This is a genomic window from Streptomyces sp. NBC_00448, assembly GCF_036014115.1.
Lineage (GTDB): Bacteria > Actinomycetota > Actinomycetes > Streptomycetales > Streptomycetaceae > Actinacidiphila.
The window spans coordinates 571,715-629,385 of record NZ_CP107913.1 but is presented as its reverse complement, the minus strand read 5'-3'; the positions used below and the strand labels follow the sequence as shown (position 1 = coordinate 629,385).

The following is a 57,671-nucleotide window of genomic DNA, read 5'->3' as shown; positions in this document are numbered from 1 at the left end:
GCGCGGTGTGCTGCTGTCACTGGGAGCACTCGCCGGCGAGGTCGCCTTCTCCCTGATCGCCCTCCCCCTGCTGCCCAAACTCGGCCCCCTGAGGGTCGCCGCCTACCCCGCGGCCATGTCCGTGCCCGTACTGCTGGCCGCGAGCGTCGCCATCGACGGCGCGAGCGCCCTGCGGCTGCCCACCCCCACCGAGGCGGCAGCGTTCGGCTACCTCGGCGCACTCGTCACGGCAACCGCCTTCTTCCTGTGGTACGACGCACTGCGCCGGCTGGGCGCGGACCGTGCGGGACTCTTCGCCGGCCTCGTCCCGATGGGCGCGCTGCTCACCACCGCCGTGCTCGGGCGCGGTGAGGTGGGCCCGGCAGATGTCGCAGGCGCCCTGGTCGTCGCCGCCGGCGTCGTCATCGGGCTGCGCCGACCGCCCAGGGCGAACGGCACCGACCGGGACGGCCACCGTGACCGGAACCCCGAACGCGCCAAGGGGCCGCGGGAACTGACGGCGAATTCGTGAACGGGCACCCCGTTGCGGCGTTCGCGGCGGGTGGCGCTGACCGGTCGGTGCCCTCGCGCGCGTCCCTGTGCGACGCCGACCGGTCAGCAGCCCGCACACCGTTCCGGCGAGCCAGGCGTGCGCGCGATCCCCAGGCCGCAGGCCGGCAATCGCCGGCGACCGGGCCCCCTGGTCCGTCGACCGGCGGCCCTTGCCGACGGTGGTCGGAGCAGGGTGGCCCTCCGGCGAGCGGGTAGTGCTCGCCGGAGGGTGTCCGCCGGCCGCAGCGCCGGGCGGGGAGGCTCAGCGCTGCCTCACGTCCTGCTCCACTTCTGGTTGGCGCCCTCGTTGCAGGTCCAGATCTCCAGGAGGGTGCCGTTGGCGGTGCCCGCACCGGTGGCGTCGAGGCACTTGCCCGAGTCGGGGTTGACGACGGTGCCGTCCGAGTTCAGGCTCCACTGCTGCGCGCCGGTGTTGTTGCAGTCGTAGATCTGCACCGGGGTGCCGTCGGCGGTTCCCGCCGAGCGGACGTCGAGGCACTTGTCGCCGTAGACGGTCAGGCGCCCGGACGAGTCGGACGTCCAGGACTGGTTGGTACCGCCGTTGCAGTCCCACAACTCGACCTGCGTACCGTTGGTCTGGCTCGTGTCGGGCACGTCGACGCACCGGGAGGACTGCTGTCCGCGCAGGACGCCGCCGGAGCCGGGTGATGTCGTACCGCTTCCGCCGAGGGCCGCGACCAGGGCCTCGGCCGCGCTCGCCTGCGTCGTCGGAGTCCACAGGGCGAACGGACCGATGAACGAGTTGCCCTGCTGGCCGGAACTGTTGGTGTCGTTGGCCACGATCGAGTTGGCCGTGGTGGTGAGGAACGAGTCGTACTGGGTGCTGCCGGTGGCGGTGGCCAGCGCCCGCAGGTAGCGGGCGAAGATGCCCTTGAACGCCGAGCCGTCACCGCTGCAGTCGGGCTCGCAGCCGTCGTAGAGCACGCCGTTGTGGTTGAAGTGTGCGACCGCCGCGGTGGCGATCGAGTTCGCCGTGTTCAGCAGCGAGGTGTCGCCGGTGGCGCGGGACTGCTCGACCAGCCCCTGCAGGATGACGCCCTGGTTGTAGCTGTAGTCCGCCGTGCTGAAGGTGCAGTCGGGGACGTTGAGCCCGTCCTGGACCAGATTGCCCTGGATGAGGCCCGAGCCCTTGAACCAGTTCCACTCGGCGGTCGCCCAGCCCCCGTAGGTGGTGTCGCCGGGGATGCGGTTGTGCAGTCCGGCCGTGGCGGCGAGGAAGAGCTCGTTGGCGATCGAGGCCTTGTACTGCTTGGCGGTGCTCCAGTAGACGCCGCCGCCGCAGGTGGAGTCCCAGTAGTCGTGCATGTAGTCGGTGGTGGTCCTGGCCATGTCGAGGTAGTCGGTGTTGCCGGTGAGGTCGTAGGCCTGGAGCCACACCAGGGTCCACCAGCCGGTGTCGTCGATGTAGTCGTTGGTGAAGTTGCTGTTCTTCGCGAAGGCACCGGAGATGGCGTAGTCGTACTGCCGGTCACCGGTGGCCTGTTCGTACGTCATCACGGTGCTCAGCGACACCGCAGCGGTCCACCAGCCGTTGCCGTCGATCCGGCCGTCGTCCGCGTCGTACGACTGCATCAGGACCCCGACGCTGCCGGCCGCCGGGGTCGGCGCGGCGTGCGCGCTGATGGTGTGGGGGATCAGCAGCAGCAGGCCGAGCAGGGCGACCATCACCCGTGCGGCCCATCTGCTGAGTGTGGATGTGTCCATCGTTGGTTCCACTTCTTGTGGGGGGTGTTATCGGTCCGTGCGGCGGCCTCCCGATCGGGGGAGGCCACCGCACGAAGAGGGGGAGGCGCCGTGGTCAGGAGGGGATGTTCCAGCGCTGGTTGTCGCCGCCGTTGCAGTCCCAGATCTCCAGCTGGGTGCCGTCGGTGGTGCCGGCGTTCGGGACGTCGAGGCAGCGGCCGGACTGGGGGTTGACCAGGGCCTTGGTGCCCGAGTCGTAGGTCCACTTCTGGTTGTTGCCGCCGTTGCAGTCCCACAGTTCGATGAGGGTGCCGTTGGTGGTGCCCCCGTTGCCGGTGACCTCCACGCACTTGCCCAGCATCTGGAGCGTGCTGTCGCTGTTGACGGTGACCTGCTGGGCGGTGGAGTTGTTGCAGGTCCAGATCTGGATCTTGTTGCCGTTGGTGGTCGAACCGGTGTTGTCGTCCAGGCACTTGCCGGCGTTGTCCGTGGTGACCAGTCCGGTGTGGCCGGCGGGCCCGGGCGGCTTGGCGCCGCCGTCGCCGTTGTAGGAGGGTGGGGCCGAACCGACGGCGGTGGCCCAGTTGGTGTCGGCGGTGGTGCCGAGGATGAGGTCGAGGGTGCCGCCGTCGGCGGCGAAGGACTCGGGCAGGTAGGCGTTGTTCCAGTCGGCGCCGTTGAAGGTGGCGCTCTGCACGTAGGGGGCGCTGTCGGCGGCGGCCGGCGCGTTGACCACCAGGTGGCTGCCGTTGCCGAGGGTGACGTCCACGTCGGTGAACAGCGGGCTGCCCAGGGCGAGGTCGGAGGTGCCCGGGGTCTCGGGGTAGAAACCCATCGCGGAGAAGACGTACCAGGCGCTCATGGTGCCGAGGTCGTCGTTGCCGACGCCCCAGTCGGCCGGGTCGTCGGGCCAGAGCTGGTCCTGGACCTTGCGGACGACCGCTTGCGTCTTCCACGGCTGGCCGACGTAGTCGTACTCCCAGGGCAGTTCGATGGACGGCTCGTTGCCGAGGTCGGCGTGTGAGCCGCCGGAGCCGTGGAAGTCGGACAGCACGCTGTCGAGGTAGGAGGCGAGCTTCGCGTTGCCGCCCATGGCGCTCGCCAGTCCGGCGATGTTGTGCGGGACGGCGCCGGTGTACTGCCAGGACGTGCCCTCCACGAACTGGTCGCTGCTGGTCGGGTCGAAGCCGCCCTTCCAGGACCCGTCGGTCTGCCTGGGCTGGATGAAGCCGCTGGACGGGTTGAAGATGTTCTTCCAGTCCTGCGCCCGGTTGGCGAACTGCGAGGCGGTCGTGGTGTCACCCAGCGACGTGGCGAACGCGGAGGTGGCGAAGTCCTGCGCGCTGTACTCCAGCAAGGTGGCGGCCGAGCCGTAGAAGTCCTTGGGGTAGGACCCGTCGGACGGCAGGTAGCCGTACGTGGTCTGGAGGTCCAGGCCCATCCGGATCGGGTTGGTGGTGGTGCCCTCCTTGATCATGTCCGCCAGCGCCGCGGAGGTGTCGAAGTCACGGGCCCCGAAGGCGTAGTAGTCGGCGATGATGGCAGGTCCCGGATCACCGTTCATGACCTGCGTCTCGGCCGAGTTCAGCGACCACTTGGGGAAGGCGCCGTTCTGCGCGTAGTCGTTCACGAGTGACTGCGCGCTGTCGCTTGCCTGTTGGGGCGCGACGAGGGCTTCCAGCTGGGCCTGGGTGCGGTAGATGTCCCAGCCGGAGTAGGTGCCGTACTGGGCCTTCTGGTTGCCGGAGACGGTGTGCACCTGGTGATCGAAGCCCCAGTACTTGCCGTCGCTGTCGCTGAGCAGGTTCGGGTGCAGCAGCGAGTGGTACAGCGAGGTGTAGAAGACTTGTCGCTGGTCGCTGGTGCCGCCGGTGATCGCGACCTTGCCCAGCACGTCGTTCCAGGCGTCGTGCGCGGCGGTGCGGGTGCCGTCGAAGTCCCAACCACCGTTCTCGGCAACCCGGTTGGCCGTCGCGCCGGCGATCGAGACGTACGACAGGCCGACCTTGGCCTGCACCACGTGGTTGCCGCTGGTGTCGAACGTCAGGGAGTCGCCGCCGTCGAAGGTGCCGCTGGAGGTGTACGGCTGGTCGAAGACCATGTCGAAGTACGCGGTGTAGGACGGGGCGGAGGCGCAGAACAGGCCCGCGTCGATCGAGCCGCTGACCTCGGTGCTGCTCACCTTGTTGAAGTGCAGGTCGGCGGCCTTGTCCGCGTTCAGCTTGAACAGCAGGTTGGCCTGCGTGGTGGCGGGGAACGTGAATCGCGCCATGCCCGAGCGGGCGGTGGCCGTCAGCTCGGTGTCGACCCCGTTGTCGAGATCGACCGAGTACGCGCCCGCGCTCGCCGACTCGTTGCTGTGGCTGAAGCCGACGGTCGCGTTGCCGTCAACGTTTCCGGTGGTCGGCAGGACCGGGATGTCGCCCATCGCACCGCAGCCCGGCCCCGAGATGTGGTTGAGGCTGAAGCCCGTGACAACGTTGTCGGAGTACGCGTAGTCGCCGCCGGGCGGACGCGAGGGCGTGTCCGGACTCCACGAGACCATCCCGAACGGGGTGTCCGCGCCGGGGAAGGTGTTGCCCCCGTTGGACGTGCCCAGCAACGGGTTGACCAGTGAGGCCGGGTCGGTCACCGCCGCGGGTGCGGCGGGTGCGGCATGGGCGGTGGTGGGGGAGGCGAGCCCGAGAAGGAGGAGGCAGCTCGCCAGGGGGATGCGCCATCGTTTCATTTTGCGGCTCCAGGTGCAGACGGCACGGGCGTTGCTGAACCGGTGGGGGGTGAGCCCCGCACAGCAAAGGGCAGTTCCCGAACGCCTGTCAACGCACTCGACCGAAATAGCGAACATGACCCAACAGACGTCGGAGGAAAGATGTTCGAACGTGATCGGTTGTCACTGGGCCGGGGAGCCCCCGGCGCCGAGGGGCGGCATGATGCGCCTCGGACGTCCGCGCGGCTCGTCGCCCCAGTTCAAGAGGGTGCGGACCGGTCACCGGCAGCGGGTGGGTATCGGGCGGAGGGCGCCGAGGCGTAGAGCCGTCCCGAGGGTCATGGGAGTGCGATCGCGCAGGGGCGCGTCGGGCGGCCGGTGGGCAAGCGGTCCGACCATACGTTCAGACCATTGACGCGAGGAGGGCCGCTGGCTAGCTTCGGAGAGCGCTCTCCCCTTGTCGTCAGTGCGCCCCACCGCAACCGGTCGGATAGTGAGGGAGTTCCCATGCGTGCTGCCCGCGGTGCCGTATGTCGGTCCGACAACGTTGTCAGGCAACGTTGCCTCAGGGCGCTCGGTCGGAAAGTCGTCGAGGTGGCCCTGCGGTCGCCCCGCGCAGGTGGGTGCGACGCCGGCTGTTCGTTTCTGTCCACTCGTCAGAGGCCTTGGCCGGCAAACGAACACGACAGCACACTCCGCGCGATTCCCACCAGCAAAGGTTGTCACTCATGTCACGACTACGGAGACTTACCCCCCTGTGGGTGCTTGCGCTCCTTGCCGCTCTTCTCGCTGTCGCTGTCGCTCCGGCGCAGGCGGCCACGACCACCATCACGGTGGACGGGTCCCAGGGTGGTAGGACGTTCGACGGGATCGGCGCGATCAGTGGCGGTGGCGGCAACTCCCGTCTGCTGACGGACTATCCGGCCGCCCAGCAGTCGCAGATCCTCGACTACATGTTCAAGCCGGGCTACGGCGCGAACCTCCAGTTGCTGAAGCTGGAGATCGGCGGTGACGCCAACTCCACGGACGGCTCGGAGCCGTCGATCGAGCACAGCAAGGGCACGGTCAACTGCGACGCGGGTTACGAGTTCTGGCTCGCGGAACAGGCGGTGAAGCGCAATCCGAACATCGGCCTGTACGGACTGGCCTGGGCCGCGCCCGGGTGGATCAGCGGCGGATTCTGGTCCACCGACACCATCAACTACCTGATCTCGTGGCTGGGCTGCGCCAAGCAGCACGGCCTGACGATCAGCTACCTGGGCGGCTGGAACGAGCGCGGTCACGACGCGAACTGGTACATCCAGCTGCGGTCGGCGCTGGACAACGCCGGTTACTCGGGAGTGAAGCTCGTCGCCGACGACAGCGGCTGGGGCGTGGCCGACGACATGGCGTCCAACTCCGCGTTCAACAACGCCGTCTCGATCATCGGCGCGCACTATTCGTGCAACGGCGGTGACGGCGGTGACGCCACGTCCTGCTCGTCCACCACGACCGCGCAGAACAACGGCAAGCCGCTGTGGGACAGCGAGAACGGCTCGCAGGACATGAACACCGGCGCCCCGGCGCTGATCCGGGCGATCACCCGCGGGTACATCGACGCGAAGATGACCAGCTACTTCAACTGGCCGCTGATCGCCGCGATCTACCCCAACCTGCCGTACGACACCGTGGGCCTGGCCACTGCCGGCTCGCCGTGGTCGGGGCACTACACGATCGGCGCCAGCACCTGGGCCACCGCGCAGGTCACCCAGTTCACCCAGCCGGGCTGGAAGTTCATCGACTCCGCGTCGGGCTACCTCGGCGGGAGCGAGAACAACGGCACGTACGTGACGGTGAAGTCCGACACCACCTCGGACTACTCCACCATCGCCGAGACCACCACCTCCACCTCCTCGCAGACCGTGAACTTCCACGTCCAGGGCGGCCTGTCCACCGGAACCGTGCACGTGTGGGCGACCGACGTCAACAGCCCGAGCGATGCGACGTCCTTCGTCCACACCCAGGACATCACCCCCTCGGGCGGCTCGTACTCGCTGACCATGCAGCCCGGTTACGTCTACACCGTCACCACCCTGGCCGGCGGCGGCAAGGGCAGCGCCACCGCCCCCGCCGACCACGCTCTCGCGCTGCCCTACTCCGACACCTACGACAACGATGCCGGCGGCACCGAGGCGAAGTACCTCTCGGACATGCAGGGCTCGTTCGAGGTCCAGCCCTGCTCCGGCCGCACGGGTCAGTGCGTGCAGCAGATGGCCCCGGTCAAGCCGATCGAGTGGCAGGACGACTCCGACTCGTACGCGCTGATCGGCGACCCGACCTGGACGAACTACACCGTCAGCTCGGACGTCTACCTGCGCAGTGCCGGCACCACCGAGCTGATCGGCCGGGCCAACACCCAGCAGCGGCCGCAGTCGCACATGAACGCGTACTACCTGCGCATCCGTGACACCGGCCAGTGGTGGATCGAGAAGATGTACACCGACGGCTCCAACCACACCCTGGCCACCGGCACCACCACCGCACTGGGCACCGGCACCTGGCACAACCTGTCCTTCACCTTCCAGGACAGCCAGATCAGCGCCAAGCTCGACGGCAACCAGTTCGGCTCCGTGACCGACACGTCCTTCTCCAGCGGACAGGCCGGCCTGGGCATCCAGGGCTACCGCACCGACCAGTTCGACAACCTCGACATCACCCCCGGTACCGGCGGAGGCCCGGTCGGCACCCCGGGCGGCACCGGTGCGGTCGTGTCGGCCAACGGCGGCAAGTGCCTGGACGACGACACGGGTTCGACCACCAACGGCAACAAGATCCAGATCTGGACGTGCAACAACTCCGCCGCCCAGCAGGTCACCGTCGGAACCGACGGCACCCTGAAGGTCCTCGGCAAGTGCGTCGAGGTCACCGGAAACGGCGGTACCGCCAACGGCACCCTCATCGAGCTGTGGGACTGCAACGGCGGCAACAACCAGAAATGGACGTACACCTCCTCGACCGGAGCACTGGTCAACCCCCAGTCCGGCCGCTGCCTCGACGTCCCGAACGCCGGCACCACCGACGGCACCCAGCTGGAGATCTGGGACTGCAACACCGGCGACAACCAGCGCTGGACCGTCCCCACTTCCTGATCCCTGCCTGAACCGACCCGGGCGGACACCCGTCGTGGCGTCCGCCCGGGCCGCCGCCAGCCGACTTCTCCTCCCGGCGACACACAGCCCCGGCGCGTGCGCCGCGTTTCCACGAACGCTGACTTCGGCACCGGCGGCACCACCTTCCGGCCGACACTGCCGGCCGGTTGGGGCGACGCGACGCTCAACGGCGCCAACCAGCGCTGGGCCACCCCGTGAACCGCCGTCCCCTGACCGCGGGATCTCTCGCCGGAGACCACTTTCGGACAACGTGACATTCTATGCTGGTCACCACATGTGTCTGGAGGATCGATCATGGCCCATCTGTCGTCTCGCAGTGCCATTCCGGTGCGGGAGAACCTGCGCGACCAGGTGGCCAACGCTCTGCGTGCCGCTCTCGTCGCGGGGGAGCTGCGGCCTGGTGTGGTGTATTCCGCGCCCACCCTCGCCGCTGATCTCGGGGTGTCGGCCACGCCGGTGCGGGAGGCGATGCTCGATCTGGCCCGGGAGGGGCTGGTCGAGGCGGTGCGGAACAAGGGTTTCCGGATCACGGAGGTCACCGAGCGGGAACTGGACGAGTACACCGAGATCCGCGAGCTGATCGAGGTTCCGACGATCGGACGTGTCACGGCCGTGGCCGGCGCCGAGCAGTTGGAGGCGCTGCGCCCGCTGGCCGAGGAGGTCGTCCAGGGTGCCCGGCGGCATGACCTGATCGCGTATCTGGAGGCGGACCGGCGCTTCCACCTCGGGTTGCTGGGCCTTGCCGGTAACGCCCACCTCGTCCAGGTGGTGGGCGACCTCCGCAAGCGCTCGCGGCTGTACGGGCTCACCGCGCTGGACGCGAAGGGCCGCCTGGTGGAGTCCGCCGAGGAGCACCTCGAACTGCTCGACCTCATGCGCGCCGGGGACGTCGAGGGCGCGCAGGCGTGCATGCGGCGCCACCTCGGCAACGTCCGCTCCCTGTGGGCCGACGCCCCGGAGGGGGCCCCGTCCGCCGGGCTCGATCGCGGCACGAGCTGACGGTCCGCCTGATTGACGGGCGGCCTGAACCGGCACCCTGACGGGTATTCAACTCCTCCTCCACGGAGAGCCGTTCGGGCTTCCGCCCGCCCCTGAGCGGGACCCAGGGCACAGCTCGGTAACGGTAGTGACGAATCCTTGTAGGTGCAATTTCACATTACTATGTTACGTGCCACATCGCGTGATGCAGGTCCTCGTATCCACAACGGAGTGGCACATCATGACCAGGCACACCCCTTCCCTCTCGGCCGCCTGCCTGGCGGCCTCCCTCCTCCTGACCGCCGTGGCCTGCGGGCCCAAGGACGACGGGAGCGCGGGCAGACCAGGCGGCGCCAAGAAGTCAGGCGTCGCCTCGGGCACCGTCATCGGCGGCACCCCCAAGCGCGGCGGCACCCTGACCATCCTGTCCAACCAGGACTTCGCCCACCTCGACCCCGCCCGCAACTGGGTCATGCCGGCCATGGACTTCGGCACTCGGCTGCTCTATCGGACGCTGACCACGTTCCAGGCGAAGCCCGGCGCGGCCGGCGACAAGATCGTGCCCGATCTCGCCACCGACCTCGGCCGCGCCACCGACGGCGGCCGGACCTGGACGTTCACCCTCAAGTCGGGCCTGACCTACGAGGACGGTTCGCCGATCAGAGCGCAGGACATCAAGTACAACGTCGAGCGCTCCTTCTCGCCGGACCTGACCGGCGGTCCCGGATACGCCCGCCAGTACCTCGCCGACACTGCCGGCTACAACGGCCCCCTCGACGGCAAGCACCTGTCGTCCGTCGTCACGCCGAACGACCGGACGATCGTCTTCCACCTCAAACAGCCGGTGGCCGAGTTCCCCTACACCGTCACCCTGCCCACCTTCGCCCCGGTCCCGGTGTCCAAGGAGACCGGCGTCCGCTACGACCTGCGGCCGTTCTCGTCGGGCCCGTACAAGATCCAGAGCTACCAGCGCGGCAAGCAGATGGTGCTGGTCCGCAACACCCACTGGAACCCGGCCACCGACAGCGTGCGCAAGGCGTATCCGGACCGCATCGTCGTCAAGATGGGCCTGGACGGCGGGCAGATCGACGACCGGCTGATCGCGAGTTCCGGTGCCGACGCCTCGGCGGTGGAGTGGGCGGACATGAGCCCCGCGAGTGTCGCGAAGGTGCTGCCGAAGTCCGGCCTGCGGGCGCGGCTGTTGGCAGAGCCCACGGGTTGCACCGACGTGCTGTACCTCAACACCGCCCGCGGGCCCTTCACCGACCCGAAGGTCCGCACGGCCATGCAGTACGCCGTCGACAAGTCGGCCCAGGTGACGGCGAACGGCGGGCCCGCGCTCAACGACGTCGCCGACCGCTACCTGCCGCCGGTCCTCACCGCAGGTACCGTCGCCCCGGTCTACGACGTGCCGCCCACCGGTGACCCCGCCCTCGCCAAGACGTTGCTGGCCAAGGCCGGAAAGTCCTCGTTCAGCGCCACCCTGACCGTCTCCACCGGCGACAAGAACCGCGCCGAGGCGATCCAGGCGTCCCTGGCGAAAGTGGGGGTGAAGGTGCAGATCACCACGGTGGACGCGTCGGTGTTCTACGACACGATCGGCGACACCGCGCACGCGCCGGACATGACCATCGGGGGATGGTGCCCCGACTACCCGTCGGCGTCCACCTTCCTGCCGTTCATCTTCGACGGCCGCACCATCGTCGCCAAGGGCAACCAGGGCAATTACAGCCAGTTCCGCGACCCCTCGGTCGAGCACCGGATGGACCAGATCTCGACCATGGCGAACGCCGACGAGGCGGCCGTCGCATGGAAGAGCCTCGACGCGACGATCATGCACGAGTCCCCCGCGGTGCCGCTGCTGTGGCCGCGCAAGCCACTGCTGGTCGGCACCAACATCGCCGGCGCCTACGGGCACTCCGCGTGGACCGGGCAGTTCGACTTCGCGGCCATCGGCCTCAAGGACCCGTCCAAGAGCCAGGGCTGAGGAGCGCCACCACCATGAGCACACCTGTGAAGGCCCCCCGGCTGCGGTTGGCCGGGCGTCTGAGGAAACAACCTCCCGGGCGGGCACGGCCCGACGATTCGTCCGTGGCGGCCGGGACCGTCGGTCCCTGGCAGCGGGCCTGGCGCCAACTGCGCCGGGACCGGGCCGCGTGCGCCGCGCTGGCCGTGGTGGTCCTGCTGGTCGCGGTCGCCGCGGCCGCACCGCTGCTGGCCCGGCTGGGCGGCTGGTCGCCCGACACCTTCGACGAGAACGCGATCGACCCCTACCTCGGCGGCATGCCCCGGGGCTCGTTCGGCGGCATGGGCAGCACCCACTGGCTGGGCGTCGAACCCGTGACCGGCCGCGACCTGTTCGCCCGGGTCGTCTATGGCGCGCAGGTCTCGCTGCTGATCGCGTTCGCCGCCACCGCGATCGTCGTGGTGGTCGGCACCACGGCCGGCATCAGCGCCGGCTACTTCGGCGGACGCGTGGACACCCTGCTGAGCCGGGCCATGGACCTGACCATGTCCTTCCCCTCGCTGATCTTCATGATCGCGATGATGTCGGTGGCTCAGGACATCAACCGCGTCGCGCTGATGACCGCCGTCATCGGGCTCTTCGGCTGGCCGGGCATCGCCCGCGTGGTCCGCGGGGAGACCCTGTCGCTGCGGCACCACGAGTACGTCGACGCGGCCACCGTGGGCGGCTCCAGCGCCCTGCGCATCCTGACCCGGGAGATCCTGCCCAACGTCTCGGGCCCGGTCATCGCCTACACCACGCTGCTGGTCCCCGGAATGATCAGCACCGAGGCGGCGCTCAGCTTCCTCGGCGTCGGCGTGCGGCCGCCGACCTCCTCCTGGGGCCAGATGATCTCCGAGGCCGTCACGTACTACGACACCGACCCCATGTTCTTCGTGATCCCCAGTGCTTTCCTCTTCCTCGCCGTGCTCGCCTTCACCGTCCTCGGCGACGCACTGCGCGACATCCTCGACCCACGGGGAGGGCGGTCATGACGCTGTACGTGATCCGGCGGCTGGCCGGCGCCGCACTCGTCCTCATCGCCGTGTGCGCGATCACCTTCACCATCTTCTACCTGCTGCCCGCCGACCCCGCGGCCGCCGCCTGCGGCAAGACCTGCACACCCGAACGCCAGGCCCTGGTACGCCACATGATGGGCCTGGACCAGCCGGTGTGGCGGCAGTTCACCGACTACCTCACCGGCATCTTCGCCGGCCGCGACCTGGGCAGCGGCCCGCATGCCCTGCACTGCGGCTTCCCCTGCCTGGGCTACTCCTACGAGAACTCGACGCCGGTGTGGAACCTGCTCACCGACCGGATGCCGGTGTCCGCGTCGCTGGCGGTGGGCGCGGCAGTGCTGTGGCTGGTCATCGGACTCGGCGCGGGCGTCACCGCGGCGCTGCGCAAGGGCACGCTGACCGACCGCGGTCTGATGGTGGGGGCGGTCGCCACCGCGTCGCTGCCCGTCTACTTCACCGCCATGGTGCTGATCTGGGGCGTGGTGCGGATCGCCGGGATACTGCCGTACCCGTCGTACGTGTCGCTCACCGGCGACCCGCTGCACTGGGCGTCGAACCTGCTGCTGCCCTGGATCGCGCTGGCGCTGCTGTACGCCGCCATGTACGCCCGGCAGAGCCGCAGTTCGATGATCGAGGCGATGACCCAGCCATACATCAGGACCGCACGGGCCAAGGGCATGCCGGAGCGCACGGTGGTCGTCAAACACGGCCTGCGTTCAGCGATGACGCCCGTGCTGACCATCTTCGGCATGGACCTGGGCGGCCTGCTGGCCGGCGCGGTCATCACCGAGAGCATCTTCGGTATCCCCGGAGTCGGCCAGCTCTTCTACGACGCGCTGCGCCGCTCGGACCAGCCGGTGATCCTCGGCGTGACGCTGCTGGCGGCCTTCTTCATCGTCGGCGCGAACCTCGTCGTCGACCTGCTGTACGCGGTCATCGACCCGAGGGTGAGGTACTGACGATGCGTCAGGAAACCGCTGGTGGCACGGTGCTGTCCGACAGCGTCGGAGCCGCGCCGACGCCGCTGCTGCGCGTGGACGATCTGAGCGTGTCGTTCCCGACGCCGCGCGGTACGGTCCGCGCCGTGGACGGCCTCGGCTTCACGGTCGAACGTGGCCGCACTCTCGGGCTGGTCGGAGAGTCGGGCTCGGGCAAGTCGGTCACCTCGCTCGCCGTGATGGGGCTGCATGAGGGTGCCGAGGTCACCGGCTCGGTGCGGCTCGACGGCCGGGAGCTGACGGGGCTTCGGTCCGCGGAACTCAGCGCTCTGCGGGGCCGCCGGATGGCGATGGTCTTCCAGGACCCGCTGTCGAGCCTGCACCCGTACTACACCGTCGGCGAACAGATCGCCGAAGGGTACCGGCGGCACTTCAGGGCGGGGCGGGCCGTCGCCCGGCGCCGGGCCGTGGAGATGCTCGGCGAGGTCGGCATCCCCGAGCCCGCACGCCGGGTGGGGGAGTACCCGCACCAGTTCTCCGGCGGTATGCGGCAGCGGGTGATGATCGCCATCGCGCTGGTCTGCGAGCCCGACCTGCTCATCGCCGACGAGCCGACGACCGCGCTGGACGTCACCGTGCAGGCCCAGATCCTCGAACTGCTGGCCCGCATCCAGGAGGAGCGCGGCCTCGGGGTGGTGATGATCACCCACGACCTGGGTGTCGTCGCCCGCGTCGCTCACGAGGTCCTGGTGATGTACGGGGGCCGCGCGGTCGAACAGACCTCGGCGGACACGCTGTTCGCCGCCCCCGCGCATCCCTACACCCGCGGGTTGCTCGACTCGCTGCCTCGGCTCGATGACCCGGATGACGCACCGCTGCGTACCATCCCCGGCTCGCCGCCGTCCCTGCTCGCGCGCGAGGAGGGCTGCGCGTTCCTCGCCCGCTGCTCGCGTGCGGCGGGCGCGGGGGAGGCGGACAGGCAGCGCTGCGCCGGCGAGCGGCCCCGACCGGCCGCACCGCCGCGGACGGTGCCCACCGGCGGTACCTCGCATCAGGTCGCCTGCCACCTGCCCCTGCCCGCCGTCGGGCCCGACGACCCCCCGGTTGCCGGCCCGCCGGTCCCCCCGCCCCTCACCGCCAAGGACGCCCGATGACCGACACCCCCGCCGTGACGACCGAACGCCGGACGAGGGCAGGGGCCGCGCCGGACGATGTGCCGCTGCTGTCGGTCCGTGGCCTGGTCAAGACCTTCCCCGGCCGACGCCGGCGCGGCCGGGCGACGCCTCCGGTCCGGGCCGTGGACGGCGTCGACTTCGACGTCGCCGCGGGGCGCACCCTGGGTCTGGTCGGCGAATCCGGCTGCGGCAAGTCCACCACCGGACGGATGATCGTGCGGCTGCTGGAGCCCACCGCGGGTACGGTCGCCTTCGCCGGGCAGGACATCAGCCACCTGCGGGCGCGGGAGCTCGGACCCTTGCGCCGGAACGCGCAGATGGTGTTCCAGGACCCGAACTCGTCGCTCAACCCGCGTCGTACGGTGGCCCGCACGGTGGCGGACCCGCTGCTGGCGCAGGGGGAGACGGCCGGCCGCGCACGGGCCAGGGCCGCCGAGCTGCTGGACCTCGTCGGGCTGCTCCCCGAGCACCTCGACCGGTATCCGCACGAGTTCTCCGGCGGCCAGGCGCAGCGGATCGGGATCGCACGTGCGCTGGCCACGCAGCCGCGGCTGATCGTGGCCGACGAGCCGGTCTCGGCACTCGATGTCTCGGTTCAGGCCCAGATCATCAACCTGCTCGAACGGCTGCAGTCCGAACTCGGCCTGGCCTACGTCTTCGTGGCCCACGACCTGTCGGTGGTCAAGCGCGTGTGCGACCGGGTGGCGGTGATGTACCTGGGGCGGATCGTGGAGATCGGCGACCGGGCCAGGGTGTACGGCGACCCCGCGCATCCCTACACCACAGCGCTGCTGTCCGCGGTGCCCGTGCCGGACCCGGCGGTGGAGCGGGCCAGGGAACGCATCGTGTTGCGGGGTGATCCGCCGAGTCCCGCCGCACCTCCGCCGGGCTGTCCGTTCCATCCGCGCTGCCACAAGGCGCAGGACCTGTGCCGGGTGGAGCGCCCGGAGCTGGCGGGATCGCCGTCGCGTCAAGTGGCCTGCCACTTCCCCGAGTCCGGCTGACTCCCGGAGCCCGGCCGGGTGCGGGCATCGACCCGGGCATAACATTTCACATGTCACCTGGGGCGCCGGAACGGCGCCAGCCGCCGCGAGCCGGCGCCCGGGCGGCGCCCACCCCCAACCCCCATGGTCAGGAGACAGTGGTGACCCAGCCGACCTTTGCGAACCCCGACGCCGCCCAGGCGGGTACGAGCGAGCGCATCAAGCGGAAGAACGGTCTGCTGCCCGCACCCGGGCCGGAACTCGCCGCGCACATGGCCCAGGGCTGGGCCGACACCGAAGCCCGGGACCTTGCGCCGACGGAGCAGGCGCCCTACTGCGCTCGGCGCCGGGCCGCACTGTCGGCGCGCTACCCGGGCGAGTTGCTGGTCGTCCCCGCCGGGAACCCGAAGGTGCGCTCCAACGACAGCGACTACTCCTTCCGTCCCACCTCGGAGTACGTCCACCTGACCGGTGACCGGTGCGAGGACGCAGCACTCGTACTGGAGCCTCGTGCCGGCGGCGGGCACCTGGCCGTCGCCTACCTCCGTCCCCGATCCGACCGGCGCAACGGAGAGTTCTGGCTCGACCTGCACGGCGAGTTGTGGGACGGTCGGCGCAACAGCCTGGCGGAGAACCGGCAACTGCTCGGCCTGGTCTGCCGGGACGTGCGCACTCTGCCCGCGTACCTGGAGGAGGCCGCGGGACGGGTCCGGGTGCTGCGCGGGCACGACGCCGGCGTCGAAGCGGCCCTGCACGGCCGGACGGACCCCGCGCGGGACGAGGAGCTGCGCGTCTTCCTCTCCGAACTGCGGCTGGTCAAGGACGAGTTCGAGATCGCCGAGCTGCGGCTCGCCTGCGCGGCCACCGCCCGCGGCTTCGAGGACGTGGTGCGCGCGACGGCCTCCGACGCGGCCACGGCGGAGCGGGTCATCGAGGGCACGTTCTTCATGCGAGCGCGGATCGAGGGGAACGACGTCGGCTACCGCTCCATCTGCGCCGCGGGCGACCACGCCACGACCTTGCACTGGGTGCGCAACACCGGCTGCGCCGAGCCCGGCGACCTGCTCCTGCTGGACGCGGGGGTGGAGACCAACCACTTCTACACCGCGGACGTCACCCGCACGCTACCGGTCAGCGGGCGCTTCACCGCGATCCAGCGCAAGGTCTACGACGCGGTGTTCGCCGCCCAGGAGGCCGGGATCGCGGCGGTCAGGCCCGGCGCGAAGTTCGCGGACTTCCACACGGCCGCGCAGCGCACGCTGGCGGAGCACCTGGTGGACTGGGGCCTGCTCGGCAACCGGTCGGTGGAGGAGGTCTTCACGCTCGGCCTGCACCGGCGCTGGACGCTGGCCGGCACCGGCCACATGCTCGGCCTGGACGTCCACGACTGCGCGCTGGCCCCCACCGACGCGTACGTGGACGGCACGCTGGAGCCCGGGATGGTGCTCACGGTGGAGCCCGGCCTGTACTTCCAGCCCGACGACCTGACGGTGCCCCAGGAGTACCGGGGGACAGGCGTGCGGATCGAGGACGACATCCTGGTCACCGCGGACGGCAACGAGAACATGTCGGCGGGTCTGCCGCGGTCCGCCGACGAGGTGGAGGCGTGGATGGCCGGCCTGCGCGGCTGACATGGGTGTGCGGCCGCCGTGGCGGCCGCACACCCGGCTTCCCGGACCGAGCGGGATTCAGCGTGCGTCGGTCACCCACGCTTCGACGTCGTCCGCCGCCCGCGGCAGCGCCGAGGACAGCCACTCGGCGCCGTCCGCGGTGATGAGGAAGTCGTCTTCGATGCGCATCCCGATGCCGCGCAGGTGTGCCGGGATCGTCAGGTCGTCGGGCTGGAAGTACAGGCCGGGCTCGACGGTGAGGACGTGGCCCGGCTCCAGGACGCCGTCCAGGTAGGCGTTGCGGCGGGCGTCGGCGCAGTCGTGGCAGTCCAGGCCGAGCATGTGCCCGGAGCCGCAGACGGTGTAGCGGCCGTAGAGGGAGGAGTCGTGCGGGCCGGCGCCGCCCGGGCGCAGGCCCCATGCGTCCAGGCCCTCGGTGATGACGCGCGCCGCGGCGTCGTGGAAGTCCCCGAACCGCGCGCCGGGCCGCAGCGCGGCGATGCCCGCGGACTGCGCCGCGTACACCAGGTCGTAGACCTGCCGCTGGGCGTCGGTGAAGCGCCCGCCGACCGGCAGGGTGCGGGTCACGTCGCCGGTGTAGCAGGTGTCGGCCTCCACGCCGGCGTCCAGCAGGAGCAGTTCGCCGTCGCGTACGGGACCGTCGTTGCGCATCCAGTGCAGGACGCACGCGTGCGCGCCGGCCGCCGCGATGGTCTCGAAGCCGAGGCCGTAACCCTCCAGCCGGGCCCGCCGGTTGAAGGTGCCCTCGATCCAACGCTCGCCGCGCGGCAGCCGCATGGCCGTGGGCAGTTCGCCCGCCACGTCCTGGAACGCGGCCACCGTGTGCCCCACGGCCGCGCGCATCTGCTCGACCTCCCACGCGTCCTTGACCAGCCGCGACTCCGACAGGTAGGCGAGGAGTTCGGCCTCGGCCTCGGCGGCCGGGGGTGCCGCCGCGTCGACCACCGGGTCCAGGCCGCGTACCACCCGGGTCGGCACGCGCGGGGTGAGGGCGCGTGCGAGGTCGTCGCGGGGGAGGGCCGTGAGGCCGAGGGCGTCGGAGGTCTCCGCCAGGGTGCGGCGCCGGCCGACCCAGAACTCGCCGTACCTGCGGTCGCGGTAGAACTCGGTGCCGTACGGCCCGCCGTCACGCGGCGAGCGCGGCCGGGTGAAGACGGTGGCCTCGTGACCCGTGCCCGTCGGTTCGAGGACGAGGACGCTGTCCGGGACGGCGGTGGCGCCCTGCTCGGCGGTCAGGTGGAGGAAGGCGGAGTGCGGCCGGAAGGTGTAGTCGAAGTCGTTGCTGCGGACCTTCAGGCCGCCGGCCGGGACCACGATCCGCTCGCCGGGGAACCGCGCGGACAGCCGCGCGCGACGGTCGGCCGCGTAGGCCGCGCCGGGCAGGACCGTCACCGCGGGCACCTCCTTCGCCCACCCTTGCGTGAAGCACTCCGCCAATGTCGGCGGTACCGCGCGGTCGTGGCTCGCGCCCTCGCGCGGCTGCATGTCGTCTCGCCCCACCATCTGCTCCGTCCGTCGGGAACCCCTCATGAGGGCGACGGTACCATTTCACATGGTATAGAAACAGAGGGATGTCACTCCGCCCGTGCTCCCGGCCGCGATGCCCCCGCCCGCCGGTACGCCGCGACGGCGACCACCAGGTCCTGCCACCCCATCCCGCAGGTCTTGACCACGGTCGGGCGGTCGCCGGGCGGAGCCGCTCGCGAGCGGACCAGGTCGGCCATCGTGACCAGCGCGTCCGGGTCGAGCGCGCCCTCCGCGACCGCCTGGATCACGTCGCCGGCCTCCCGCAGCGCGCTCGCCCGGCTGTCGACGACGACCGTGGCACGTGCCATGAGCGTGCCGTCGAGTTCGCGCACCGACGGCTCGTGGGAGCCGACGGCCAGCACGAGCGCCATGTCGCGGACGAGACGGCCGTCGAGGACCGGCGTGCGGGCGGAGGTCGCGGTGACGATGACATCCGCGGCGCGGAGGTGACCGGCCACGGCCGCGTCGTCCGCGGTCAGATGGCGGTCCGCCCAGGCCAAGGGCGTGCCGCCGCGCCGGGTGACCGCCGTGACGTCGGTGACCGGTGCGTGCGCCCGGATCGTCCGCACGTGCCACTCGGCCTGCGGCCCCGCGCCGAAGACCACGAGCCGCAGCCCGTCAGCGGCGCTCCCGGCGAGCTCGCGCAGCCGGTCGAGGCCGCCGGCGACCGAGACCGCCGGGGTGCGCAGCGTCGTCAGCGCGACGCCGTCGAGGATCGCGGCGGGCCGCAGGGTCCGGCTGTCGTGCAGCAGGTAGGTCGCGTTGATGCGGTCCAGGCCGAGGGCGGCGTTGCCCGGGGCGACGGTCGCGACCTTCACCCCGAACCAGCCGTCGGCCTCCGACGGCATGAACAGCCCTTGCCCGTGGGTCAGCGGCGCGATGGCCCGCGGGATGTCGCTCTCCGGGTCGAGGCCCGCGGCGAGCGCGTCGCGGATGGTCCGGACGGCGCCCACCGGGCCGAGCGCGAAGACCTGTTCGGCGTCGAGGAGTTCGGTCATCGCAGCACGAACCCGGGCAGCAGGGCGTCGCGGGGGTCCACGGTGAACCGGCACGTGCCGACCGCGTGCGCGGTGCCCGTCACCGCCGTGACGACCGCCGGGATTCCGTGGGCCGAGGTCTGCTCGGTGATCCGGGCGTGGAACACCGAGCCCACCACGGACTCGTGCCGCAACTCGTCGCCGGGGCGCAGCTGTCCGGTGCTCGCGAGCACCGCGACCCTCGCCGACGTGCCGGAACCGCACGGGGAACGGTCGACCTGGCCGTCCGCGAACACCGTGATGTTGCGCTGCCGTACCAGCCGGCTGCCGTCGGCGCGCTCCTCGGTGGGCCCGGTCTCCTCGGTGAGGATGGTCCCGTAGATCCCGGATCGCCGGGGATCGAGGGGGTGTTCGGCGGCGCCGGCGGCGTTCAGCGCGTCGCGGATCTCCCGTCCGACGGCGATGAGTTCGGTGACGTCCCGCGGCCGGACGCGCAGGCCGACGGACTCGGCCGGCAGCACGGCGTACATCGCGCCGCCGTCGGCGATGTCGACGGTGACCTTCCCGCGGGAGGTCGGCACCTCGACGCCGTGGGCGTGGACGTACGCGGGCACGTTGGTGAACGTGGCGTCCTGGACCTGGCCTTCGGCGGTCCGGACGCTCGCCGTGACGCGCCCGGAGGGGACGTCGATCACGACGTCGGTCGTGCCGTCGGCGGGTGCCGGGACCCGGCCGGAGGCGACCGCCCACGAGCCCAGCGCGATCGTGCCGTGCCCGCACGCGGTGGAGAACCCGTCGTTGTGCCAGAAGAGGACACCCAGGTGGGCGCCGTCGTCGTCGGGCGGAACGAGGAACCCGCCGTACATGTCGGCGTGGCCGCGGGGTTCGCGGCACAGCAGCGCCCGCAGCCACTGCGTCTCCTCGCTCGCCGTAGCGACGACCCGGCGCTCGGCGACGGTCAGCCCGTGGCCGGTCACCGCTTCCGGGCTGTCCTCGACGATCCGGAACGGTTCGCCGCCGGTGTGCCAGTCGATCGTCTCGATCGGCCGCGTCCTCGTCATCCGCCACTCACTCCTGTCAGGCATCGCCGACCTGTGCGCCCGGTGTCCCCGCGCGCCGGCCGGTGCGCGCGCCGGTGTTATGGGTCGGCCGGGGACAGTGCTGGGTCCGCGAGCATTGCCCATGGCTTCACCCCAGTGCAATGTTACATACCGCTGCCGGCCACATCGGACAGCGTTCCCTCAGTTCCCCCCACTGGAGATGCGATGCACTGTCGTTCACTACTGCCCAGAATCCTGGCCGCCGGTCTGGCGGCCGGAGGGCTCGTCACCGGCCTGATGACCACTCAGGCCGCAGCGGTGGCACCCGGCGCCGCCCGGGCCGCCGCGGCGTCATCCAGCACCACCAGCAGGCATGCACCCTCATCGGGCGTGTCGCCGACCGTCGCGGCCGTGCAGGCCGCCAGGCAGCACGGAAAAGCCACGCCGACCGGGCCCGAGACCGGTCGGTCCCAAGCCACCGTCACCCGCGCCAAGCCGGTGCCCGCGAAACTGCGCGGGGAGCCGGTTGCCCTGGGTTCGGCGAAACCGTCCAAGCCGCGCCTGTCAGGACACGCGGCACGCAACGCGGCCGGTGCCGCTCGGCCCGCCGCCGTCACGTCGTGCACCACGTCGGACTTCTCGGGCCGCTCCGGAAGCGACCTGGTGTCGTACATCAAGACGGTGGACTGGGTCGCCTGCATCAACCCGCTGTTCAGCCTGACCGGCTCCGACGCGAAGGCGGTCTTCAACCAGAACCAGATGCTCGCGGTGGCGAACGGCGTCGCCGACGCGGCCTCCTCCTACACCGGTGACGACTCCGGCGGCCTGTTCGAGCTGATGTACTTCATGCAAGCCGGCTACTACGTGCAGTACGGAGACCCCGCGGACGTCGGTACGTACGACTCCTCGCTGCGCAGCGCCATCGAGAGCGGGTTCAACGCCCTGTTCGCCAACTCCCACGCGAACGACGTCAGCGCGGGCAACGGCAGCGTGCTGGCGGAGGCGTTCGTCCTCACCGACAGCGCGCAGGCGCAGGCCGACTACCTGGACGTCTACGCCCGGTACCTGAGCGCCTACGACAGCAGCACCTGGGACGCCGTGCCGGAGATGGACCAGGCGCTGAACGCGATCTACACCCCGCTGTGGCGCGGCCCGTGGATCACGGACTTCGTCACCGCGATCACCGCGAACCCGGGCATCGCCGACACCCTCTCCACCTTCACCCTCGCCCACCGCGACCTGCTCGGCGGGGACAACGACGTCCTCGACTCGAACGCGGGCAACGACCTGGCCAACTTCCTCCAGATACCCGCCCTGCAGAGCAAGGTCCGCCCGCTCGTCAAGGGACTGCTGGACGGTTCCTCCATCACCGGGGCCACCGACAACCTGTGGGTGCACGTCGCCTACCAGGCCAACCTCGACGACGCGGGCCAGTGCTCCTACTACGGGGTCTGCGACCTGACGCAGCAGCTCACCGCGGCCGCGCTGCCGATCGACAACTCCTGCAGCAACTTCACCATCATGGCGCAGGCGCTCACGGCGACCGAGCAGTCCGACGTCTGCACGAGCCTGTCGAACGAGGTCGCCTTCTACCAGAACCAGGTCAAGACCACCACGCCGATCCCCGGTGAGTACTTCAACGTGAAGATGGTCATCTTCGGCAGCAGGGCCGACTACACCACCTACTCGTGGGCGATCTTCGGCAACGACACCGACAACGGCGGCGAGACGCTGACCGGCACGCCGACCGACCCGAACAACGTCGCCTACTCCATCCTCTACCAGGAGCCGACCGACAACGGCTTCACCGCCAACGCCTGGAACCTCAACCACGAGTTCGCGCACATCCAGCAGTCCATCTACGACATGAAGGGCGACTTCGGCACCCAGACCACCGTCCCCGACGTGTGGTGGATCGAGGGCCAGGCGGAGTACGTCTCCTACACCTACCGCAACCTCACCGACGACGGCGCGCTGACCGAGGCGGCCAAGCACACCTACAAGCTCAGCCAGCTCTTCCAGAACACCTACGCCATCGACGACGAGACCCGCACCTACCCCTGGGGCTACCTCGCGGTCCGGTACATGACCGAGAAGCACCCGGACCAGATCCAGGACATGCTGGCCAAGATGCGCACCGGCGACTACCAGGGCGCCTACGCCGTCTACAACACCATCGGCACCAGCTACGACGCCGACTTCGACGCCTGGCTCACCACCCTGGCCGGCGGCGGCAACAGCGGCGGCGGCACGGCCACGGCCTGCACCGACACCAACACCCAGGCGATGAACCAGAACTGCTACCGCTCCGACCAGTCCCGGGTGGCGGGTGACACCGACTACTTCTGGATCTACCTGCCGGCCGGCACCACCACCTTGAAGGTCACCACCAGCGGCGGCACCGGCAACGCCGACCTCTACTACGACCCGGCGAACTGGGCCGGCCCGTCCACCTTCACCGAGAAGTCCACCAACCCCGACAACACCGAGAGCATCACCGTCACCAACACCGACGCGGGCTACCGGTACCTCAGCCTCTACGCGGTGACCGACTTCAGCGGAGTCACCGTCACCACCTCCTACTGACGTCTCCCGCACTGACGGTCCCTGGCTGAGCCGCGGCCGCGGTCGACTCAGGTCGGCCGTGGCCGCGGCGCACGCCGCCCCGCGCGGGCACATCGCGCGGCGTGCCCCCCCATCCCCCCAAGGAGACACACCTATGCGATCACGCAGTTCAGGTGACCCGCGCCGGCCACGCAGGCCCCGCACTCTCCACGCCCTGCTCGCCTTCGCCCTCGCAGCCTCCGGTCTCGGCCTCGCGGCCGTGGCCGGGCCGGGCGCGACCCCGGCCGCGGCTCTCGACAACGGCCAGGCCCTGACCCCGCCGATGGGCTGGAACTCCTGGAACATCCTCGGCACCCAGGTCGACGAGCAGGAGATCGTCCAGACCATCGACTTCATGTCCTCGTCCGGCCTGACGGCAGCCGGGTACGACACCGTCACGATCGACGACGGCTGGTCGCTCGGCCACCGCAGCGCCCAGAGCACCGACCTGGTCAAGAACTCCTACGGCGCGATGCAGTTGTACGACACCGCCGGCAATCCGGTCAGCGGCACCGACGGCACCGGCCTCGACCCCACGTCCGGGCACCTGGTCCCCGATCCCACCCGGTTCCCGGACCGGACCGTGAACGGGCAGACCGTCAACGGCATCGCCTACCTCGCCTCGTACGCGCACAGCAAGAACATGAAGCTGGGCCTGTACGGCACCGACACGTACACCACCTGCCAGGGCCACCCCGGGAGCCTCGGCCACGAGACGACCGACGCCGACGACTTCGTGTCGTGGGGCGTGGACTTCGTCAAGTACGACGACTGCCCGTACGGCCCGCCGATCTCCGGACCCGACGGGTACGACTACGGTACGCAGGGCGAGGGCAAGGAGCTCACCCGGTCGATGTACGCCCGGGTGCAGACCTTCCAGAAGGCGCTCGACGCCGCGTCGTCCGCGCAGGGCCGCCCCCGGGTGACGCTGAGCGTGTCCGCCCAGCCGGTGCACACCGGCGTCCCGTACCTGGAGGACCCGAACGACCCGGCGAGGACCGACCCGGTGATCGTCGCGGCGGGCACCCCGGAGCACGACGCGCCGGGCTACGCCCCGACCGGCGTGTGGTGCGGCCGGGTCGCGAACCTGTGCCGGATCGGAGGCGACCGCGACAGCGAGCTGGACGGCGTGCTCTACAACGGCCAGTTGCAGACCGCCCTGCGGTACGGGCCGAACGCGGCGCCCGGCGGCTGGAACGACATGGACATGATGTTCGCCGGGTGGATCGACCCGTACGGGATCTACGGCGTGAACGACTCGTGCCCGTGCCACAAGCCGTTCACCGACACCGAGTCGCGGACCGAGATGTCCGTCCTGTCGATGACGGCCGCCCCGCTGATCTCCGGCGCGGACTTCCGCAGCACGGCCGACTCGCAGGTCAGCCGTGACGGATACACCTGGACCACGGGTGTCAGCTCCGCAAGTCTGGACATCTACGAGAACGCGGACGTCGTCGCCCTCGACCAGGACCCGCTCGGCAAGGCCGCCACCCTGGTCGGACCGCCGCCCTCGTCCAGCACCGCGCCGGTGGTGCTGAAGCGGCAACTGGCCGACGGTGACACCGCGGTGCTGCTGCTCAACCAGGACCCGGACGACATCGCGACCGTCTCCACCAGCCTGGCGGATCTGGGTCTGACCGGATCGGACTACTCCGCCAAGGAGTTGTGGACCGGCGCGACCCAGGACGTCACCGGCCCCCTCAGCGCCTCGGTGCCCGCGCACGGCGTCGCGCTCTACCGCCTCACGCCGCAGGCCGCGGCCGGCTCGCGGTGACCCTCGCCGGTTGGCGGGGACTCAACCGGGCGCAGCCCACCTTGTTGACCTGAACGACCTGAATGAACGTTCAAAGCAGAGAACCTCCAGGAGCAATCGTGCCTGATCGAGACGACAGGTGAGAAGTTTGAACGATCAAATCCCCTCTCCTGTCACCAGGAGCCCGGCCGGCGCCGACGGCCTTGCCGGCCAGGAGGCGGCCTACCTCCGGGAGTTCAGGGAGCCGATCGGCTATCTGGACTTCGCACGGTTCGGGCCCGTCTCGGCAGGCGTGGCGGCGACCGTCGAGCGCGCCGCGCGGGCGATCCACACCGAGGGGCTGCCCGCCCTGCGGGCACTGGACGCCGAGGCGGACGCCGCCCGGCGCGCCGCGGCGCGGCTGCTGCACGCGGCGGAGCACGAGGTGGCGTTCGTCGGTTCCACCTCGCACGGGCTGTTCGCCGCCGCGTACGCGCTGCGCGGCCCAGGCGAGGTGCTCGTGTGTCGCCGGGACTTCCCCGCGGCGCTGTACCCGTGGCTGCGGGCCGCCCCACGCGGCGGGCTCGCGGTGCGCCGGCTCGACGGTCCGCCGACCGCGCACGCGGTACGGGCCCGGCTGCATCCCGGCGTGCGGGCGGTGTGCGTGAGCGCGGTGGACTCGGTCACCGGCTTCCGGGCGCCGCTCGGCGCCATCAAGGAGGTGATCGGCCCGCACCGGGTGCTCGTGGTGGACGCGGTCCAGGCCGTCGGCGCGGTGCCGATCGAGGCCGAGGCGGCCGACATACTGGCCGGCGGCGGGCAGAAGTGGCTGCGCGCCGGCTGGGGCGCGGCGCTGCTGCTGGTAAGGGACCGGGTCGCGGGGATGCTGGAGCCCGGACTCGGTGGCTGGTCGGGGGTGCGGGACCCGCTGGAAGGCTTCGACCATCCCAAGCCGCCGCTGGCGGGCGCCGCCGCCCACACGTTCACCAATCCCGACGGCCCGGCCGTCGCCGCGCTGGGCACGGGGATCTCGCTGGCGCTGCGCTTCGGCGTCCAGCGGATCTTCGAACGGGCCACGACGGCACTGGAGTTGCTGCTCGACACCGCCCGGTCGCAGGGCTGCGCCTGCGACCGCGGCGGCCCGCGGCCCGAACTACGCAGCGCCATCGCGCGGTTCCGGATGCCCGGTGACCCCGGGGCTCTGCACGGCCGCCTGCTGGACGCCGGGCTCACCACGACCCTGCGGGGCGGCTGGGTCCGGCTGTCACCGCACGCCAGCACCGGCGTTGAGGCCGCACACCTGCTGGCCTCCGTGCTGCGGGACGTACGGCGGGCCCCCGCCTGACCGTCCGCACCCCGCGGCCGCCCGGCCGCCCGGCCGGGGACGAAGGCGGCCCGGTACGACAGCCGCTCCCGGTCGGCCCGAAGTTCCGCGCCCGCGCCGGACCGACGCCGCCCCCGAGCCCGGCTCCGTACCTCCGGGCCCAGGCCCGGCCGCCCACCGCGCCCGCGCGCCACACGCGGCAGCGCTCTCCTCGCTCGACTCCCGCTGCTTTCCCCGCCCATGGACATCGTCCGGCCGGCGCTGCCCCTGCCGGACCTCCTCAGCACCGTCACCCACCCTCATCGCCAGGAGGCGTACTCGTGTCCGAATCCTCTCCCCTGTCAGGCGGGCCGGCCCGCCCAGCGCTCCGCCACCCGTCCCGCCGGGCTCTGCTGCGCGGGTCCTCCGGAGCCGCCCTCGCCCTGGCCGCGGGCGCCGCACTGTCCGCCTGCGGCAGTTCGAGCGGCGGCGGGCAGGGCGGCGACGCGGCTACCGGCAAGGTCACCGTGTGGTCCTGGACCACGGCGGCCACCGCGCTCAGAAGCGTGGTCCCGGCCTTCGAGAAGGCCCATCCCGACATCACCGTCGACGTGGTGGACGTCGGCAACCCGGCGATATGGGACAAGATCACCGTCGGGCTGGCGTCCGGCGGGCAGGGGCTCGCCGACGTGCTGCACATCGGGTGCGACTACCTGCCCGGCTACCTGGAGAAGTTCCCCGGCGGGCTGGCGGACCTGTCCGCGCTCGGCGCCGACCGGTACAAGGGGGCCTTCGCGAGCGGGCTGTGGCCGGTCGTGAGCGGCAAGAACGGGCACGTGTACGCCATGCCGTGGGAGGTCAACCCGCTCGGCTTCTACTACCGCAAGGACCTCTTCGACCGGGCCGGCATCGACCCGACCGCGTACCGCACCTGGGACGACGTGATCGCCTCCGCGGGACGGTTCCGGCACGCCAACCCCGGCTGCTACCTGATCGGCATCGACAAGTCGGCCACCACGGCCCCCGACTGCGACTTCCTGCAGTCGCTGATGCAACTCCAGGGTGCCTTCTACTTCGACCTCCAGGGCCGGGTCACACTCGGCTCGCCGCAGGCCGTCAAGGCCCTCACCGTGATCAAGGAACTCAACGACGCCGGACTGGTCGGCGATGCCTCGGGGGACCACGGCTGGTCCAATCTCGTCAAGGCCGACAAGGTCGCCGTGTCGCCGCTGCCCGCCTGGGCGGCGCACTACCTGGAGACGGAGTTCCCGAAGCAGAAGGGGCAGTGGCGGCTGACCCGGCCGCCGGCGGTCACGCCGGGAGGCAAGCGGGCCGCCATCGTCAACTCCACGCACCTGGCGGTCGCCGCGTCCAGCAAGCGGCGCCGGGCGGCGTTCGCGTTCGTCGAGTTCGCCCTCACCCGGCCGGACTCCATGAACAGGATGTTCCGCGCCGGCGGCGTCTTCCCGGCGCTCACCGCCGCGTACTCCGACCCGATGTACGCCCAGCCGGACCCGTACTACGGCGGCCAGCCGGTACTCCGGACCTTCACCGGGCTGCTCGGCGAGGGCGCCGACGCCACCAACTACTCCGGCGACTACGCGCGGGCGCTCAAGCTCGCCAGTGACGCGCAGGTCAAGATGTTCCTGAAGGGCGGCGACCCGGCGACCGTGCTGCACAGCGCCGCACAGCAGTTGGCCCAGCAGAGCGGGCGGCGGATCGCATGACGTTCACCGCCGCGCGCGGCGCGTCGGCCGTACCGCGCCGCCCAAGGCCGGGGACGGCCCGCCGCCACGCCCTCCCCTACCTGCTGCTCGCCCCCGCGCTGATCACCTTCGCGGTCTTCAAGGCGTATCCGATCCTCGACTCGCTGCGGATCTCCTTCACCACCGGCACGGGGTCGGCCTCGCACGACGCCGGCTGGGCCAACTACCGCCGGATGCTGCACGATCCGCTGTTCTGGACGGCCCTGCGGAACACCGGGGAGATCCTCGCCGTCCAGGTGCCGCTGATGCTCGGGCTCGCGCTGCTCCTCGCACTCGGCATCAACTCCGCGCTGGTCAGGATGCGTGCCGTGTGGCGGCTGGGCGTCTTCATGCCGGCGGTGACCGGGCTGGTCGCGACCGGTGTGATGTTCTCGTTCCTGCTCAACACCGACCAGGGCGCGCTGAACTGGGTGCTGCACTCGATCGGCCTGCCCAAGGTCGACTGGCTGGGGCAGCCGTTCTGGGCGAGGATCGCGGTGGTCCTCGTGTTGACCTGGCACTACACCGGTTACAACGCCGTCATCTACCTGGCCGGGTTGCAGGGCATCCCGCGCGACCTGCACGAGGCCGCGATGGTCGACGGCGCGGGCCCGCTTCGCCGCTTCTGGTCGGTCACGCTTCCCTCGCTGCGGCCGATCCTGCTCTTCACCGTCGTCCTGTCCACCATCGGCACGCTTCAACTGTTCGACGAGCCCTACGTGTTGACACAGGGGGGCCCGGACAACGCGACCCTCACGGTGTCGATGTACCTGTACCAGAACGCCTTTCACTACTTCGACTTCGGCTACGCCTCCGCCATCGCCTACGGGCTCACCGTGCTCGTGGTGCTGCTGGGTGCGGTGCAGATGCGGCTGATGGGAGAGCGGGAATGACCATCGTGAACCACGCCGACGGGGCCCACCGTCAAGGCAGCGACCAGAGTGCCGGTCCCCGGAAGCCGGGCTCCTCGGAGGGTCCCGTCCGGAAGGCCCGCCGGGGCGGGTGGACCCTCACCCTGGTACTGGCCGCCGTGACCGGTCTGTCCGTCGGCCCCTTCTACTGGCTGCTGGTGACCTCCACGCAGGCGGACAGCGACATCTACGCGTGGCCGCCGAAGCTGCTGCCCGCGGGGCACCTGATCCAGAACCTGCGGGACCTCCAGGAGAAGATCGGCCTGCTCAGGGTGCTCGGCAACTCCCTGCTGCTGGCCGGCCTGCAGACCGTGGGCGCCCTGGTGATCGCGCTGCTCGCGGGCTACGCGTTCGCCAAGTTCCGCTTCCGCGGCCGCAGTCTGCTCTTCGCGCTGCTGCTGTCCACGCTCGTCGTGCCGGACCAGGTCACCTTGGTGCCGCTGTTCCAGATGATGATGAGGTTCCACCTCATCGACAGCTACGCGTCGATCGTGCTGCCCGGCCTGTGCGTGCCGTTCGCGATCTTCCTGATGCGGCAGGCACTCAGCTCGCTGCCCGACGAACTCCTCGACGCGGCACGGGTGGACGGCGCGGGCGAGCTGCGTGTGCTGGTCAGCGTGGTGATACCGGTGATGCGTCCGGTGCTGGCGGCCCTGAGCGTCTTCCTCTTCCTGGGCTCGTGGAACCAGTTCGTCTGGCCGCTGATCACCCTGCGCGACCCGCAGCACTACACCCTGCCGGTGGCGCTGGCCACGCTGCACGGAGTGGAGAGCAACACCGACTACGGCGCGATCGTCGCCGGCACCGCGCTGTCCACCGTGCCGATGATGATCCTCTTCCTCGTGCTGCAACGGCAGTTCATCGCCGGCCTGCTGGCCGGAGCCACCAAGGGCTGAACCCCCGCCCCACCCCGACCTCCGGCGAACCGGCGCGACTCACGAAAGGCAGTGCACGTTCCATGACCGAAGCACGGACCGAAGTACAGGAAGTCTGGGAGCCCTACGCCCGTTCGGGCCCGGCACGCCCCCGGCTGGAGGCGATGCCCGCGAGCGGCGTCGACCTGCTCGTCGCCGGCAACGCCGGCGTCAGCGAACTGTCCGAAGGAGTCACGGAGGTGACGGTCGTTCCGGAGGGCTCCGAGGTGGGGCCGGTGCGCCTGGAGTGGCGGCTGCCCTGCGTGGACGCCACCGCCTTCTGGACCCCGTACGGCAACGGCGCGGGCGGCTGGCTGCCCGCCTCGTGGTCGGCGCCGCAGCGCATCGACCTGTCCCGTGGCGCCCCGATCGCCGCTCTGGTGGGCACCGGCGACACCGGACTGTGCTGCTTCGCGGCCGACCGCACCGACGTGGAAGCCGGCGGCGGCGTCGTGGAGGAGACCGGGGAGTTCCGGTTCTGGCTGCGCGCGGACGGACCGCTGACGGTTCGCATCGACACCTCGCGCCGCCACTTCGGTACCTGCCTGCGGGAGTTGACCTGCTGGTGGGAGGAGTTGCTGCCCGACGAGGTGATCGTGCCCGACGCGGCCCGGCGCCCGGCCTACTCCACCTGGTACTCGATGCACCAGGAACTCTCCCCGCAGCGCCTGGAGGAGCAGGCGGCGCTCGCCGGGCCGCTCGGCATGGAGGTCCTGATCGTCGACGACGGGTGGATGACCGCCGACCGCACCCGCGGCTACGGCCACTGCGGGGCCTGGGACCCGGTGTCGCTGCCCGACACCGCCGCGCACGTCGAGGCCGTGCACCGGCTCGGCCTGGCGTACATGCTCTGGTACGCGTTGCCGTTCGTCGGCCGCCAGAGCCCGGTCTGGGACCGGTTCCAGCCGTACGTCCTGGACCGCCTGGACCACCTCGACGCGATCGTGGTCGATCCACGCTACCCCGACGTGCGGGCCTACCTGACCGGCCGCGTCGCGTGTGCTGTCGAGGAGTGGGGAATGGACGGCCTCAAGCTCGACTTCGTCGACCGGTTCCACGTTCCCGACGCACCCGCCCCCGGTCCGCAGGCGGACTGCGCGACGGTCGACGAGGGGGTGAGCGCGCTGCTCGCCGAGATCCGCCGTCGGATCACGGCCGCCACGCCAGGGGCGATGATCGAGACCCGCCAGCCGTACGTCTCGCCTGGTCTGTGGCCGTACACCACGATGATCCGCGCGGTGGACTGCCCTCTCAGCCCCGGCGAGAACCGGCAGCACACCATCGACACCCGGCTGGTGTCAGGACCGCTCGCGGTGCACTCCGACATGCTGATGTGGCACCCCGCCGAGCCGCCCGAGCAGGTCGCCTGCCACCTGATCAACGTGCTCTTCGCCGTCCCGCAGATCTCCGTCGACCTGCGGACGCTCACCGAGGGGCAGCGCGACGCGCTCGCCTTCTGGCTGCGGGTCATGCGGGAGCACCACGAGGTGCTGCAGCTCGGCACCCTGCGGCCGGCCCGGCCCGACCTCGGCTACCCGCTCGTCCGGGCGGACCTGGGCACAGTCGCGGCGGTGGCCCGGTACGCGGCGCTGCCGGTCGCGGTCGACGGGGACTGGCGCAGGCTGCTGATCGCCAACGCCGACGCTGATCCCGTCGTCGTCCTCACCGCAGGCACCGGCACGGGGGCCGCACGCGTGGCCGACGCCTCGGGACGTACCGTGTGGCAGGGCGCGATCGCACTGTCCGGGGAGTGCGGGGAGAGCATCAAGGTCAGCGTTCCGCGCGGCGGTCTTCTGACACTCGACCGCTGAGCCGAACCCGCGTGCCGGTCACCACGGTCACCTCGGTGGGCGGGGCGGCCGGCACGCGGCACCACGACGAGAGGGAACAGGCACCACATGGCGGCAGCACGTCGGCCGGCGGCATCGCGCGCGGGCCGCGGCGCGGTCACCATCGAGGACGTCGCCAAGGCGGCAGGGGTCTCCCGGCAGACCGTGTCGAACGTCCTCAACGCGCCCGCCCGGGTCCGGGCCGGCACCCTGACCCGGGTGCAGGCCGCGATCGAGGAACTCGGCTACCGCCCGGACCAGTCGGCGCGCTCGCTGCGGACCGGCGAGCGCCGCACCCTGGCCTACCTCGCCCCGGTGGACAGCCCCTCGGACCCGAATCCCCTCATGGGCGGCTTCCTCGAGGCGCTGGTCGACGCGGCGGGAGACGAGGGCTACCGCATCCTGCTCTTCCGGCCGTCGCCGGGCACCCTGGACTCGCGTCCCGCGATCGACGAGGTGATCGCGGGCCGCCAGGCCGACGGGTTCCTCCTCGCCGACGTGCTGCGGTCGGACTACCGCGTGGACCATCTGGTTCGGGCGGGGGTGCCGTTCGCCGTCTTCGGGCGTACCGACCCCGGCCTGCCACAGCACTGGGTGGACCTGGACAACAAGAGCGCGATGAGGGCCGTCGCCGCGCACCTGGCGGCGCAGGGCCACCGGCGTGTCGGATACCTGGGCGCCGCCTCCGAACTGCCGTGGACAGCCGACCGCCGCGAGGGGTTCCGCGTCGGGCTGCGCGACCACGGGCTGGAAGGCACCTCGGCCCTGGAACCGCTCGACCCCACCGACCCGGCGGACACGGTGGAGGCCGTCCACGCCTTGCTGCGCAGCTCGCAACGCCCCACGGCGATCGCGGCGGCGAGCGACATGCTCGCCGTCACCGCGTACGAGGCGATCCGTGCGGCGGGGCTGGTGGTCGGGCGGGATGTGGCGGTCGTGGGCTGCCACGACATCCCGCTGTGCCGCATCCTCACCCCTGCCCTCACCTCGGTGCGCCTGCCGCTGCGGACCATCGCGTCCGGCCTGGTGGCCCGGCTCCTGGCGCAGATCCGCGGTGAACGGGCCCCGGGGCAAGGCCTGTTGCTCCCCGGCGAGCTCGTCGTCCGTGCCAGCAGCTCCCGCGTCGTCGAAGCCTGACCACATCCGACACCGAACTGTCGCGGCGACCCCGTTGCTGCGCGCCGGGCCGAGGGCTTATGGTCAGTGCAATGCCACATATCACTGAGCGCTGCATGGACAGCCGCGTCGGCAGTGATCCCGCGGATCGACCCCGGACGGACACCGGAGGCGGGCTGCCACCGCATGAGCGGCGCCCTCACGTACACCGTTCCCGGCATGCGGGTGCGCGCGCGGTTCGTCGAGGTGCCGCTGGACCGGCCCGACCCCGGGCGCGGCACGACGAGCGGGTGTTCACCCGGCTCGGCGAGATGGCGCGCGACGCAGGAGGAGAAGCCGCAGCATGAGTGACCGCAAGATTCCGCGACTGTCCGAAATCCCCGAGTTCACCGCCTACATGGGTGCCCAGTGGGACACCCCCGACCGCACGCCCGCGGTCGTCCCCGGCGCCGTCGAGGCCGCGGCCGCCCACCGGGCCAGGCTCGCGGAGGCGCTGCCCGGCCGGACCGTCGTGATCGCCGCCGGCGAGGCGCCGACCCGCAGCAACGACACCGCCTACGCCTTCCGCCCCGACAGCGACTTCTACTGGCTGACCGGCTGCGCGATCGAGAACGCCGTGGTCGTGGTCCGCGACGGCGACGCCGTCCTCTACATGCCGCTCCCCGCCTACCCCGGAGAGCAGGCGTTCTGGTCGGACGCCCGCTACGGCGAGCTGTGGGTCGGGGCCGCGCCCGGGACCGAGGACTGGGCGCGGGTGCTCGGCATCCAGGTGCGGGCGCTGTCGGCACTGGACGAGCGGCCGGGCCCCGACGAGGAGACCGCCCGGACGCTGGCCTCCTTGCGGATGTACAAGGACGACTGGGAGATCGGGCAGTTGCGGCAGGCGGTCGACCGCACCGTCGAGGGGTTCGCCGAGGTCGTCCGCGAGATCCCCACCGCGATAGCCGGGCGCGGCGAACGCTGGCTGCAGGGCACCTTCGACCGGTTCGCCCACACCTACGGCAACGGACCCGGCTACGCCTCCATCGTCGGCAGCGGCAAGCACGCGCCCACCCTGCACTGGGTGCGCTGCGACGGCCCGGTGCTGCCCGGGGAACTGCTGCTGCTGGACATGGGCGTGGAGGTCGACAGCCACTACACCGCCGACGTGACCCGGACCTTCCCCGCCTCGGGACGCTTCTCTCCGGTACAGCGCCAGGTGCACGACCTGGTGGAGAAGGCGCACCGGGCCGGCCTGGCCGCAGTGGGCCCCGGCCGCCCCTTCGCCGACTTCCACCACGCCGCGATGGAGGTGATCGCGCACGGCCTGGACGACTGGGGCCTGCTGCCGGTCTCCGTGGACGAGGCGCTGTCCGACACCGGCCAGCACCACCGCCGCTACCTGATCTGCGGCATCGGCCACCACCTCGGCCTGGACGTGCACGACTGCGCTCGGGCGGCCCCCGAGGCGTACCAGGGCGCGACCATGGGCGAGGGCATGGTGCTCACCGTCGAGCCAGGGCTGTACTTCCACGCCCACGACCTGACCGTCCCGCCGGAGCTGCGGGGGATCGGCGTGCGCATCGAGGACGACCTCCTCGTCACCGCTCACGGGGTGGAAGTGCTCTCCGACGCGCTGCCGTTGGACGCCGGTGGCCTGGAGGAGTGGATGGCGGGAGCGAGGGGCGGGGCAACTCCTAGCTATGCAGTGTGACATTGCACTGATACTCTCTTGTCACCATCACTTCAAGGAGTCACCGCATGACCAGTCCCGCGACGCCCTGGCGTGGAGTTCACGTTGCCACGCCGCTGCCGTTCCACGCCGACCTGTCGGTGGACTACGACGCCTTCGCGGAGCACGTCCGTTTCCTGGCGGCGGGTGGGTGTGACGGGGTGGCGCCCAACGGTTCGCTGGGCGAGTACCAGACGCTGACCCCGGAGGAGCGGGCCCGTGTCGTGGAGACCGCGGTCGCGGCCGCGCCCGACGGGTTCGGAGTGATGGCCGGGGTCGGTGCGTACGGGGCCCTGGAGGCGCGCCGCTGGGCGGAGCAGGCCGCTCAGGCCGGGGCGACATCGGTGCTGTCGCTGCCGCCGAACACCTACCGGGCGGAGCGGGAGGCGGTGGTGCAGCACTACCGCGAGGTCGCCAAGGCGGGTCTGCCGGTGGTGGCGTACAACAACCCGATCGACACCAAGGTGGATCTCACCCCCGAACTGCTCGCGGAGCTCTTCGACGAGGGCACGATCGTGGGGGTCAAGGAGTTCACCGGTGACGTCCGCCGGGCTTACCGGATCAGCGAGCTGGCGCCGGGCCTGGACATCCTCGTGGGCGCCGACGACGTGCTGCTCGAACTGGGCATGGCCGGCGCGGTCGGCTGGATCGCCGGCTACCCCAACATGATCCCGCGGTCCACCGTCGAGCTCTACCGGCTGGCCACCTCCGGGGACCCGGCCGACCTCGCCCGGGCGCTGCCGGTCTACCGCGATCTGCATCCGCTGCTGCGCTGGGACTCCAGGACGGAGTTCGTGCAGTCGATCAAGCTGTCGATGGACCTGGCGGGGCTGCGCGGCGGCGCGTGCCGGCCGCCGCGGCTGGCGCTGTCCGCGGAGCCGGCGGCACAGGTGACCGCGGAGACCGAGGCGGTCCTCGCCAAGGGCTACCAGTGAGGTGGTCTCGCCGAGCAGGCGCCCGGTGACCGTGGGCATCGCGGCCTGCCTCGACGGGCGCAGGACCGCCGCGCAGGACCTGCGCCCCGCTCGCCGGCCGCACCCCCGCGGTCCCGGTACCCCTCGGCGAACTCGCCGCCACGGCCGAGGACATGACGGCCGCCTGGGCGGCGCGGAGGCAGGCGTGGAGGCGGACGCGGATACCGGCAGGGCCGGCGTCGAGACCGGTGGGACACCCAAGACCAGCGAAACCCGACGAACCGAGACGGTGAGTGACACGGTGACAGAAGTGCTGAGCATCGACCCGCGTACGGGGGAGTCCCGGGGGCCGGTCGCGGTGGAGGCCACCGCGGCGGACGTGGACACCGCTGTGCGTGCCGCTCATGCGGCCCGAAAGGCGCTGGCCGACCACCGGACCCGGGCCCGACTCCTTCGAACCGCAGCGGAGTTGCTGGAGAAGGACGGCGAGGCGGTCATCGCGGCCGCCGAAGCGGAGACGGCGCTCGGCCGGGTCCGGATCACCGGCGAACTCGCCCGCACCTGCTACCAGTTGCGGGCCTTCGCCGAAGCCGTCGAGGACGGCGGCCACCTGGACGTGATCATCGACCACGCGGACCCCGAGGCGCAGCCCGCACCCCGCCCGGACCTGCGCCGCTGCAAGGTGCCGCTCGGCGTGGTCGCGGTCTTCGCCGCGAGCAACTTCCCGCTGGCGTTCAGCGTTCCCGGCGGCGACACCGCGAGCGCGCTGGCCGCCGGCTGCCCCGTCGTCGTCAAGGCGCACCCCGACCACCCGCGGACCAGTGTCCTGTGCGCGCGGGCCCTGCGGGCAGCGGCGGCCGAAGTGGGGCTGCCGGAGGACGTGGTGTCCGTCGTCCACGGATTCGAGGCAGGCCCCGCCCTCGTCCGCCACCCGCTCACCGCGGCTGTCGGATTCACCGGCTCGGTGCGTGGCGGCCGGGCCCTGTTCGACATCGCTGGTGCCCGTCCCCGGCCGATTCCCTTCCACGGCGAACTCGGCAGCCTGAACCCCGTCGTGGTCACCCCGCGGGCCGCACGGACCCGGGCGGAGGAGATCGGCGCCGGGCTGGCCGCCTCGTACACCCAGGGCCTGGGCCAGTTCTGCGTCAAGCCGGGGCTGGTTCTCCTGCCGGCCGGTGCGGACGGCGACGCGGTGGTGCGGGCCGTCATCGCGGCACAGGTGCCGGCCGGCCCCCTGCTCGACCCGCGTATGCGCGAGGCGTTCCTGGCCGGTGCCCGCGCCCGCGCCGCGCTGCCCGGCGTCGAGGAACTCCTGGCTCCGGGCGAGGAGGACACGGGGGACGCGCCCCTGTCCGTGCGCCCGGGCGTGCTGTCGGTGCCGGCGGCCCAATTGACCGAGAGCGCCCCGCACTCCGAACTCCTCGACGAGTGCTTCGGGCCCGTCACCGTGCTGGTCCGTTACCGCTCCACCGCCGAACTGGAGGCCGTACTCGGCATGTTGGAGGGCAACCTCACCGCGTCGATACACCTCGCGGCCGACGAGCGCGACGAGGCGGCCACCGACCTGGTGTCACGGCTGACCGAACTGGCCGGGCGCGTTGTCGTCGACGGCTGGCCCACCGGGGTCACGGTCGCCCCGGCCATGCACCACGGCGGCCCGTACCCGGCCTCGACGAGCAACTCGACGTCGGTGGGTGCCACCGCGACGGAACGCTGGCTTCGTCCGGTCTGCTTCCAGAACACGCCGGACGAGCTGCTGCCCCCGGAGCTGCGCGATGGCAACCCGCTGGGCGTGCCGCGCAGAGTGAACGGCGTGAACGTGGCTTCCCCGGCCGTGAGTTGATCCTCCTGGTCCCACCCGAAGCACGGCAACGACGGTCCCGCGGCAGGGACGCCCAAGGCGAGCGCTCCTGCGATCGGGCCGCAGCCCGCCTCTCCGTGCGGGAACGCGACGGCGACGAACCCACTGCGGCACGCGCCACGATGGCCGTCGGCGCCAGTGGTGGCGAAGCCACCGGACAGGCAACCAGCACCCCCCTCTCCGGCAACGGGAGCACGTTCGGGGGGACCGCGCGGTCCCTACGAGGGGCCGGTCGGCTCCCGCATCAGGCCGGCTCCCCTCATCCGGCCCCTTGGAATCGATCATCTAGGCTGACGCGGTGCCTGTTGAGCAGCAGCGGGTGCAGCCGTCGGGAGTGTGGGCCACGGCGGTCGGGGTGGCCAGGGTGCGGGCGCTGGAGACCGAGCGGGAGAACGCACTGTTCCGCGACCCACTGGCGCAGGCCTTCGCCACCGCCGGCGGCCTGTGGCCCTCCTCGCCTCCGCTGCCCGATGACGAGGCCGCGCGCCGCCGCCGGCTGGCCGTGTCGCTCTCCATCGTCATCAGGATGAAGTTCCTCGACGACCTGTTGCAGCAGGCTTCCGCGTCCGGGGTCCGGCAGGTCGTGCTGCTCGGCGCCGGGATGGACAGCCGGGCCTTCCGGATCGACTGGCCCGAGGGCACCCGGCTGTTCGAGCTCGACACCGCCGCACCACTGGACTTCAAGACGTCGGTGCTGCGCCAGGAGCAGGCCGTCCCGCGCTGCGAGCGGATCACTGTCGCGGCGGATCTGCGTGAGGACTGGCCGGACGCGCTGACCGCCGCAGGGCACGACCCGGCCGCGCCGACCGCGTGGATCGCCGAAGGACTACTGATCTATCTGCCCGAGGACGCGGTGGAGCTACTGCTGGCCCGGATCGACAGGCAGTCGGCGGCAGGCAGTCGGATGGGGCTGACCTTGGGCTCGCGCGGCGTGATCGACCGCTTCGGCGCGGACGCCGCGCCGGGATCGGCGGCGTCCCTGTGGATCTCGGAGATGCCCGACGACCCGGTGGGCTGGCTGGCCGGGCACGGCTGAAGGCCGACAGCCACGCCCTGCGCGAGCGCGCTGCCGCCTACGGCCGCCCGATCAGCACCCCCCCGCAGCGCGAGGAGCGGCCCGGCGGACTGATCTCGGCGGTCCGCCGGTAGAGCGCCTCCCGGTTCCCTGGATGAGCGATTCCAAGGTGGTCTGATGCGTGGAGCCAGCTTGTACGCGGCCGGCCGGTCATGCGCGCACCGACCACCTATGACCACTTAAGATCCACCTTGCCGGCGAAGGCGGCCTCCGCCCTCTGGCACTGCTGATCACTCCTGGTCAGTGGGGCGACAGCCCGCAGCTGATCCCAGTCCTCGAACGCATCCGGGTAAGACCGACCGGCAATAGGCCGCTGTAGGCCCAGGAGATGGGATGGCCGTAGTGCGGTCACGGAGCCGCGCGATCATGGAGTTCTCGACGCTCTGTAATCACGAAGGACGGCCGTGCCCGCGCTGCCATCTTGCCTGATCGAACCTCTATGGGACCAGTTCGCTGCGCTCCCTGCCCGCGCGGGAGGCGTTCGTTGCGGACCACCCGCTGGGCTGTCACCGCCGCCGGATTGCCGACCGGACGGTCTTCGAGCACGTCCTGCTCGCGCTGGTCCACGGCTCCGGCTACGAGCGCATCTCCACTCCCGGATGCTCCGACCGCACCATCCGACGGCGTGTCAAAGAGTGGGCTGAACTCGGAATATCCGAGCAGGTTCACGCCCTCGCCCTGGAAGCCTACGACCGGATGATCGGCCTCGGGCTGAGCGAGATATTGGTGGACGGCTGCATCACCAAGGCCCCGTCCGGTGGCGAGAAGGCAGGGCGGTCACCGGTTGATCGGGGGCAAGCAGGGACTGAAGCGCTCGGTCGCCTCCGATGCCTGTGGCGTCCCGCTCGGCATCGTCTCCAACGGGGGGCTGATTCTGGTGGTGGTGATCGTCGCGGAGCTCATGGATCTCCTGGATGCCTCGATCGTCAACGTCGCCGGACCGGACCTGGAGAAGTCCCTCGGTGCTGGTTCCGTCGGACTGCAATGGGTGATCGGCGGCTACGCCCTCACCCTGGGCGCCGGACTCGTGCTCGGCGGCCGGCTCGGCGACCGCTACGGCCGGCGCCGGATGTTCCTGACGGGACTTGCGGCTTTCACCGCGTGCTCACTGCTATGCGCGGTCGCGCCGAACATCGAGTCGCTGATCGCCTTCCGCCTGCTGCAGGGCGTCGCCGGAGCGATGCTGCTGCCCCAGGGCCTGGGCCTGCTGCGGGAGAACTTCTCCGGCCCTGAACTCGCCAAGGTCTTCGCGATCTTCGGACCCGTCCTCGGCCTCGGCGGCATCATCGGCCCGGTCCTGGGCGGCTTCCTTATCGAGGGTGACTTCTTCGGCCTGGGCTGGCGGTCGGTGTTCTTGGTCAACCTGCCCATCGGCATCGCGGCGCTGATCGTCGCCGCGAGGTTCGTGCCCAAGAAGGCGGGCGACTGCACGGTTCGGGTCGACCTGACCGGCGCCGCCCTGGTCGCGGTGTCCTGTGCTCTGCTGGTGCTGCCGCTCAACCAGGGGCAGGAGGAAGGCTGGCCGCTGTGGACGTGGCTGTCCATGGCCGCCTCGGTGATCGGGTTCGCTCTCTTCGCCCTTCAGCAGCGCCGTACGGCCGCCGCGGGCCGCGGGCCGTTGGTGGCCCCGGGCCTGCTGCGCAAGCCGGCCTTCACCGTCGGGCTCGGCGGCATCGCCCTGTTCTTCGGCGGGCTCATCGGCACCCAGCTCGTGCTGACCCTGTTCCTCCAGATCGGCCGGCACTTCACCGCCGGTGAGGCGGGACTGGGCAACCTGCCCCTCGCGGTGGGAACCGCGATCGGCGGCGCGGTCAGCGGCGCGTTCCTCGCGGACAAGATCGGCCGCAAGGTGCTGCAGATCGGACCGCTGGTCCAGCTGGCCGGCGCGGCCCTGCTGTGGTTCGAGCTCGACGGCCTCGATGCCGCCTCCTTCTCGATCCGGGACATCGTTCCCGGCGTGGCGGTGGCAGGCGTCGGCGCCGGCATGGTGATCGCCGCCCTGTTCAGCTTCATCCTGGCGGCGGTCGACAACGACGAGATCGGGTCCGCCTCCGGTGTCCTGTCCGCGGTCCAGGCTGTCGGCGGTTCCATCGGCGTCGCGGTCTTCGGCTCGGTGTTCCTCGCCCAGGCCAGGACCGACGACTTCATCGGCGGCTTCCACCGCGCGCTGATCGTCCAGGCGTGCCTGCTGGTCGTCTTCCTGGCGATCACCTTCCTGCTGCCGAGGAAGGGACGCCCCGAAGAGGAGCAGCACGGCATTGCCACCGAGCCCGCCACCGGCTCCGACGCGAAGCAGCACCTCGCCGTGTGAAACAGCTGGGGAAGTGCCCACGGAAGCGTTCCCCTCAGCGCCGACGCGGGTCGGCCTGGCAACCTGACCCGACTGCACGCCACGGGAAGAGCCCGGGCGAAGGCCGCTGTTGGATGACGGGGACAGCCCTGAGGCGTGCCGTTGGGCAGGGGTGCGGGTGGCGTTGCCGTAGCGGAGCTGTTGTCGTGGAGCCGGGTGAGGTACCGGTGGACCGGGGGCAAGGGGGAGGTGGCGGCCTGGACAGTCGGTCGGGGCGAGAAACAGGATCGGGTCAACGATCCGACCTTCAGGCACCGCAACGACCTTGTCTCACCCCCTGCGCCCGGGACCGGCGTCACAGGTCGCCGCACGGCTCCCACAGCCTCATGAGGCGGGCGCGAGCAGGCCCTGCGCGATCGCGGCGGCCTTGACCTCCTGGTACAGGGCGGTGAGGCTCTCGCTCACCTGGAGCCGGGGTAGTTGCAGGCGGTCCAGCGCCCCGGCGTCCACGCCCACGTCCTGCCACCCCTGCCCGGTGAGATAGCGCATCAGCGCGGGATTCAGCCGGTCCACACCCCGCACGAGCCGGGCCTCGGGGGTGACGCCCTCCTCGTGCTCCTGCCAGACCCTGAGGAACTCGTCGCTCAGTTCGTCCGGGAGCGCCCCGTACCTGCGTTGGGCGATCTCCTCCTCGATGAGCGCCTTCTTCTCCCGTAGTCGGGCGTTGTCCTGGGTACGCCAGGCCGAGGGGTCTCCCGCCTCGATCTCCACAAGGTCGTGCATGAGACACATCTTGAGCATCTTCTCCAGGTTCAGCCGGTGCCCGCACTCGCGCTCGAACTCGCGGTGCAGGACCCAGCAGACCAGCGCCAGGTGCCATGAGTGCTCGGCCACGCTCTCCTTCCGCAACTGCGTGGCGTTGTTGTGCCGCTCGACCTCCCGGAGCCGGGCGGAAAAGGCGATGAAGTCGAAAACCTCGCGAAGCTCGTCACTCATGCTGTTTGCCTTCCCTGTTACGGCGCTCTGTTTGTCACGATGAAATGTTCCCCGCTGTCCATCCGGGGCGGTCGGAGATCCGTTGGATCATGGGCGCCACTGTGAACAGTCTCCTGCTCTCTGCAGTCGGCCGGGCCGCCCGCGTCCAAGTGCCGTCGTACGGACCGCAAGACCGGACGGACCACGGTCAAGACCGTCTGGACTTCACACCGAGCCCTGGCAAGGCGCACTTTCTTCCGGTCGTCGTGAACATCGGCGTACGCGGCGGGAACCGTCACGATGCCAAGGTCGCCGGCCGCCAGTGGGCGAGGAGTGAGGCGGAGCTGCAGGACCCCGAACTCCCGTACGACGAGCTGGTTCTCGGTTACCTGCAGAACGTCTTCGCGGACCCGCGCGGCGTACGCCCGGCCGCCGGCCGCTCTCCGCCACCCACCTCGGCCACCGGCTGTGCCGCCGACGTCAGCCGCCGCTGATCCCCGCACAGGACTCGCGGCGCCCCGCGCTGCGAGGACGAACGTCCCCCGCGACGCAAACGCCGAGATCACTCTGATCACTCCCAGTTACTGATTCAATGCTCTCAGTAGTCAGTCGTGACGAGCACGACGACCGGGAACGAGGAGAAACCCCTCATGCGACATGTGTTCACCAAGGCGGCCAGCGTGGCCGCCGTCGGCGTGCTCGCCTTCGCCGTGGCACAGCCCTCTCAGGCCAGCACCCCCCAGCAGGGGCCGGTCCGCGCGGCCGCAGCGGGCCCTGCCTACTTCGAGATGACCGACATCACGCGGGCCACCTTCGTCGTCAAGCTGACGAACAGTGAGGAAATCGAGCACGCCCGCGAGCTCGTCAGCGGCGAAACCACCGACCAGCCCCACCTGCTCACGCGGATCATCCCCCGCCCGGCCCCCTACAACCCGCAGTGGAGCTACCAGGCGGACCCCGACCAGACCAGCTTCTTCGACCAGGCCATCGAGGTCTGCGACGCGTCCATCCCCTACGTCGAGGAGCACCTCGACGAGGTCGGCGGACCCTTCCTGCCCGGCCGCATCTGGTGTGACTGGACCTCGCGCCTGGTCAGGGAAATCCCCGCACCGTAGGTGACCGCCCGCGGGTGCCGATGCCCACCCCTCACGACACCCGCGTCGCCCCGAAGGTCTGCTCGGGCCGGCGGTTGACCGCCCGCCCGAGCAGTGAGGCTCTCCCGCCCGCCGCCGGCGGCCGAACGCGTCCGCTTCAGGGCTGCGGCGGGCCTTGGCCGCGTAGGAGGTGCAAGGGGCGATGCTGATGCCGTGCTCGGCCGGCACGTGCAGATCGGCTCGACGGAACAAGGAGTGCGGCCGGGGGTGAATTCGGGGCAGATGTCATAACCGACCTTTGGACTTCCTCGTTTCCTCGCATGGGTGCCAGCGGGTCTTCGGCATCGATCATCCAGTCGTATGGGGAGTTCGCACGTGAGGCCTCAGGCCACCGACACGCGTCAGATCGCCGAACCGCGCCGGACGGCCGGTCGTGGCAGAACCGGCCCAAGCACCCTGACCACGTCGGCCACGGTGCACGCGTCCAGCGTGTCCCTCCCCGGCCAGTACGATCCCCCCGGCCGCCATGGCCGACCCGCTCTGCGGGCCGCGCTCGCTGCCGCCGTCGAGGATGCCATCATCTACGACCTGGACGGCATCGGGCGCCAGTACACCGCCCTGTGTGCCGAACTGCCGGGAGTCGCGGTCCGCTTCGCGATGAAGGCCTGCTCGGTGGACGAGGTACTCGACCACCTCGCCCGGCTCGGGTCCGGCTTCGACGCGGCCGGCCCGCAGGAGATCGCGCAGGCACTGCGCACCGGGGTGGCCCCCGAACTGATCCACTACGGCAACACCGTCAAGTCCGACCGAAATATCGCCGAGGCGTACCGGCTCGGCGTGCGCGACTTCGCGACCGACAGCCTGGAGGACGTCGCCGCGATCGCCGAACACGCCCCCGGCTCCCGGGTGTTCTGCCGGATCGCGACCACCGGCGACGGCGCGCTGTGGGGCCTGAGCCACAAGTTCGGCTGCTCGCCCGAGGATGCCCTGCGGGTACTCGGTGCCGCCCGGGCCGCCGGGCTGGTGCCCTCGGGTCTGTCGGTGCACGTCGGTTCCCAGCAGATGAAGGCCGAAGCCTGGGTCGAGGCGTTCGAGACGCTGGCGGCCTTACTGGAGGCGCTCAACCGGCACGGCATCGTTCCGGACCGGATCAACCTCGGTGGTGGACTGCCCGCGCTCGGCGTCCTCGATCGGCGCGGCCGGCCGTTGGAACCGCCGCTGGACAAGATGTTCACCGTGATCCGCGAAGGCATGGGGCGGCTGCGCGCTGTCAACTCCACCCCGCCGGACTTCTTGCTGGAGCCCGGCCGCCACCTGGTCGCCGACCACGGTGCGATCCGTGCCCATGTTGCCCGGCTCACCTCCCGCCATCGACTCGACGGCAGCCGTGAGGACTGGCTCTACCTCAGCTGCGGGAAGTTCAACGGCCTCTACGAGATGGACCAGTTGCAGTACCGGCTGGAGTTCCCGACCCACCCTGGCGGGCCGTTCGTCGACGCCGTGGTGGCCGGTCCGACCTGCGACAGCGACGACGCGTACGCCCAGGAGGACGGCTGGGTACAGGTCCCGCGCGCGATCGCCTCCGGCGAGCCGGTGTGGGTCCATTCCTGCGGCGCGTACGCCGCCGCCTACGCCACCCAGGGATTCAACGGCTTCGCGCCACTGCCGTACCTCTGCATTGGCGGCCCGGGCCCGGACGGAGGACGCGGGTGAACGGCGCCCGGGTCCGGCCGCTCCGGGAGGAGGACTGGGACGAGGTGGTCGCGCTGGAGGAGCGCGCCTACGCGGCGAGCGGCCTGTCCGAGGGCGAGGATGTCCTGCGCTCCCGGCACCGTGCCTCGCCCTCGACCTGCTTCGTGCTGGAGCACGCGGGCGGCTTCGGCGGTTACCTGCTGGCACTGCCGTACCCGCTCTTCCGATGCCCGGACCTGAGCCTGGCCGAGGAGGGCACGGCAGCACGGGGCAACCTGCACCTGCACGACCTGGTGATCTCCGAGCGGTCGCGCGGCCGGGGCCTGGCCCGCCGGATGCAGCGGCGACTGGAGGAGGCGGGTCGGGCCGGGCGCCACCGGACCCTGTCCCTGGTCGCCGTGCACGGCTCGCAGGGGCTGTGGAGCAGGCTGGGCTACCGCGTCCGCCCCGAGGCCGATCTGCCCGCGGGCTACGGCGCGGCGGCCGTCTACATGACGCAGCCGCTGGACGGGGCCGGGGAGTGAGCGCCGGTCAGTAGCGCCAGCGGGTGGCCTCGATGACGTCCTCGTCGGTGCGGGTGGCGAACAGTTCTGCCTCCGCTCGGCGTACGGCGAGCACCGCCTCGTACAGGTCGCGGCCGAGGGCCTTGCGCAGGAGCGCGGACTTCTCGTAGGCGTCGGTCGCCTCGGACAGGGTGGTCGGGAGGCGGTCGGCGCTGCCGAGGGTGGCGGGGTCGCTGCGGATCTCGGGCGGTAGGGGCAGCCCGGCGTCGAGCCCCGCGAGGCCCGCGGCCAGCACGCCGCCGATCACCAGATACGGGTTGGCGGCGGCGTCGAAGCACTTGAACTCGGCGTTGGCCTGCCCGGCGGAGGAGCCGGTGATCAGGCGCAGCGCCGCCTCACGGTTCTCCAGACCCCAGCAGCGGTAGGCCCCGGCGAACCGGGAGGGAACCAGGCGCAGGTAGGAGGCGGCGCTGGGCGCGCCGAGGGCGAGCAGGGCCGGCAGTTCGGACAGCGCGCCCGCGAGGAAGTGCTCGGCTTCCGGGTGCAGCCCGTGGCGGCCGGGGCCGCCGTGCGCGAGGTTGTGGTCCTGCCGCCAGAGGCTGAGGTGCACATGGCCGCCGTTGCCGAGCACGCCCTCGGAGAAGACGGGCGCGTAGGAGACCCGCAGGCCGTGCCGGGCGGAGACGGCCCGGATGGTGTGGCGCACCAGCATCGCGGTGTCGGCTGCCTCGACCGGTCCCTCGGCGGCGACGGAGACCTCGAACTGCCCGGCGGCGTACTCGGGGTGGAGCTGGAGCACGGCGAGGCCCTGCCGGGTGAGGGCGTTCAGCACCTCCCGCAGGTAGTCGGAGTGCTCGACGAAGCGGGTCATGCCGTACCCGGGCCCGGGCGCCGCGGGGGTCCCGGCGGAGTCGGCCGCCACCCACTCGACCTCGATCCCGGCCTTCACCGAGATCCCGCGCTGTCCGACGGCCTCGGCGGCCCGGCGGGTGAAGCCGCGCTGGCAGCCGGGGTGCGGGGCGCCGCCCTGGGTGTAGCGGTCGGCCGGGGCCCACGCCCAGCCGGGCTGGGCGGCGAGCGGGGTGAGCCGGTCGAGGTCGGGGACGAGCCGCAGGTCACCGGTCGGGCCGCTGCTCGACGGCGTGCTGGTGAAGGAGTCGTCGACCAGAGAGAAGTCGAAGCAGGGCGCGGCACCGACACCGTACTCGGCGGCGTGTTCGAGCTGGGCGAGCGGGACGGACTTGACCCGGGTGAGCCCGGCGTTGTCGACCCAGCCGAACACCACCCCGTCGATGCCCTCGGCGGCGAGCTGTGGTGCGGCGGTCCGGGCCTGGGCGGCCCGTTCGGCGCGGGAACGCGTGGTGGTCATGCCGCCCATGCTGGTGGGGGCGGTGGCGGGAACGCCCGGGTTCGGCGGGAGTTCACCCGTCCGGGAAGGACCACGGCGACGAGTTGACGATGCGTCAGGCGTGCCGCATGCAGAGGCTTCCCCACTGGAAGCCCGCGCCGATCCCGGCCAGCACATAGGCGTCCCCCGGGCGCAGGGCGCCTGCGGTGGCGGTGGTGTGCAGCGCGGTGAACAGCCCGGCCGATCCGGTGTTGCCCAGCCGGTCCACGGTGACGGGGGCGCGCTCCGGGGGAACGTCCAGCGCCGCCATGGTCTCGGTGAGGATGTTCAGGTTGGCCTGGTGCAGGAAGAAATGGCGGACCTGGTCGATCGGCACGCCGGCACGGTGGGCGGCGCTGGTGATGCTCTCGGGCAGGCGGGTGGTCGCGGTGTTCCAGACGGCGCGGCCGTCCATGGACAGGTAGTGCTCTCCGGCGGCGACGGTGGCGGTGCCGGCGGGCAGCCGGGAGCCTCCGGCGGGGACCTGGACACCGTAGGACAGCTGGGAGCCGAGGCTGTAGGAGAGCAGGCCCGCTCCGGGGGTCTCGGAGCGGCTGAGGACGACGGCTGCCGCGGCGTCGCCGAAGAAGACGCCGGTGGTGCGGTCGGTGGGGTCGGCGAGCCTGGAGGCGCAGTCGGCCGCGAGGAGGAGGACGGTGGTGATGGAGGGGTTCTGCAGGAGGTGGGCGGCGATCAGCATGGCCTGGATGCCGGAGGCGCAGGCGGCTTGGGTGACGTCCAGGGCCAGGGCGCGGTGCGCGCCGAGGGCGTCCTTGACGATCAGCGCGGTCGACACGATCGGCTGGTCCCAGGTGTAGGTGGCGACGATGACCGCGTCCAGTCGGGTGGGCTCGATGCCGGCGGCGTCGAGGGCCGGGTGGGCTGCGGCGACGCACATGTCGGAGGTCGCCAGATGCGGTGCCAGCCGGCGGCGTTCGCGGATGCCGGTGCGGCTGGTGATCCATTCGTCGCTGGTGTCCAGGGTGCGGGTGAGCTGCTGGTTGGTGACGACCTCCGGGGGCAGGTGCATCCCGGTCCCGGCGATGGAGAACGGTACGGACAGGCCGACACCGGTCTGGTGGAACAGGGTCTGGTCCAGGGCGACGGTCATGCCACGCCCCGTTCCGGCCTGGTCGGTGCACCTCGACGAACTCCCATGTTCGTTCCTTTCGATAGCGGTTCGTGACTGGCGGGGTGCCGCCGGGGACGATCACCCGGGCTCCGGCGGACACCGCGCCCGGGTGCCCTCCGGTGATGACGTCCTCTGCGCGGGTGGTGACGCGCGCAGGGACGGCACGGAGGCGAGCAGCGTTCGGGTGTAGGGGTGCCGTGGAGTGCGCAGGATCGTCCCGGTGGGGGCGGTCTCGACGATCCGGCCGTGCCGCATGACCGCCACGACGTCGGAGACGTGGCAGACCGCCGGCAGGTTGTGGCCGATGAAGAGCACGGACAGCCCGAGCCGTCGCTGGAGGTCGCGGATCGTGTTGAGGACGGAGGCCTGTACCGAGACGTCGAGCGCCGAGGTGATCTCGTCGGCGATCAGCAGGCCGGGCTCGACGGCCAGGGCACGGGCGAGGGCGACCCGCTGGCGCTGGCCGCCGGACAGTTGCCGCGGCAGGCGGTCGGCGAGCCGGGGGTCCAGGCCGACGAGGCCGAGCAGCTCGGTGACGCGCTCGGCGCGGGCGGCCCGGTCGAGTCGGCGGAAGACGGTGGCTGCTTCGACGAGCGCCTGACGGGCCGTCATCCGGGGGTCGAGCGCGGTGTCCGGGTCCTGGAGGACGACCTGGACGAGGCGGCCGAGCCGGCGCCGGTCGCGGACGGTGCGGGTGCGGACCTCCCGGCCGTCGACCAGGACCCGGCCGCTGTGTGCGGGGACGAGGCCGACGATCGCGCGGGCCAGGCTGGATTTCCCCGAGCCGGACTCGCCCACGAGGCCGAGCGTGGTGCCGGACGGGATCTCCAGCGTGACACCGTCCACGGCGGCGGGGCGGACGCGGGGGCCGGGGTGGCGGACGGTGAGGTCGGTGACCTGAAGGGTGGTCATGACGCGGTCACCTGCTCGGGGATCGCCGCGAGCGGTACAGGATGCCAGCAGGCGACCCGGTGGACGGCATCGAGGTCCTCCAGCGGTGGGGCCTGCTCGGCGCAGTGGTCCCGGCGGCGCGGGCAGCGGGGTTCGAACGGGCATCCCGGTGCGGGCGCGAGCGGGTCGGGCGGTGCCCCCTCGATCGTCCGCAGCGGCCGGCCGCGGTCGACGGTGAGGTCCGGCACCGAGGCGACCAGGGCCCGCGTGTAGGGGTGCCGGGCGCCGTCGGTGAGGCGGTCGGCGGGCAGCGCCTCGACGATGCCGCCCGCGTACATCACCAGGACCCGTTCGCAGAACTCGCCCACGAGCGCGATGTCGTGGCTGACGAACAGGATCGCGGCGGAGGTGTCCCGCCGGATGTCGGTGAGCAGCCGGGTGATCTGCCGCTGCACGGTGACATCGAGCGCGGTGGTCGGTTCGTCGGCGATGATCAGCCCCGGCCGCACCATCAGCCCGGAGGCGATCATCACGCGCTGACGTTGGCCGCCGGAGAGCTGGTGAGGACGTGAGCGCAGCAGTGCCGGGGACAGGGCGACCCGGCGCAGGGCGTCGGCGGCCTGCGCGGCGGCCCCCGCGCGGCTGGCACCCCGGTGGGCCCGGGGGGCCTCGGTGAGCTGGGTGGCGATCCGCAGCGACGGGTTGAGCGCGGAGGCCGGGTTCTGGAAGATCATCGCCAGGCCCGTCGCGAGGTGCCGGTCCCGCTCCTTGGGTGTCAGGGCGGCGAGGTCGGCTCCGAGCAGGCGCAGGGTGCGCCGCGACACGCGCGCGCCGTACGGGAGCAGGTCGGCGATGGCCAGTGCGGTGAGCGACTTGCCCGAGCCCGACTCACCGACGAGCCCGAGGGCCTCGCCGGGCCGCACCGAGAAGCTCACGCCGCGCACCGGCCGGACCGGGCCGTCAGGGGTGGGGAGTTCGATGGTGAGGTCCTCGACCTGGAGGACCAGCCCGTCCTCGGCGGGGCTGCTCGGGGCGGGCGTCGGCGCGGGTGTGCGCGCGGCCGGGTCGCGCCGGGCGACGCTCCCGGCCAGGACCTCGCCGAGCAGCTGGAAGGCCAGGGCCGCGTAGAGGACGGCCAGGCCCGGGGCCAGCGCGGGCAGCGGGTCCGCGTAGATCCGGTCGAGCCCCTGGCTGAGCAGCAGCCCCCAGTCGTAGCCGGGCGGTTGGACGCCCAGGCCGAGGAAGCTCAGCCCGGAGAGTGCGACCAGGGCGGTGCCCGTCGCCGTGGTGGTGCTCAGCAGCAGCGGCTCCGCGATGTTGGGCAGGACGTGCCGCCACAGCAGCCGGTGGCGGCGCAGGCCGAGGACCCGGGCCGCGGCCAGGTGGTCGGTGCCCGCGACGCCGGCGGCGAGGGTCTGGGCGAGCCGGGCGAATCCGGGGACGCCCGCGGCCGCGAGGGCCAGTACCGCCCCGGCGGCGCCCGCGCCGAACACGACCGCGAGGAACATCGCGACGAGGAGCGCCGGGAAGGCGAGCAGGAGGTTGATCAGCCCGGCGGTCAGCCGGCGGCCGCGCCGGCCGAGGACGGCGGTGCAGGCCCCGAGGAGGACTCCCGAGCTCGCGCCGAGCAGGACCGCCGCCAGCGCGAGCAGCAGGGAGGGCCGGGTGGCCGTCAGGACCCGGGCGAGCAGGTCCCGGCCGAGACCGTCGGTGCCGAACGGGTGACCCGCGGAGGGCCCCTGGAGTACGGCCGAGGGGTCGGGGCGGTCGGCTGCCGCGCCCCAGACCAGCGGGCCGACCAGTGCGAGAGCGAGGAGTGACGCCATCATGACCGCGGTGGTCCAGGCCATGGGCGAGCGCCGGAATCCGGACGGAAGGTGCATGGTCACATCTCCCGGATCGCCGAACGGGGATCGAGCACGGCGAGCAGCACGTCGACGACGAGGCCGGCGAGCAGCAGGGTGGTGCCGAGCACCAGCACCATCGCCTGGACCACCGGGTAGTCCTGCGCGATCACGGACTGGGCCATGGCGGAGCCGATGCCGGGCCAGGCGAAGACCTTCTCGACCAGCACGGTGCCGGCGATCAGGGCGGGCAGCAGGCTGCCGGCGACGGTGAGTGCGGCGGTTGCCGTGTTCGGTGCCGCGTGCCGCAGGTAGCAACGTGCGGGAGACAGCCGTTTGCTCCGGGCGGTGCGCAGGTAGTCCTCGTTCAGCACCTTGAGTGCCTCGACCCGGACGATGCGCAGCAGGATGGCGGTGGGGGCGAGGGAGAGCGCGAGGACGGGTAGGACGAAGGACTCGACGCCCGCAGCTCCGGCCACCGGGAACAGCCGGAGGCCGACGGCCAGCAGCGCGGTGAGTCCTGCGGCCAGCACGAAGTCCGGCACCGCGGCCACACCGGCGGTGACCGCGGTGAACGCCAGATCGGTGCGCGGGCGGCGGCCGTCGCGGGTGCGGACCGCGGCCAGCAGGCCGCCGGGCAGGGCGACGGCGAGGGTGGTCAGGAAGGCGAGACCGGCGATCTCCAAGGTGGCCGGCAGCCGGGTACGGACCAGCTCCGCGACCGGGGTTCCGGTGACCAGCGAGGTGCCGAGGTCGCCGTGCAGCAGACCGCAGAGGTAGTGCCGGTACTGGGACAGGAAGGGTGCGTCGAGCCCGAGGGTGTGCCGGCGGGCGGCCACCAGGTCGGGGGCGGCGTCGACGCCGAGCGCGGCCCGGACCGGATCGCCGGGGACGAGGCGGATCATCGAGAACGACGCGGTGAGCACGACCGCGAGGGAGACGAGCAGCCGGAGCGTACGGCGGCCGAGGAACGCTGCCCAGGGGTGCCGCATCAGCTGGGGTAAGGACATGGTGGGTCCCGGTCACTGGTGGAGGCGGATGCTGGTGGGAATGAGCTGGCCGCCGAAGGAGGTGGCGAAGGTGGTGCGGTAGCCGTACACGCTGCTCCGGCCGTCGGCGATCGGCAGTGCGTCGGCGGAGCGGAAGAGCGCGGCGGCGGCCCGGTTCCAGGTGCCGCAGCCCGTCGTGTCGGTCTCGCGGAGGGCTCGGGCGACCAGGGCGTCGTACTCGGGGTCGGTCACGCCCGCGAAGTTGAGGCCCTGGGCGGTGGTGGGGCCGGAGAAGAAGGGGACGAAGCCGACCGGCAGGGCGAACCCTGGGGTGCTGCCGACCACCACGTCGAAGTCGGCACTGCCGTACATGGCGTTGACGAGGGCGGGCAGGCTCTCGGTGACCTGCTCGACGTCCGCGCCGAGCGCCGTCCACTCCCGGGCCATCAGCTCGGCGACGGACGGCAGGGTGGGGCCGAGGTCGGGGCTGGTGATCAGGCGGAGCCGCAGGGGGCGGCCGTCCTTGGTCAGCGGGCCGTCGCCGGAGCGGGTCCAGCCGGCGGCCCGGAGGGCCTCCGCCGCGTTCTGGGAGGGCAGGTTGGCGTCCGCGACGTCGGCGTGGCAGAGCGAGCCCTCGGCGCCGAAGTCGGTCGCGGGTCTGCCGCGGCCGCCGACGGCGACGTCGGCGAGCCCCCGGCGGTCGAGGGCGGAGACCATGGCGCGGCGAAGTGCCCTGTCGGCGAGGGGTCGGCCGGGCCGCTGGTTGAAGAAGGTCAGCCCGACCACGGTCGCGATGTCGGTGGTGGACAGACCGTGGCCGGTGAGCCGGGCGCGGTCCGGCCCGGTCACGTCGGCGATCTCGATGCCCCCGGTGAGCAGGAGGTTCGCGGCGGTGGAGGCCTGGGGCACCACCGAGATGACGATGTGTGCGGGGATGCCGGGCGCAGCGGTGGTCGCCCCGGCCGGCCCCCAGGAGTATCCGCCGCGGACGGTGAACTCGTAGGGCCCGCCCGGGGTGTAGCGGGTCAGCACGTAGGGGCCGGTGCCCTGGGTGGCGCGTGCCAGCGAGGCGGGCCGGTCGAGCCCGGCGGGGCAGACGATCGGCAGCTGCCCGATGGTGCGGGTGAGGAACGGGAAGGGGGCCGCGGCGGTTGTCGACACCGTCCTGGTCCTGTCGTCGGCGCGCGCGGTGAACGGGACGTTCGGGAGGACGGTCCGGGCGCCGGCGAGCTGGCGGGCCGGGTCGCCCGCGTAGGTGAGTGCCCGGGCCACCGCCGAGGCGGTGAGGGGAGTGCCGTCGGAGCAGGTGATGCCCGGACGGAGGACGAAGGTGGCCGTGGTGGCCGTGGCACGCCATGAGGAGGCCAGACCGGTGACCATGGTGCCGTCGGGGGCGAGGTTCACCAGTGAGTCATAGGCGTAACGGGCCTGGGAGGCGCCGAAGGAGGAGTACGGGTCGAAACTCGGCGTCTCGCTGGACTCCGCGATCCTGACGGTTCCGTGGTCCACCAGGGGAGTGGTCGTCGAGGAGGCGGCACCGTCGCCGCAGCCACCCAGCGAGACGGCCGAGGCGATGAGGACAGTCGCCAGGACGACCGCCGGGGTGCGTCGGGGCATGGCGTCATGGTGTCACCGGGGCTCGGTCGCGGTGTGTCAACTGCCCTTTGCGACAAGTGCGTTCGAACGTCCCCAACCCGCCTGGCCACTGGTCGGGAGCCGCTCGGGGTGACTGGGGCGGGTGGTCCTGATTCACCTTTACGAGGAGCTGCGGGGCGGGCTGTTCCATTGCTGAGCGGGCTGCGTGGTTCGTGCGGAACTGGCGGAATTAATGGAGAAAGGATAATCCGATGATCGCTTTCCTTGGTGTTTTGGTGTTCGGCGGTTCAGGTCACGCGGTCAGGGAATGAACACTCGCATGAGTGAACTCGGAGGTAGCCATTTGGTCCAAGGGAGCGCGGCTCCACTACGGTGATCGTGGGATCGGATGGCGCGTTCCGGTGTCCGGGAATCCGAACTTGTGGAGCGAATCCCGGACACCGAGCTGGAATGCTTCTCTTCACCCGGCTGCGCACTGCTCCGGAGTTCGCCATGCCCGGGTTCCCTGTCATACGTATACGTGGAGAGGATGGAGCATCATGCCGCCCGTAGTACCGCCCTTCCTGGTAGGTCTCATCGTCGCGCCGCTGGCCAAGCGCCTGCTCAGGCCGCTGGTGAGCGGAGTCGTCAAGACGTCCGTCGGCATCGCGATGGAGGTGAAGAAGGCGGCCCACGAGGTCGGGGAGAACATCAACGACCTCGCCGCCGAGGTGACCGCAGACGTGGTGGCCGCCCAGATTTCCGCCGGTGACACCGGAGCGCGCTCCGGTGTCACCCCGCCCGTCGCCGCGCGCGTCCCCATGGACGAGCCCGTCGGCCACGCCGAAGGGAGCTCAAGGGCCCCGAAGCCGCGCGCGAGTGCCGGAAAGGCGCACTGACGGTCCATCGGGACCCGCGGCCGCCGCCGGGCGCGCATGTCGATCGATTCGGCGGAACGCATCGGGCGGCGGCCGTCCGCCGGCAGTTCGGCTGCTGAAACCCGCCGTTCAGAATTTCCCACTCCGTCGCCGTATTCCGTCGTGTCCGTGACGGTATTCCGTGACCCCGCGAACAGGTGATTTCGTACACATGCCATCGCTACTGGGTGCCGCACCCGGATTCCGATCCGTGGAATCGGGCGCGAGCCCGCGCTCGGTCACGCCGGGCCGCCAGCGCTGGGACGTCAAGCTGGTGCGCGGACGGCCCCGGACGGCCCAGATCCTCGCCGCCGCGCTGAGCCGCGTTCCCGGGATCACCGAAGCCCAGGCCAACCCGGTCACCGGCGGCGTGCTCGTCCGGCACGATGCGCGGATGTGCGCCACGGACGTCGGCCGGATGGTGCGCAGAGCCGTCGCGCTGGTCGCGGAGAAGCCGACCGGAACGGAAGGCGTGCCGCCGGACGGGCCCGCCGTCGAACCGGCCCCGCCGGCGGACTGCGGCCCGGTCGCGCTCCCGGCGCTCGCCGCCGGCGGCGCGGTCGCGGCCGGGATCTCGCTGATCAAGGGGTCAGCGCTGAGGAGGCAGTTGGTGGCGGTGGGCGGTGTGGTCGCGGCGACCGCGGTCGTTCTCCGCAAGGACTGGCACAGAACGGTCGACGCGTCCCGCGACGCGGCCGGGCCGGGTACCGAACGCCACCCCCTGCTGGAGATCGTCGGACCGCATCGGCGCACCCTCTACCGGGCTGCCGCCCTGTCCATCGCGTGCCAGGCCGCGGAGACGGCGCTCGGCACCTTCCTGGGTTGGACCGGCCTGGTCCTCATCAAGGGCGAGGCGGCCCCACTGGTCAGCCTCGGCCTCACCACCGCCTCCGCTCAACTCTGGGGCCTGGCCGGGCTGGTGGCCGCCGCCTGTGCCGCGGTGGCGGGACTGTCGTACGCCTCCAACCTCCAGTGGCGCCGACTCGGCCAGGACATCGAGCACGACTGGCGGAGCCGCACGTACCGACAGGTCCAGCACCTCGAACTGAGGCACCTGGAGGGAGAACGGACCAGCCGGGTGGCCGGTACGCTCACCAACGACGTCGGGCAGTTGGGCGCCTTCTTCGCCGGACCGGCCAACGACGTCCTGCAACTCGGCACCAGCCTGGCCCTCCTGGTGCCGGCGTTCCTCCTGCTGGCGCCGCAGATCGCCTGGATCGCGTTCCTGCCGATCCCGGTCGTCGCCTGGCTGTCGCTGCGTCACCAGGACCAGGCCGCGGCCGGATACGCCGTCACCGGTGAGCGCCGGGCCAGGCTGGGCAGCCAGGTGATCAACTCGCTCGAAGCCGGTGCGACCGTCAAGAGCTTCTGCACCGAGGACTACGAGGCCGAACGCATCGACACGTTGAGCGAAGCGGCCCAGGAGAGCAGCCGGCAGAGCGACCGGAGCACGATCCGCCACGCCGAGACCGTCCGGGCCTGCACCACCGCGTCGATGGCCGGAACCCTGCTGATCGGTGGCCTTTCGGTGCTCAACGGCACCCTGCGCTTCGAGGTGTTCAGCCCGCTGATCGGGCTGCCCCAGATGCTGTTGATGCGGATGAGCCGGCTCGGCGGCATCGCCGACCAGTACCAGCGCACCCTCGCCTCCTACGAGCGGGTCCAGCGGCTGCGCGCCCTGCCCGTCGAGGCCGACGACGGCGACGGGACACTCGACCTCGCCGAGGTGCGGGGCGAACTCGTCCTCGACGGGGTCACCTTCGCCTATCCCGGCCGGCCGGCGGCGCTGGAGGACCTCTCGCTGACCATCCCGGCCGGGCAGGTGACCGCCCTGGTCGGCGCCACCGGCTCCGGCAAGACGACGATCGCCAAGCTGCTGATGCGCTTCCAGGACGTGGAGTCCGGCCGGGTGCTGCTCGACGGACAGGACGTCCGGGACCTGCGCCGTCACGTCCTGCGCCAGACCATCGGCTTCGTCGCCCAGGACCCCTTCCTCTTCGACGGCAGCATCGCCGACAACATCCGCTACGGCACCTTCGGCGCCTCCGACGAGGCAGTGCTCCAGGCCGCCGCCATGGCCGAGGCGCACCCCTTCATCGCGACGTTGCCGGACGGCTACGACACGCTGATCGGCGAACGCGGCGCCGCGCTCTCCGGCGGCCAGCGGCAGCGGATCGCCCTCGCGCGAACGATGCTCAAGGACTCGCCGGTCGTCATCCTCGACGAGGCCACCTCCGCCGTGGACAACGAGACCGAGGCCGCCATCCAGCGCACGCTGCGCAGCTTCGCGGCCGACCGGACGATGATCGTCATCGCCCATCGCCTCTCCACGGTCCGCCACGCCGACCGGATCTATGTCATGGACAAGGGCGGCATCGTCGCCGAACAGGGCACCCACGACGAACTCCTCGCCCAGCACGGACACTACGCATCCCTCTGGCAGATCCAGGCCGGCGAACTCGCCGCCTGACCGCAGAAAGCCGCCCCGCCCGCCGATCGCGTGACGCCACCGCGACCGGCGCGGCCCGGCACGCCTGCGCGCATGCCCGCCCACACTTCTGGAGGTACCCCCATGTCCCGTCGCGACCAAGACGCCCTTCCCCTGACCGCGGCGCAGCGGGAGATCTGGCTCGCCGAACAGAGCTCCCGGACGCCGATCCCGGGCTACCGCGTCGGCGAGTGCCTGGAGATCCACGGGCCGGTCGATCCGGAGCTGTTCGACGCCGCGCTGCGCGGGGTGGTCGACGAGGTCGACGCCCTGCACGTGACCTTCGTCGACGACGGTGACGGCCCGCACCAGATCCTGCGCGCCACCTGGGACTGGACGCCCACCCACCTCGACCTCGGTGCGGAGCCGGACCCGCGGGCGGCGGCCATGGAATGGATGGAGCGCGACCTGGCCCGTCCGCTGGACCTCGCCCGGGATCCGCTGTTCGGCCATGCCCTGATCCGGCTGTCGCCGACCGAGTTCCTCTGGTACCTGAACTACCACCACCTGGTGCTGGACGCGATCAGCAGCTCCATGGTCCGGCAGCGGGTCGGCGAGGTCTACTCGGCACTTGCCGAGGGCGCCGCCGTGCCGCCCTGCCCGTTCGGCTCGCTGCGGGACCTGGTGGAAAGCGACACCGCCTACCGCTCGTCCGCCGACTTCACCGCCGACCGCTCCTACTGGACTGGGCGGTTCGCCGATCTGCCCGCCCCGACCCGGCTCACCGGCACCTCCGCGACGGACCCGCACCAGGCCCTGCGCCTGGCCGGGGAGCGGGAACTGCGCCGCCCCGAGGCGCTGCGGGCGGCGGCGGCCCGGGCCGGTGTCCGCTGGTCCCGGATGGTGGTCGCGGCGACCGCGCTCTACGCCCACCGTCTCAGCGGCGCCCAGGACGTGGTGCTCGCCCTCCCCGTCACCGCCCGTCGGGGCTCCGACCGCGACCTGTTGTCCGTGCCCGGCACCATGTCCAACGTGGTCCCCCTGCGGCTGACCGTGCGACCGGACATGCCGTGGGGTGAACTCGTCGCCCAGGCGGCGCGGGAGGTCGACTCGGCCGTCGCGCACGAGCGCTACCGCAGCGAGGACCTGCTGCGCGACCTCGGCGCGCCCGGCAGCATCGGCACGGCGTTCCCGCTGATCGTCAACATCATGGCCTTCAACGCCAGGCCGAGCTTTGCCGGGCACCCCGCGTCAGTTCACCACTTCGTGTCGGGATCGACCACCGACCTGGCCGTCTGGGTCTTCGACTACCGCGACGGAAATCCCCCGCTGCTCAGGCTGCACGGCGCGCCGCAGGCGTACGGCGACGACGACCTCGCCGCGCACCAGCAACGGCTGCTCGCCCTGCTCGACGCCGTCGCGGACTGTGACCCGGACGAGGCGGTCGGCAGGATCGATCTGCTCACCGCGGGGGAGCACGGTGCGCTGGCGGCGCTGGGGACCGGGCCGGCGGCGCGGGTTCCGGCCGTGAGCCTGCCGGAGATGTTCCGCGAGCGCGTCACGGCGGCTGCGGACCTGGTCGCGTTGGTGTGCGGTGATGTGTCGTTGACGTACGCGGAGTTGGATGCGCGGGCGAACCGGTTGGCGCACGCGTTGATCGCGCGGGGTGCGGGGCCGGAGCGGTTGGTGGCGGTGGCGCTGCCGAGGTCGGCCGAGTTGGTGGTGGCGATCCTGGCGGTGTTGAAGTCGGGGGCGGCGTACGTGCCGGTGGACCCGGAGTATCCGGCGGCCCGGGTGGCGTATCTGCTGGAGGATGCCCGGCCGGTTGTGGTGGTGACCGACGCGGGTACCAGGGGGCGGCTGCCGGAGGGCGGG

At 71.5% G+C, this 57,671-nt stretch carries 42 protein-coding genes and 3 pseudogenes (2 of these 45 running past the window's edge); 33 read left to right on the top strand and 12 right to left on the bottom strand.

Annotation, left to right across the window (positions count from 1 at the left end):
* On the top strand, positions 1-511 hold the 3' portion of the coding sequence (locus OG370_RS02825) for a DMT family transporter (RefSeq protein WP_328460202.1). The gene continues 437 nt to the left of window position 1, outside the view; 511 of the gene's 948 nt are visible here — the last part of the coding sequence; its start codon lies beyond the left edge, outside the window; the stop codon is at positions 509-511.
* A gap of 293 nt (positions 512-804) precedes the next feature.
* Here the strand turns inward: OG370_RS02825 and OG370_RS02820 are convergent, their stop codons facing one another.
* A complete protein-coding gene (locus OG370_RS02820; protein WP_328460200.1) occupies positions 805-2,256 on the bottom strand; it encodes a glycoside hydrolase family 76 protein in 1,452 nt (483 codons plus the stop codon).
* Positions 2,257-2,350: 94 nt separating this feature from the next.
* Positions 2,351-4,963 (bottom strand): lectin, encoded by a 2,613-nt coding sequence (locus tag OG370_RS02815; RefSeq protein ID WP_328460198.1) that lies wholly within the window; start codon positions 4,961-4,963, stop codon positions 2,351-2,353.
* A gap of 740 nt (positions 4,964-5,703) precedes the next feature.
* On the opposite strand from OG370_RS02815, the gene OG370_RS02810 reads away from it, so the two are divergent.
* From OG370_RS02810 to OG370_RS02770, 9 genes are all read left to right on the top strand, one after another.
* A complete protein-coding gene (locus tag OG370_RS02810; protein WP_328460196.1) occupies positions 5,704-8,070 on the top strand; it encodes a ricin-type beta-trefoil lectin domain protein in 2,367 nt (788 codons plus the stop codon).
* A 96-nt stretch (positions 8,071-8,166) separates the two neighbouring features.
* Entirely contained in the window at positions 8,167-8,289 is a 123-nt protein-coding gene (locus OG370_RS02805) for a hypothetical protein (protein ID WP_328460194.1), read from the top strand.
* A 96-nt stretch (positions 8,290-8,385) separates the two neighbouring features.
* Entirely contained in the window at positions 8,386-9,090 is a 705-nt protein-coding gene (locus OG370_RS02800; RefSeq protein ID WP_328460192.1) for a GntR family transcriptional regulator, read from the top strand.
* A 220-nt stretch (positions 9,091-9,310) separates the two neighbouring features.
* Positions 9,311-11,056: an ABC transporter substrate-binding protein gene (locus OG370_RS02795; protein ID WP_328460190.1), complete on the top strand. Its 1,746-nt coding sequence runs from the start codon at positions 9,311-9,313 to the stop codon at positions 11,054-11,056.
* Between the two features lie 14 nt (positions 11,057-11,070).
* Complete coding sequence (locus OG370_RS02790) at positions 11,071-12,069, top strand: ABC transporter permease (RefSeq protein ID WP_328460188.1); 999 nt, start codon at positions 11,071-11,073, stop codon at positions 12,067-12,069.
* Positions 12,066-13,052, top strand: a complete 987-nt coding sequence (locus tag OG370_RS02785; RefSeq protein WP_328460186.1) for an ABC transporter permease — start codon at positions 12,066-12,068, stop codon at positions 13,050-13,052. Before OG370_RS02790 ends, OG370_RS02785 begins: the two co-directional genes overlap by 4 nt.
* 2 nt (positions 13,053-13,054) lie before the next feature.
* Positions 13,055-14,185, top strand: coding sequence for an ABC transporter ATP-binding protein (locus tag OG370_RS02780; RefSeq protein WP_328460184.1), 1,131 nt, complete (start codon positions 13,055-13,057; stop codon positions 14,183-14,185).
* Entirely contained in the window at positions 14,182-15,210 is a 1,029-nt protein-coding gene (locus tag OG370_RS02775) for an ABC transporter ATP-binding protein (protein ID WP_328460182.1), read from the top strand. The genes OG370_RS02780 and OG370_RS02775 overlap by 4 nt, the downstream gene beginning before the upstream one ends.
* A gap of 251 nt (positions 15,211-15,461) precedes the next feature.
* Positions 15,462-16,820 carry an aminopeptidase P family protein gene (locus tag OG370_RS02770; protein ID WP_443060839.1) on the top strand — a complete coding sequence of 453 codons (1,359 nt, stop codon included), beginning with the start codon at positions 15,462-15,464 and terminating at the stop codon, positions 16,818-16,820.
* Between the two features lie 57 nt (positions 16,821-16,877).
* Here the strand turns inward: OG370_RS02770 and OG370_RS02765 are convergent, their stop codons facing one another.
* The 3 genes from OG370_RS02765 to OG370_RS02755 form a co-directional block, all read right to left on the bottom strand.
* Positions 16,878-18,323: an aminopeptidase P family protein gene (locus OG370_RS02765; protein WP_443060838.1), complete on the bottom strand. Its 1,446-nt coding sequence runs from the start codon at positions 18,321-18,323 to the stop codon at positions 16,878-16,880.
* A gap of 71 nt (positions 18,324-18,394) precedes the next feature.
* Positions 18,395-19,345 carry an ornithine cyclodeaminase family protein gene (locus OG370_RS02760; protein WP_328460178.1) on the bottom strand — a complete coding sequence of 317 codons (951 nt, stop codon included), beginning with the start codon at positions 19,343-19,345 and terminating at the stop codon, positions 18,395-18,397.
* A complete protein-coding gene (locus tag OG370_RS02755) occupies positions 19,342-20,385 on the bottom strand; it encodes a proline racemase family protein (RefSeq protein ID WP_328460176.1) in 1,044 nt (347 codons plus the stop codon). Before OG370_RS02755 ends, OG370_RS02760 begins: the two co-directional genes overlap by 4 nt.
* A gap of 204 nt (positions 20,386-20,589) precedes the next feature.
* Between OG370_RS02755 and OG370_RS02750 the strand changes: the two genes are divergently transcribed.
* The 16 genes and pseudogenes from OG370_RS02750 to OG370_RS02675 all read left to right on the top strand — a co-directional run bounded on the left by OG370_RS02750 (position 20,590) and on the right by OG370_RS02675 (position 40,390).
* Positions 20,590-22,950 carry a M9 family metallopeptidase gene (locus OG370_RS02750; protein WP_328460174.1) on the top strand — a complete coding sequence of 787 codons (2,361 nt, stop codon included), beginning with the start codon at positions 20,590-20,592 and terminating at the stop codon, positions 22,948-22,950.
* 133 nt (positions 22,951-23,083) lie between these two features.
* A complete protein-coding gene (locus tag OG370_RS02745; RefSeq protein WP_328460172.1) occupies positions 23,084-24,742 on the top strand; it encodes a glycoside hydrolase family 27 protein in 1,659 nt (552 codons plus the stop codon).
* Positions 24,743-24,869: 127 nt separating this feature from the next.
* Positions 24,870-26,045 carry an aminotransferase class V-fold PLP-dependent enzyme gene (locus OG370_RS02740; protein ID WP_328460170.1) on the top strand — a complete coding sequence of 392 codons (1,176 nt, stop codon included), beginning with the start codon at positions 24,870-24,872 and terminating at the stop codon, positions 26,043-26,045.
* A gap of 299 nt (positions 26,046-26,344) precedes the next feature.
* Entirely contained in the window at positions 26,345-27,730 is a 1,386-nt protein-coding gene (locus OG370_RS02735; protein ID WP_328460168.1) for an ABC transporter substrate-binding protein, read from the top strand.
* Positions 27,727-28,641, top strand: coding sequence for a carbohydrate ABC transporter permease (locus OG370_RS02730; protein WP_328460166.1), 915 nt, complete (start codon positions 27,727-27,729; stop codon positions 28,639-28,641). The genes OG370_RS02735 and OG370_RS02730 overlap by 4 nt, the downstream gene beginning before the upstream one ends.
* Positions 28,638-29,555 (top strand): carbohydrate ABC transporter permease, encoded by a 918-nt coding sequence (locus tag OG370_RS02725; RefSeq protein ID WP_328460164.1) that lies wholly within the window; start codon positions 28,638-28,640, stop codon positions 29,553-29,555. The genes OG370_RS02730 and OG370_RS02725 overlap by 4 nt, the downstream gene beginning before the upstream one ends.
* Before the next feature lie 62 nt (positions 29,556-29,617).
* Entirely contained in the window at positions 29,618-31,384 is a 1,767-nt protein-coding gene (locus tag OG370_RS02720; protein WP_328460162.1) for a glycoside hydrolase family 36 protein, read from the top strand.
* 87 nt (positions 31,385-31,471) lie between these two features.
* Positions 31,472-32,539 carry a LacI family DNA-binding transcriptional regulator gene (locus OG370_RS02715; RefSeq protein WP_328460160.1) on the top strand — a complete coding sequence of 356 codons (1,068 nt, stop codon included), beginning with the start codon at positions 31,472-31,474 and terminating at the stop codon, positions 32,537-32,539.
* Between the two features lie 165 nt (positions 32,540-32,704).
* Positions 32,705-32,869: a hypothetical protein gene (locus OG370_RS02710; protein ID WP_328460158.1), complete on the top strand. Its 165-nt coding sequence runs from the start codon at positions 32,705-32,707 to the stop codon at positions 32,867-32,869.
* Positions 32,862-34,211, top strand: a complete 1,350-nt coding sequence (locus OG370_RS02705) for an aminopeptidase P family protein (RefSeq protein ID WP_328460156.1) — start codon at positions 32,862-32,864, stop codon at positions 34,209-34,211. The genes OG370_RS02710 and OG370_RS02705 overlap by 8 nt, the downstream gene beginning before the upstream one ends.
* A gap of 47 nt (positions 34,212-34,258) precedes the next feature.
* Positions 34,259-35,164: a dihydrodipicolinate synthase family protein gene (locus tag OG370_RS02700; RefSeq protein WP_328460154.1), complete on the top strand. Its 906-nt coding sequence runs from the start codon at positions 34,259-34,261 to the stop codon at positions 35,162-35,164.
* 268 nt (positions 35,165-35,432) lie between these two features.
* A complete protein-coding gene (locus tag OG370_RS02695) occupies positions 35,433-36,986 on the top strand; it encodes an aldehyde dehydrogenase (NADP(+)) (RefSeq protein WP_328460152.1) in 1,554 nt (517 codons plus the stop codon).
* A gap of 352 nt (positions 36,987-37,338) precedes the next feature.
* Positions 37,339-38,153 (top strand): annotated as a pseudogene (locus OG370_RS02690) (class I SAM-dependent methyltransferase).
* Between the two features lie 107 nt (positions 38,154-38,260).
* A pseudogene (locus OG370_RS02685) lies at positions 38,261-38,392 on the top strand (IS5/IS1182 family transposase); the annotation flags it as partial.
* A gap of 91 nt (positions 38,393-38,483) precedes the next feature.
* Positions 38,484-38,944: pseudogene (locus OG370_RS02680) on the top strand (transposase); the annotation flags it as partial.
* Positions 38,930-40,390 carry an MFS transporter gene (locus OG370_RS02675; RefSeq protein WP_328473735.1) on the top strand — a complete coding sequence of 487 codons (1,461 nt, stop codon included), beginning with the start codon at positions 38,930-38,932 and terminating at the stop codon, positions 40,388-40,390. The pseudogene OG370_RS02680 and the gene OG370_RS02675, both read left to right, overlap by 15 nt.
* Positions 40,391-40,753: 363 nt before the next feature.
* Here the strand turns inward: OG370_RS02675 and OG370_RS02670 are convergent, their stop codons facing one another.
* Positions 40,754-41,365: an HD domain-containing protein gene (locus tag OG370_RS02670; protein WP_328460150.1), complete on the bottom strand. Its 612-nt coding sequence runs from the start codon at positions 41,363-41,365 to the stop codon at positions 40,754-40,756.
* 245 nt (positions 41,366-41,610) lie between these two features.
* On the opposite strand from OG370_RS02670, the gene OG370_RS02665 reads away from it, so the two are divergent.
* From OG370_RS02665 to OG370_RS02650, 4 genes are all read left to right on the top strand, one after another.
* Positions 41,611-41,838, top strand: a complete 228-nt coding sequence (locus tag OG370_RS02665) for a hypothetical protein (RefSeq protein ID WP_328460148.1) — start codon at positions 41,611-41,613, stop codon at positions 41,836-41,838.
* Between the two features lie 156 nt (positions 41,839-41,994).
* Complete coding sequence (locus tag OG370_RS02660; protein ID WP_328460146.1) at positions 41,995-42,459, top strand: BP74-related protein; 465 nt, start codon at positions 41,995-41,997, stop codon at positions 42,457-42,459.
* A gap of 468 nt (positions 42,460-42,927) precedes the next feature.
* Positions 42,928-44,151, top strand: a complete 1,224-nt coding sequence (locus OG370_RS02655; RefSeq protein ID WP_328473733.1) for a type III PLP-dependent enzyme — start codon at positions 42,928-42,930, stop codon at positions 44,149-44,151.
* A complete protein-coding gene (locus OG370_RS02650) occupies positions 44,148-44,654 on the top strand; it encodes a GNAT family N-acetyltransferase (protein WP_328460144.1) in 507 nt (168 codons plus the stop codon). Before OG370_RS02655 ends, OG370_RS02650 begins: the two co-directional genes overlap by 4 nt.
* A 7-nt stretch (positions 44,655-44,661) precedes the next feature.
* On the opposite strand, the gene OG370_RS02645 is transcribed toward OG370_RS02650, so the two are convergent.
* The 6 genes from OG370_RS02645 to OG370_RS02620 all read right to left on the bottom strand — a co-directional run bounded on the left by OG370_RS02645 (position 44,662) and on the right by OG370_RS02620 (position 52,493).
* Positions 44,662-46,002, bottom strand: coding sequence for a glutamine synthetase family protein (locus tag OG370_RS02645; protein WP_328460142.1), 1,341 nt, complete (start codon positions 46,000-46,002; stop codon positions 44,662-44,664).
* Between the two features lie 94 nt (positions 46,003-46,096).
* The gene (locus tag OG370_RS02640; protein WP_328460140.1) at positions 46,097-47,131 is read right to left on the bottom strand and encodes a 3-oxoacyl-ACP synthase III family protein; all 1,035 of its coding nucleotides are present in this window, start codon (positions 47,129-47,131) and stop codon (positions 46,097-46,099) included.
* A gap of 99 nt (positions 47,132-47,230) precedes the next feature.
* Positions 47,231-48,064: an ABC transporter ATP-binding protein gene (locus OG370_RS02635; protein WP_328460138.1), complete on the bottom strand. Its 834-nt coding sequence runs from the start codon at positions 48,062-48,064 to the stop codon at positions 47,231-47,233.
* Positions 48,061-49,926, bottom strand: coding sequence for a dipeptide/oligopeptide/nickel ABC transporter permease/ATP-binding protein (locus tag OG370_RS02630; protein ID WP_328460136.1), 1,866 nt, complete (start codon positions 49,924-49,926; stop codon positions 48,061-48,063). The genes OG370_RS02635 and OG370_RS02630 overlap by 4 nt, the downstream gene beginning before the upstream one ends.
* A gap of 2 nt (positions 49,927-49,928) precedes the next feature.
* Entirely contained in the window at positions 49,929-50,897 is a 969-nt protein-coding gene (locus OG370_RS02625; protein WP_328460134.1) for an ABC transporter permease, read from the bottom strand.
* 12 nt (positions 50,898-50,909) lie between these two features.
* Positions 50,910-52,493 carry an ABC transporter substrate-binding protein gene (locus OG370_RS02620; RefSeq protein ID WP_328460132.1) on the bottom strand — a complete coding sequence of 528 codons (1,584 nt, stop codon included), beginning with the start codon at positions 52,491-52,493 and terminating at the stop codon, positions 50,910-50,912.
* A 518-nt stretch (positions 52,494-53,011) separates the two neighbouring features.
* Between OG370_RS02620 and OG370_RS02615 the strand changes: the two genes are divergently transcribed.
* From OG370_RS02615 to OG370_RS02605, 3 genes are all read left to right on the top strand, one after another.
* Positions 53,012-53,350, top strand: coding sequence for a DUF5132 domain-containing protein (locus tag OG370_RS02615; protein WP_328460130.1), 339 nt, complete (start codon positions 53,012-53,014; stop codon positions 53,348-53,350).
* A gap of 229 nt (positions 53,351-53,579) precedes the next feature.
* Complete coding sequence (locus tag OG370_RS02610) at positions 53,580-55,838, top strand: ABC transporter ATP-binding protein/permease (RefSeq protein WP_328460128.1); 2,259 nt, start codon at positions 53,580-53,582, stop codon at positions 55,836-55,838.
* A 102-nt stretch (positions 55,839-55,940) separates the two neighbouring features.
* Positions 55,941-57,671: the beginning of a non-ribosomal peptide synthase/polyketide synthase gene (locus tag OG370_RS02605; RefSeq protein ID WP_328460126.1), read on the top strand. The gene runs 22,245 nt beyond the window's last position; only the first 1,731 of its 23,976 coding nucleotides appear in the window; it begins with the start codon at positions 55,941-55,943; the stop codon falls past the right edge of the window.

What these genes read in the sequence shown, in the direction of transcription:
- OG370_RS02765 (WP_443060838.1), bottom strand. Translation starts at nt 18,323, where the DNA reads ATGGTGGGGCGAGACGACATGCAGCCGCGCGAGGGCGCGAGCCACGAC.
- OG370_RS02720 (WP_328460162.1), top strand. Translation starts at nt 29,618, where the DNA reads ATGACCGAAGCACGGACCGAAGTACAGGAAGTCTGGGAGCCCTACGCC.
- OG370_RS02660 (WP_328460146.1), top strand. Translation starts at nt 41,995, where the DNA reads ATGCGACATGTGTTCACCAAGGCGGCCAGCGTGGCCGCCGTCGGCGTG.
- OG370_RS02755 (WP_328460176.1), bottom strand. Translation starts at nt 20,385, where the DNA reads ATGACGAGGACGCGGCCGATCGAGACGATCGACTGGCACACCGGCGGC.
- OG370_RS02785 (WP_328460186.1), top strand. Translation starts at nt 12,066, where the DNA reads ATGACGCTGTACGTGATCCGGCGGCTGGCCGGCGCCGCACTCGTCCTC.
- OG370_RS02670 (WP_328460150.1), bottom strand. Translation starts at nt 41,365, where the DNA reads ATGAGTGACGAGCTTCGCGAGGTTTTCGACTTCATCGCCTTTTCCGCC.
- OG370_RS02815 (WP_328460198.1), bottom strand. Translation starts at nt 4,963, where the DNA reads ATGAAACGATGGCGCATCCCCCTGGCGAGCTGCCTCCTCCTTCTCGGG.
- OG370_RS02700 (WP_328460154.1), top strand. Translation starts at nt 34,259, where the DNA reads ATGACCAGTCCCGCGACGCCCTGGCGTGGAGTTCACGTTGCCACGCCG.
- OG370_RS02790 (WP_328460188.1), top strand. Translation starts at nt 11,071, where the DNA reads ATGAGCACACCTGTGAAGGCCCCCCGGCTGCGGTTGGCCGGGCGTCTG.
- OG370_RS02800 (WP_328460192.1), top strand. Translation starts at nt 8,386, where the DNA reads ATGGCCCATCTGTCGTCTCGCAGTGCCATTCCGGTGCGGGAGAACCTG.
- OG370_RS02705 (WP_328460156.1), top strand. Translation starts at nt 32,862, where the DNA reads ATGAGTGACCGCAAGATTCCGCGACTGTCCGAAATCCCCGAGTTCACC.
- OG370_RS02715 (WP_328460160.1), top strand. Translation starts at nt 31,472, where the DNA reads ATGGCGGCAGCACGTCGGCCGGCGGCATCGCGCGCGGGCCGCGGCGCG.
- OG370_RS02760 (WP_328460178.1), bottom strand. Translation starts at nt 19,345, where the DNA reads ATGACCGAACTCCTCGACGCCGAACAGGTCTTCGCGCTCGGCCCGGTG.
- OG370_RS02795 (WP_328460190.1), top strand. Translation starts at nt 9,311, where the DNA reads ATGACCAGGCACACCCCTTCCCTCTCGGCCGCCTGCCTGGCGGCCTCC.
- OG370_RS02820 (WP_328460200.1), bottom strand. Translation starts at nt 2,256, where the DNA reads ATGGACACATCCACACTCAGCAGATGGGCCGCACGGGTGATGGTCGCC.
- OG370_RS02730 (WP_328460166.1), top strand. Translation starts at nt 27,727, where the DNA reads ATGACGTTCACCGCCGCGCGCGGCGCGTCGGCCGTACCGCGCCGCCCA.
- OG370_RS02630 (WP_328460136.1), bottom strand. Translation starts at nt 49,926, where the DNA reads ATGCACCTTCCGTCCGGATTCCGGCGCTCGCCCATGGCCTGGACCACC.
- OG370_RS02770 (WP_443060839.1), top strand. Translation starts at nt 15,462, where the DNA reads ATGGCCCAGGGCTGGGCCGACACCGAAGCCCGGGACCTTGCGCCGACG.
- OG370_RS02745 (WP_328460172.1), top strand. Translation starts at nt 23,084, where the DNA reads ATGCGATCACGCAGTTCAGGTGACCCGCGCCGGCCACGCAGGCCCCGC.
- OG370_RS02750 (WP_328460174.1), top strand. Translation starts at nt 20,590, where the DNA reads ATGCACTGTCGTTCACTACTGCCCAGAATCCTGGCCGCCGGTCTGGCG.
- OG370_RS02775 (WP_328460182.1), top strand. Translation starts at nt 14,182, where the DNA reads ATGACCGACACCCCCGCCGTGACGACCGAACGCCGGACGAGGGCAGGG.
- OG370_RS02710 (WP_328460158.1), top strand. Translation starts at nt 32,705, where the DNA reads ATGAGCGGCGCCCTCACGTACACCGTTCCCGGCATGCGGGTGCGCGCG.
- OG370_RS02780 (WP_328460184.1), top strand. Translation starts at nt 13,055, where the DNA reads ATGCGTCAGGAAACCGCTGGTGGCACGGTGCTGTCCGACAGCGTCGGA.
- OG370_RS02635 (WP_328460138.1), bottom strand. Translation starts at nt 48,064, where the DNA reads ATGACCACCCTTCAGGTCACCGACCTCACCGTCCGCCACCCCGGCCCC.
- OG370_RS02625 (WP_328460134.1), bottom strand. Translation starts at nt 50,897, where the DNA reads ATGTCCTTACCCCAGCTGATGCGGCACCCCTGGGCAGCGTTCCTCGGC.
- OG370_RS02620 (WP_328460132.1), bottom strand. Translation starts at nt 52,493, where the DNA reads ATGCCCCGACGCACCCCGGCGGTCGTCCTGGCGACTGTCCTCATCGCC.
- OG370_RS02615 (WP_328460130.1), top strand. Translation starts at nt 53,012, where the DNA reads ATGCCGCCCGTAGTACCGCCCTTCCTGGTAGGTCTCATCGTCGCGCCG.
- OG370_RS02640 (WP_328460140.1), bottom strand. Translation starts at nt 47,131, where the DNA reads ATGACCGTCGCCCTGGACCAGACCCTGTTCCACCAGACCGGTGTCGGC.
- OG370_RS02725 (WP_328460164.1), top strand. Translation starts at nt 28,638, where the DNA reads ATGACCATCGTGAACCACGCCGACGGGGCCCACCGTCAAGGCAGCGAC.
- OG370_RS02645 (WP_328460142.1), bottom strand. Translation starts at nt 46,002, where the DNA reads ATGACCACCACGCGTTCCCGCGCCGAACGGGCCGCCCAGGCCCGGACC.